This window comes from Pseudomonas sp. SWRI111 (genome assembly GCF_014268555.1).
GTDB classification, from domain to species: Bacteria; Pseudomonadota; Gammaproteobacteria; order Pseudomonadales; family Pseudomonadaceae; genus Aquipseudomonas; species Aquipseudomonas hamedanensis.
This window is the reverse complement of record NZ_JABWQQ010000009.1, coordinates 112,864-169,264: the sequence shown is the minus strand read 5'-3', so window position 1 is coordinate 169,264 and position 56,401 is coordinate 112,864. Positions and strand designations below refer to the sequence as shown.

56 protein-coding genes (2 of these 56 running past the window's edge) are annotated in these 56,401 nt (G+C 60.1%); 43 read left to right on the top strand and 13 right to left on the bottom strand.

Annotation, left to right across the window (positions count from 1 at the left end; genetic code table 11):
• The 18 genes from tmk to HU755_RS13210 all read left to right on the top strand — a co-directional run.
• A protein-coding gene (gene tmk, locus HU755_RS13295; RefSeq protein WP_186546973.1) for a dTMP kinase crosses the window boundary here: on the top strand, positions 1–43 show its end. 590 nt of this gene lie to the left of the window's left edge; 43 of the gene's 633 nt are visible here — the last part of the coding sequence; its start codon lies beyond the left edge, outside the window; it ends in the stop codon at positions 41–43.
• Positions 36–1,019 (top strand): DNA polymerase III subunit delta', encoded by a 984-nt coding sequence (locus HU755_RS13290; protein ID WP_186620741.1) that lies wholly within the window; start codon positions 36–38, stop codon positions 1,017–1,019. Before tmk ends, HU755_RS13290 begins: the two co-directional genes overlap by 8 nt.
• A gap of 42 nt (positions 1,020–1,061) precedes the next feature.
• Entirely contained in the window at positions 1,062–1,418 is a 357-nt protein-coding gene (locus HU755_RS13285; RefSeq protein WP_186546975.1) for a PilZ domain-containing protein, read from the top strand.
• 14 nt (positions 1,419–1,432) lie between these two features.
• The gene (locus HU755_RS13280; RefSeq protein ID WP_186633259.1) at positions 1,433–2,224 is read left to right on the top strand and encodes a TatD family hydrolase; all 792 of its coding nucleotides are present in this window, start codon (positions 1,433–1,435) and stop codon (positions 2,222–2,224) included.
• Between the two features lie 350 nt (positions 2,225–2,574).
• A complete protein-coding gene (locus HU755_RS13275; protein WP_090285183.1) occupies positions 2,575–3,213 on the top strand; it encodes a TetR/AcrR family transcriptional regulator in 639 nt (212 codons plus the stop codon).
• Between the two features lie 137 nt (positions 3,214–3,350).
• Positions 3,351–4,319: a GTP 3',8-cyclase MoaA gene (locus tag HU755_RS13270; RefSeq protein ID WP_186633256.1), complete on the top strand. Its 969-nt coding sequence runs from the start codon at positions 3,351–3,353 to the stop codon at positions 4,317–4,319.
• Positions 4,320–4,489: 170 nt separating this feature from the next.
• Positions 4,490–5,095, top strand: coding sequence for a DUF4823 domain-containing protein (locus tag HU755_RS13265; protein ID WP_186546978.1), 606 nt, complete (start codon positions 4,490–4,492; stop codon positions 5,093–5,095).
• A 15-nt stretch (positions 5,096–5,110) separates the two neighbouring features.
• A complete protein-coding gene (locus tag HU755_RS13260; RefSeq protein ID WP_186633253.1) occupies positions 5,111–5,671 on the top strand; it encodes a DUF1285 domain-containing protein in 561 nt (186 codons plus the stop codon).
• Positions 5,672–5,864: 193 nt separating this feature from the next.
• Positions 5,865–6,581, top strand: coding sequence for a FadR/GntR family transcriptional regulator (locus HU755_RS13255; RefSeq protein WP_186546980.1), 717 nt, complete (start codon positions 5,865–5,867; stop codon positions 6,579–6,581).
• Between the two features lie 146 nt (positions 6,582–6,727).
• Positions 6,728–7,603, top strand: coding sequence for an SMP-30/gluconolactonase/LRE family protein (locus HU755_RS13250; protein WP_186633250.1), 876 nt, complete (start codon positions 6,728–6,730; stop codon positions 7,601–7,603).
• 270 nt (positions 7,604–7,873) lie between these two features.
• Positions 7,874–8,692: an SDR family oxidoreductase gene (locus HU755_RS13245; protein ID WP_186633247.1), complete on the top strand. Its 819-nt coding sequence runs from the start codon at positions 7,874–7,876 to the stop codon at positions 8,690–8,692.
• A gap of 137 nt (positions 8,693–8,829) precedes the next feature.
• Positions 8,830–9,834 (top strand): substrate-binding domain-containing protein, encoded by a 1,005-nt coding sequence (locus HU755_RS13240; protein ID WP_186546983.1) that lies wholly within the window; start codon positions 8,830–8,832, stop codon positions 9,832–9,834.
• 53 nt (positions 9,835–9,887) lie between these two features.
• The gene (gene araG, locus HU755_RS13235) at positions 9,888–11,432 is read left to right on the top strand and encodes an L-arabinose ABC transporter ATP-binding protein AraG (protein ID WP_186633243.1); all 1,545 of its coding nucleotides are present in this window, start codon (positions 9,888–9,890) and stop codon (positions 11,430–11,432) included.
• A 12-nt stretch (positions 11,433–11,444) separates the two neighbouring features.
• A complete protein-coding gene (araH, locus tag HU755_RS13230) occupies positions 11,445–12,413 on the top strand; it encodes an L-arabinose ABC transporter permease AraH (protein WP_186546985.1) in 969 nt (322 codons plus the stop codon).
• Between the two features lie 187 nt (positions 12,414–12,600).
• The gene (locus HU755_RS13225; RefSeq protein ID WP_186633240.1) at positions 12,601–13,314 is read left to right on the top strand and encodes a GntR family transcriptional regulator; all 714 of its coding nucleotides are present in this window, start codon (positions 12,601–12,603) and stop codon (positions 13,312–13,314) included.
• On the top strand, positions 13,311–14,309 hold the full coding sequence (locus HU755_RS13220; protein ID WP_186633237.1) for an ADP-ribosylglycohydrolase family protein: 999 nt from the start codon (positions 13,311–13,313) through the stop codon (positions 14,307–14,309). Before HU755_RS13225 ends, HU755_RS13220 begins: the two co-directional genes overlap by 4 nt.
• 210 nt (positions 14,310–14,519) lie before the next feature.
• Positions 14,520–15,986, top strand: coding sequence for a cytosine permease (locus HU755_RS13215; RefSeq protein WP_186633234.1), 1,467 nt, complete (start codon positions 14,520–14,522; stop codon positions 15,984–15,986).
• Positions 15,979–16,908, top strand: a complete 930-nt coding sequence (locus tag HU755_RS13210; RefSeq protein WP_186633231.1) for a PfkB family carbohydrate kinase — start codon at positions 15,979–15,981, stop codon at positions 16,906–16,908. The genes HU755_RS13215 and HU755_RS13210 overlap by 8 nt, the downstream gene beginning before the upstream one ends.
• A gap of 106 nt (positions 16,909–17,014) precedes the next feature.
• Here the strand turns inward: HU755_RS13210 and HU755_RS13205 are convergent, their stop codons facing one another.
• The 5 genes from HU755_RS13205 to HU755_RS13185 all read right to left on the bottom strand — a co-directional run bounded on the left by HU755_RS13205 (position 17,015) and on the right by HU755_RS13185 (position 20,159).
• The gene (locus tag HU755_RS13205) at positions 17,015–17,395 is read right to left on the bottom strand and encodes a Rho termination factor N-terminal domain-containing protein (protein ID WP_186546990.1); all 381 of its coding nucleotides are present in this window, start codon (positions 17,393–17,395) and stop codon (positions 17,015–17,017) included.
• A gap of 81 nt (positions 17,396–17,476) precedes the next feature.
• Positions 17,477–17,731, bottom strand: a complete 255-nt coding sequence (locus tag HU755_RS13200; RefSeq protein ID WP_186546991.1) for a hypothetical protein — start codon at positions 17,729–17,731, stop codon at positions 17,477–17,479.
• 44 nt (positions 17,732–17,775) lie between these two features.
• Positions 17,776–18,117 (bottom strand): hypothetical protein, encoded by a 342-nt coding sequence (locus HU755_RS13195; RefSeq protein WP_186623887.1) that lies wholly within the window; start codon positions 18,115–18,117, stop codon positions 17,776–17,778.
• Positions 18,118–18,142: 25 nt separating this feature from the next.
• Positions 18,143–19,396: an MFS transporter gene (locus tag HU755_RS13190; protein WP_186633228.1), complete on the bottom strand. Its 1,254-nt coding sequence runs from the start codon at positions 19,394–19,396 to the stop codon at positions 18,143–18,145.
• 109 nt (positions 19,397–19,505) lie between these two features.
• The gene (locus HU755_RS13185) at positions 19,506–20,159 is read right to left on the bottom strand and encodes an HD domain-containing protein (RefSeq protein ID WP_186633225.1); all 654 of its coding nucleotides are present in this window, start codon (positions 20,157–20,159) and stop codon (positions 19,506–19,508) included.
• 137 nt (positions 20,160–20,296) lie between these two features.
• Between HU755_RS13185 and HU755_RS13180 the strand changes: the two genes are divergently transcribed.
• The 10 genes from HU755_RS13180 (at position 20,297) to HU755_RS13135 (ending at position 28,797) form a co-directional block, all read left to right on the top strand.
• On the top strand, positions 20,297–20,776 hold the full coding sequence (locus tag HU755_RS13180; RefSeq protein ID WP_186546994.1) for a GNAT family N-acetyltransferase: 480 nt from the start codon (positions 20,297–20,299) through the stop codon (positions 20,774–20,776).
• A gap of 158 nt (positions 20,777–20,934) precedes the next feature.
• On the top strand, positions 20,935–21,597 hold the full coding sequence (locus HU755_RS13175) for a hypothetical protein (protein ID WP_186633222.1): 663 nt from the start codon (positions 20,935–20,937) through the stop codon (positions 21,595–21,597).
• Complete coding sequence (locus HU755_RS13170) at positions 21,594–22,088, top strand: PAAR domain-containing protein (protein ID WP_186546996.1); 495 nt, start codon at positions 21,594–21,596, stop codon at positions 22,086–22,088. The genes HU755_RS13175 and HU755_RS13170 overlap by 4 nt, the downstream gene beginning before the upstream one ends.
• A gap of 6 nt (positions 22,089–22,094) precedes the next feature.
• Positions 22,095–22,829 carry an alpha/beta hydrolase gene (locus HU755_RS13165; RefSeq protein WP_186633219.1) on the top strand — a complete coding sequence of 245 codons (735 nt, stop codon included), beginning with the start codon at positions 22,095–22,097 and terminating at the stop codon, positions 22,827–22,829.
• A gap of 5 nt (positions 22,830–22,834) precedes the next feature.
• Positions 22,835–23,332: a hypothetical protein gene (locus HU755_RS13160; RefSeq protein ID WP_186633216.1), complete on the top strand. Its 498-nt coding sequence runs from the start codon at positions 22,835–22,837 to the stop codon at positions 23,330–23,332.
• Positions 23,333–23,628: 296 nt separating this feature from the next.
• The gene (locus HU755_RS13155; RefSeq protein ID WP_186633213.1) at positions 23,629–24,618 is read left to right on the top strand and encodes a 2-dehydro-3-deoxygalactonokinase; all 990 of its coding nucleotides are present in this window, start codon (positions 23,629–23,631) and stop codon (positions 24,616–24,618) included.
• A 19-nt stretch (positions 24,619–24,637) separates the two neighbouring features.
• On the top strand, positions 24,638–25,258 hold the full coding sequence (locus HU755_RS13150) for a 2-dehydro-3-deoxy-6-phosphogalactonate aldolase (protein ID WP_186633210.1): 621 nt from the start codon (positions 24,638–24,640) through the stop codon (positions 25,256–25,258).
• A gap of 46 nt (positions 25,259–25,304) precedes the next feature.
• Complete coding sequence (gene dgoD, locus HU755_RS13145) at positions 25,305–26,453, top strand: galactonate dehydratase (RefSeq protein ID WP_007908327.1); 1,149 nt, start codon at positions 25,305–25,307, stop codon at positions 26,451–26,453.
• Positions 26,454–26,622: 169 nt separating this feature from the next.
• Positions 26,623–27,933, top strand: coding sequence for an MFS transporter (locus HU755_RS13140; RefSeq protein ID WP_186547001.1), 1,311 nt, complete (start codon positions 26,623–26,625; stop codon positions 27,931–27,933).
• A gap of 60 nt (positions 27,934–27,993) precedes the next feature.
• Positions 27,994–28,797, top strand: a complete 804-nt coding sequence (locus HU755_RS13135) for an IclR family transcriptional regulator (RefSeq protein ID WP_186633208.1) — start codon at positions 27,994–27,996, stop codon at positions 28,795–28,797.
• Between the two features lie 11 nt (positions 28,798–28,808).
• Here the strand turns inward: HU755_RS13135 and HU755_RS13130 are convergent, their stop codons facing one another.
• Complete coding sequence (locus HU755_RS13130; RefSeq protein WP_186547003.1) at positions 28,809–29,861, bottom strand: NAD(P)-dependent alcohol dehydrogenase; 1,053 nt, start codon at positions 29,859–29,861, stop codon at positions 28,809–28,811.
• Between the two features lie 191 nt (positions 29,862–30,052).
• On the opposite strand from HU755_RS13130, the gene HU755_RS13125 reads away from it, so the two are divergent.
• Positions 30,053–30,943, top strand: coding sequence for an AraC family transcriptional regulator (locus HU755_RS13125; protein WP_186633205.1), 891 nt, complete (start codon positions 30,053–30,055; stop codon positions 30,941–30,943).
• A 182-nt stretch (positions 30,944–31,125) separates the two neighbouring features.
• Here the strand turns inward: HU755_RS13125 and HU755_RS13120 are convergent, their stop codons facing one another.
• A complete protein-coding gene (locus HU755_RS13120; protein WP_186633202.1) occupies positions 31,126–32,790 on the bottom strand; it encodes a 4Fe-4S dicluster domain-containing protein in 1,665 nt (554 codons plus the stop codon).
• Positions 32,791–33,340: 550 nt separating this feature from the next.
• On the opposite strand from HU755_RS13120, the gene HU755_RS13115 reads away from it, so the two are divergent.
• The 10 genes from HU755_RS13115 to HU755_RS13070 all read left to right on the top strand — a co-directional run bounded on the left by HU755_RS13115 (position 33,341) and on the right by HU755_RS13070 (position 42,770).
• Positions 33,341–34,090, top strand: a complete 750-nt coding sequence (locus HU755_RS13115) for an electron transfer flavoprotein subunit beta/FixA family protein (RefSeq protein ID WP_003226982.1) — start codon at positions 33,341–33,343, stop codon at positions 34,088–34,090.
• 1 nt (position 34,091) lies between these two features.
• Positions 34,092–35,021 carry an electron transfer flavoprotein subunit alpha/FixB family protein gene (locus HU755_RS13110; RefSeq protein ID WP_186633199.1) on the top strand — a complete coding sequence of 310 codons (930 nt, stop codon included), beginning with the start codon at positions 34,092–34,094 and terminating at the stop codon, positions 35,019–35,021.
• A gap of 80 nt (positions 35,022–35,101) precedes the next feature.
• Entirely contained in the window at positions 35,102–35,923 is an 822-nt protein-coding gene (locus HU755_RS13105) for an ABC transporter substrate-binding protein (RefSeq protein ID WP_186633196.1), read from the top strand.
• A gap of 9 nt (positions 35,924–35,932) precedes the next feature.
• The gene (locus HU755_RS13100) at positions 35,933–36,295 is read left to right on the top strand and encodes a DUF4398 domain-containing protein (RefSeq protein WP_186621645.1); all 363 of its coding nucleotides are present in this window, start codon (positions 35,933–35,935) and stop codon (positions 36,293–36,295) included.
• Positions 36,292–37,104 (top strand): OmpA family protein, encoded by an 813-nt coding sequence (locus HU755_RS13095; RefSeq protein ID WP_186547009.1) that lies wholly within the window; start codon positions 36,292–36,294, stop codon positions 37,102–37,104. The genes HU755_RS13100 and HU755_RS13095 overlap by 4 nt, the downstream gene beginning before the upstream one ends.
• Before the next feature lie 202 nt (positions 37,105–37,306).
• Positions 37,307–38,746, top strand: coding sequence for a PLP-dependent aminotransferase family protein (locus HU755_RS13090; RefSeq protein WP_024013893.1), 1,440 nt, complete (start codon positions 37,307–37,309; stop codon positions 38,744–38,746).
• A gap of 78 nt (positions 38,747–38,824) precedes the next feature.
• The gene (locus HU755_RS13085; protein WP_186633193.1) at positions 38,825–39,295 is read left to right on the top strand and encodes a translation initiation factor 2; all 471 of its coding nucleotides are present in this window, start codon (positions 38,825–38,827) and stop codon (positions 39,293–39,295) included.
• A gap of 166 nt (positions 39,296–39,461) precedes the next feature.
• Complete coding sequence (locus tag HU755_RS13080) at positions 39,462–39,716, top strand: YkgJ family cysteine cluster protein (protein ID WP_186547011.1); 255 nt, start codon at positions 39,462–39,464, stop codon at positions 39,714–39,716.
• Between the two features lie 41 nt (positions 39,717–39,757).
• On the top strand, positions 39,758–40,363 hold the full coding sequence (locus tag HU755_RS13075; protein ID WP_186633190.1) for an START domain-containing protein: 606 nt from the start codon (positions 39,758–39,760) through the stop codon (positions 40,361–40,363).
• 313 nt (positions 40,364–40,676) lie between these two features.
• Entirely contained in the window at positions 40,677–42,770 is a 2,094-nt protein-coding gene (locus tag HU755_RS13070; protein ID WP_186633187.1) for an LTA synthase family protein, read from the top strand.
• A 72-nt stretch (positions 42,771–42,842) separates the two neighbouring features.
• Here HU755_RS13070 and HU755_RS13065 read toward each other — a convergent pair whose 3' ends face one another.
• Positions 42,843–42,995: a DUF3309 family protein gene (locus HU755_RS13065; protein ID WP_003183939.1), complete on the bottom strand. Its 153-nt coding sequence runs from the start codon at positions 42,993–42,995 to the stop codon at positions 42,843–42,845.
• Positions 42,996–43,325: 330 nt separating this feature from the next.
• Here HU755_RS13065 and HU755_RS13060 point away from each other — a divergent pair, with 330 nt between their 5' ends.
• The 3 genes from HU755_RS13060 (at position 43,326) to csrA (ending at position 44,856) form a co-directional block, all read left to right on the top strand.
• Entirely contained in the window at positions 43,326–44,141 is an 816-nt protein-coding gene (locus HU755_RS13060) for an SDR family oxidoreductase (RefSeq protein ID WP_186621641.1), read from the top strand.
• 63 nt (positions 44,142–44,204) lie between these two features.
• On the top strand, positions 44,205–44,537 hold the full coding sequence (locus HU755_RS13055) for a YnfA family protein (protein WP_186621640.1): 333 nt from the start codon (positions 44,205–44,207) through the stop codon (positions 44,535–44,537).
• 133 nt (positions 44,538–44,670) lie between these two features.
• Positions 44,671–44,856 (top strand): carbon storage regulator CsrA, encoded by a 186-nt coding sequence (gene csrA, locus HU755_RS13050; protein WP_186547016.1) that lies wholly within the window; start codon positions 44,671–44,673, stop codon positions 44,854–44,856.
• A 5-nt stretch (positions 44,857–44,861) separates the two neighbouring features.
• On the opposite strand, the gene HU755_RS13045 is transcribed toward csrA, so the two are convergent.
• The 4 genes from HU755_RS13045 to HU755_RS13030 form a co-directional block, all read right to left on the bottom strand.
• Complete coding sequence (locus HU755_RS13045; protein WP_003199186.1) at positions 44,862–45,089, bottom strand: YheU family protein; 228 nt, start codon at positions 45,087–45,089, stop codon at positions 44,862–44,864.
• A gap of 160 nt (positions 45,090–45,249) precedes the next feature.
• A complete protein-coding gene (locus tag HU755_RS13040) occupies positions 45,250–46,440 on the bottom strand; it encodes an osmoprotectant NAGGN system M42 family peptidase (protein WP_186621653.1) in 1,191 nt (396 codons plus the stop codon).
• Positions 46,441–46,608: 168 nt separating this feature from the next.
• Positions 46,609–48,357, bottom strand: coding sequence for an N-acetylglutaminylglutamine synthetase (gene ngg, locus HU755_RS13035; RefSeq protein WP_186633184.1), 1,749 nt, complete (start codon positions 48,355–48,357; stop codon positions 46,609–46,611).
• A 3-nt stretch (positions 48,358–48,360) separates the two neighbouring features.
• The gene (locus tag HU755_RS13030) at positions 48,361–50,133 is read right to left on the bottom strand and encodes an N-acetylglutaminylglutamine amidotransferase (protein WP_186633181.1); all 1,773 of its coding nucleotides are present in this window, start codon (positions 50,131–50,133) and stop codon (positions 48,361–48,363) included.
• Positions 50,134–50,454: 321 nt separating this feature from the next.
• Here HU755_RS13030 and HU755_RS13025 point away from each other — a divergent pair, with 321 nt between their 5' ends.
• Positions 50,455–55,272, top strand: a complete 4,818-nt coding sequence (locus HU755_RS13025) for an NEL-type E3 ubiquitin ligase domain-containing protein (protein ID WP_186633178.1) — start codon at positions 50,455–50,457, stop codon at positions 55,270–55,272.
• A gap of 4 nt (positions 55,273–55,276) precedes the next feature.
• On the opposite strand, the gene mnmC is transcribed toward HU755_RS13025, so the two are convergent.
• On the bottom strand, positions 55,277–56,401 hold the 3' portion of the coding sequence (gene mnmC / locus HU755_RS13020; protein ID WP_186633175.1) for a bifunctional tRNA (5-methylaminomethyl-2-thiouridine)(34)-methyltransferase MnmD/FAD-dependent 5-carboxymethylaminomethyl-2-thiouridine(34) oxidoreductase MnmC. It continues 855 nt past the right edge of the window; 1,125 of the gene's 1,980 nt are visible here — the last part of the coding sequence; its start codon lies off the right edge, out of view; it ends in the stop codon at positions 55,277–55,279.

The following is a 56,401-nucleotide window of genomic DNA, read 5'->3' as shown; positions in this document are numbered from 1 at the left end:
GGATACCTTGCTGCCGAACTTGCTGGAGCTGGCCCGTGGCTGAGGCCTACCCATGGCAGGCCAGCCTCTGGCAGCAACTGGCCGGACGCAGTCAGCATGCCCACGCCTATTTGCTGCACGGTCCGGCCGGGATCGGCAAACGCGCGCTCGCCGAGCGATTGATGGCCAGCCTGCTGTGTCAGCGCCCGACGCCCGAGGCGTGCGGTGAGTGCAAATCCTGCCTGTTGCTCAGGGCCGGCAGTCACCCGGACAACTACATTCTCGAACCGGAAGAAGCCGACAAGGCGATCAAGGTTGATCAGGTTCGCGATCTGGTCAGTTTCGTGGTGCAGACCGCACAACTGGGCGGGCGCAAGGTGGTGCTGATCGAGCCGGTGGAGTCGATGAATATCAACGCCGCCAACGCTTTGCTCAAAAGTCTTGAAGAACCTTCCGGCGATACCGTTCTGCTACTGGTCAGCCATCAGACCAGTCGTCTGCTGCCGACCATCAAGAGCCGTTGCGTACAGCAGGCCTGCCCGCTACCGGGCGAAGCGATGAGCCTGCAATGGTTGGCTCAGGCGCTTCCTGATTGCTCCGAAGAAGAGCGCGTCGAGTTGCTGACGCTCGCGGCCGGCTCGCCCCTGATGGCGGTCACCCTCCAGTCTCAGGGCGTGCGTGAGCAGCGTGCGCAAGTGGTCGAAGGCGTCAAGAGGCTGCTCAAGCAGCAGCAATCGCCGACGCAACTGGCCGAAGAGTGGAAGAACATTCCGATGCTGCGCCTGTTCGATTGGTTCTGCGACTGGTCGAGCCTGATCCTGCGCTATCAGCTGACACAGGATGAAGCTGGCCTCGGCCTGAACGATATGCGCAAGGTCGTGCAATATCTGGCGCAGAAAAGTGCGCAGGGCAAAGTGCTCGATATTCAGGACTGGATTCTCGCCCAGCGCCAGAAAGTCCTGAGTAAGGCCAATCTCAATCCGGCGCTGCTGCTCGAAGCATTGTTGGTGCAATGGGCGGGATTGCCTGGTCAAAGATAGAAATGTGTACCTAGACTCTGAATGTCAGCAGTGGAGGTCAGCATGATTGAATCCGTCAGCCCAGGGCCGCGCAACGGCATCTTGTCCCTGACCATCAAGGACAAGGCCGTGCTTTACGCCGCTTATATGCCATTTATCAAGAATGGCGGCCTGTTCATCCCGACCAACAAAAGCTACAAGTTGGGCGACGAGGTGTTCATGCTGCTGCATCTGATGGATGAAGCGGAGAAAATTCCGGTCGCCGGAAAAGTCACCTGGATCACCCCCAAAGGTGCACAAGGCAATCGCGCGGCGGGTGTCGGCGTACAGTTCAACGATGGCGACAACACCGCGCGCAGTCGCATCGAAACCCATCTGGCCGGAGCGATGAAGTCCGACCGTCCCACTCATACGATGTAAGTTGCAGCCCTTTTATGCTCGTAGATTCCCATTGTCACCTTGATCGCCTCGACCTCACTGCCCATGACGGCTCGCTGGAAGCCGCACTGGATGCCGCCCGCGCGCGCGGGGTGGGGCACTTTCTGTGTATCGGTGTAAGCGCCGACAACGCCGCCGACGTCAAAACCCTTGCCGAGCGTTACGACGACGTCGATTGTTCCGTCGGCGTTCATCCGCTGGATGTGCAGCCCGGCGCGGCTCCGGCGCTGGACTGGCTGCTGCGCGAACTCGATCACCCGAAAGTGGTGGCGATCGGTGAAACCGGTCTGGACTATCACTACGAGCCGGAGGCTGCCGAGTTGCAACAGGCGTCGTTCCGCCTGCACCTGCAAGCGGCGCAACAGACCGGCAAACCGGTGATCATCCACACCCGCGGCGCCCGTGCCGACACCCTCGAACTGCTGCGCGAAGCGGCGCTGCCTCAAGCCGGCGTGTTGCATTGCTTCACCGAAGACTGGGACATGGCCAAGGCTGCGCTGGACATGGGCTATTACATTTCCTTGTCAGGCATTGTCACGTTCCGCAACGCCGACGCGCTGCGCGATGTGGCGAGCAAGGTCCCGGCCGATCGCCTGCTGGTTGAAACCGATTCGCCGTATCTGGCGCCGATTCCGTATCGCGGCAAGCCCAACCTGCCGCAGTACGTGCGCGAAGTGGCTGAGTTCCTGGCGATGCTGCGCGGTGAGAACTACGAGCGTTTTGCCGAGCAGACCACGGAAAACTTCAAGCGGCTGTTCCCGCTCGCCAGTGTTAAATCTGCCGCGTGACGGCTGGCTGAATCGCAGGCAAAAAAAACCCGGGTTCTGGGGGGTGAATCCGGGTTAAGACCATTAGGAGTAAAACAAAGGCACGCGGTCCGTTGGTACCTTTATCGGCGCGGCACTTGGGGGAGATGCCGCCCGACAGTTCAAGTATTGATCAGTCTGGCGTGCAGTCCAGTGAGCCGGTCGGGGTTTTTAAACAAATTTGGAATACGTTCGCTTCAGTTGAGTTCTCATTCCCTCCGAAACGTTCTCAAAATGAACAGCAAACACAGATATGGTCGGATGATCCGTGCATTTTTGCGCAAGTTAGGCATAATACGCGGCTTCGATTTTGACCCTTCAGACCTTTTCTTATGCACAAAGAACCTCGTAAGGTCCGTGAGTTTCGTCGCCGCGAGCAAGAAATTCTCGATACCGCGCTCAAGCTGTTCCTCGAACAAGGTGAAGACAGCGTCACCGTCGAGATGATTGCTGATGCCGTGGGTATCGGCAAAGGCACGATCTACAAACACTTCAAATCCAAGGCGGAGATCTATCTGCGCCTGATGCTCGACTACGAGCGCGATCTGAATGAGCTGCTGCATTCGGCCGACGTCGACAAGGACAAGGAGGCGCTGTCGCGCGCCTACTTCGAATTCCGCATGCGCGACCCGCAGCGCTACCGTCTGTTCGACCGACTCGAAGAGAAGGTGGTCAAGGGCAATCAGGTGCCGGAGATGGTCGAGGAGCTGCATAAGATCCGGGCCTCGAACTTCGAACGCCTGACCCTGCTGATCAAGGGGCGTATCAGCGAAGGCAAGCTGGAAGACGTGCCGCCGTATTTCCATTATTGCGCGGCCTGGGCTCTGGTGCACGGCGCAGTTGCGCTGTATCACTCGCCGTTCTGGAGCAATGTGCTGGAAGATCAGGAAGGTTTCTTCCAGTTCCTGATGGACATCGGCGTGCGCATGGGCAACAAGCGCAAGCGTGATCCGGAAACGCCGAGCAGTTGAGTCATTCAGATGCTTGATTGCGCCGTTATTTCGCTATTGGGCGCAATACCTCAGGAATATACTCAGGCATAGGGCTTGCTAAAACTTGATTTGTGAGTCAAGTTTTAGCGGCTCGAAATTCTATTGCCGGAGTGCTCATGATCGTTGACCGTCAAGGCAGGCGTTTTCGCAATTTGCGGATCAGCCTGACCTCTGCCTGCAATTACGCCTGCACCTACTGCGTGCCCAACGGCAAGCGGCTGGTCGCGGCGCAGGACGAATTGTCGGCCGACGCCATGGCGCGTGGCGTGGCGTACCTGATCGAAGCCGCCGGCATCGAACGCCTGCGCATCACCGGTGGCGAGCCACTGGTCAGCCCCAAGCTCGAATCCTTCATGAGCGCCATCGGCCAGATGGGCCTGGACGACATCAGCCTGACCACCAACGGTCAACTCCTCACGAAAAAGCTCCCGTTGCTGGTGGACGCCGGTCTGCGTCGGATCAACGTGTCCCTCGATACTCTCGATGCTGCGGCCTTCCGCAGCATCGCCCGTGGCGGCGACCTGGCGAGCGTGCTCGACGGCATGGAGCAGGCTGCGGCGGCAGGCATGAAAATCAAAGTCAACATGGTGCCGCTGCGTGGGCAGAACCTTGATCAGGTGCTGCCGTTGCTTGATTACTGCCTGGAGCGCGGGTTCGAATTGCGTTTCATCGAGCTGATGCGCATGGGCCACTTGGCCAAAGATGCCAACGCGTTCCTGCAACAGTTCGTCAGCCTGCAGCAATTGCTGACGCTGATCGGCGAGCGCTACGAGTATGCGCAAACCGACGCGCCAGTCGATGCCACGGCGGTGCGGTATGCGATTGCGGGACGCGGCAACTTCGGCGTGATCGCCAACGAAAGCGTGCCGTTCTGCAGAACCTGCTCGCGGTTGCGCCTGTCTTCCACCGGCTGGCTGCACGGTTGCCTGTCGTCGAGCAACCGCCACTATGTCGGGGACCTGCTCGACAAGCCGCGCCATGAGGCATTGCCGGCGTTGCAGCGTTTGCTGGTGAAAGCGTTGGGAGACAAACAGGAAGTGGCGTTTTCAGGTGGTGCGACGGTCATGAAAATCATTGGCGGCTGATTAACCGCTTTCGCGAGCAGGCTCGCTCCCACAGGGGAATGCAATCCAAAAAGTGGGAGCGAGCCTGCTCGCGAATGCGATCTATCATTCGGCAGAGAACAGAGCTGGCGCAAAAGCTGCATTCAATGGCCATTCGCCGGTTTTCCGTCACCGGCCTTTGGAGGAATACGATGCGTAGCCTGGTTTTGCTGCTGGCCGTTTTGGCGCTTGGCGGCTGTATGACTGTCAGCGATATGGCCGAAGGCACTCGCGACCAGATGAGCGATGCAGGGTTGCTGGACCACAGCGACAGCCGGCGCGTGAACAATTTCCGCATTCAGCCGGACTCGTTCATCTACATCGCCCAGGGTGCTTTTGCCCCGCCGGGTGGTTCTTATCCGCGACCGAACGTGGTCGCTGAAGAAGCCTTCAAGGGCTTTATCGAATACTTCCCGATGGTCCGCCGCGCCCGTGCGCCGGAAGGCCTCGACCAGGCCATGGGCGAAGCCCGCGATGCCGGCGCGCATTACCTGCTGTACACGCGTTTCGCCAGGGCTGACGACCGCATCGGCAACTCCGACGAGTGGCTGGATGAGGAGGCCGTGGATCGTCTCGGCATCGACGGCGGAGTGATTCAGATCATGTTGATCGAGACCAGTACCCAGTATTTGATTGATACTGCACGGATCAAGAGTCGTGGCGGTTTACTGACGTTCCACGATAACAAACCCGAGGACCTGATCGGCCCGCCGCTGACGCAATATGCGCGCAGCCTGCTGGGGATCGGCAACCAGTAAACACAGGAGTACGCCATGAGTGGCCCGCAAAAAGCCAATGACCTGTTGGGACAGATCCCGAAAACCAAAGGCTTGCCGCCGGTGCATTTGTGGAACCCGGATTTCTGTGGCGACATTGACATGCGCATTGCGCGCGACGGCATCTGGTATTACCTGGGCACGCCGATCGGACGCAAGCCGATGGTCAAGTTGTTCTCCACGATCATCCGTCGCGACGGTGATGATTACTTTCTGATCACGCCAGTCGAGAAAGTCGGGATCAAGGTCGATGACGCGCCCTTCGTGGCGATTGCCGTGGAGGTGGAGGGCGAGGGCGAGGCGCAGGTTCTGCGTTTTACCACCAACGTCGACGAAACCACCGAAGCGGGGCCTGAGCATCCGATCCGGGTCGAGATCGATCCGCAGACCCAGGAACCCGCGCCTTATGTGCATGTGCGCACCAACCTCGAAGCATTGATTCACCGTAATGTGTTTTACCAGTTGGTGGAACTGGCGGTGAGCCGCGAGATCGAGGGCCAGCGCTGGCTTGGGGTGTGGAGCGGCGGCGAGTTCTTTCGCATCGGTCTGGAACCCTGACATAAATTCCCTTGTAGGAGTGAGCCTGCTCGCGATAGCGGTATGACAGTCGACATTTGCTTTGACTGGTACACCGCTATCGCGAGCAGGCTCACTCCTACATTTGTTTTGTGTTTCAGCTGAAAATCCTGATTGACTCTTATTCATATGATGATTAGCGTAGGCACCCATCGCGATCTGCCTTGAGGTGTCCATGTCCAGCAGCTTTCATGCGTCGACGGTCGACTGGCTTGGCAGCTGGATTGCCGCCGGCCAGGTCAAACCGGGCCAGACCATCAAAGTCGAGGCAGACCTGGGCGAACAGCTGGGCGTCAGCCGCACGGTCATTCGCGAAGCGATCAAAACCCTCGTCGCCAAAGGCCTGCTCGAAGTCGGACCGAAAGTCGGCACGCGGGTGCTGCCGGTGCGGCGCTGGAACCTGTTTGATCCGCAAGTCGTCGGCTGGTTGTCGCGCAACGGCCTGCCGGAAAATTTCGTCGATGACCTGCTGGATTTACGCCGCACCATCGAACCGATGGCCGTGCGCTGGGCTTGCGAACGAGCCACACCGGAGCAGATCGAAGCGGTGCAATTGGCCTATAACGCCCTTGAACGTGCCGTCGACAGTGGCAGCGATTACAACCGCGCCGACCAGGTCTTTCACGAATGCATTCTGGCCGCCAGCCATAATCAATTCATCGAGCAAATGGTGCCGGCCCTGGGCGCGCTGCTGGCGGTGTCATTCGAAGTGTCCGCCGCCGACCCCGATGAACTGCGCCGCACCTTGCCGATCCACAAAGACATGGCCGACGCCATCGCTGCGCGGGATTCGACCCGTGGCGTGTGGGCGTGCATGACACTGATCGACAACGCCGATCTGGCGATCAAACGGTTTTACCCGAAAGTCATGGCCGACAAAAAAGCCAGCTGAAAAGCCAGCTGACACACACAGCCCTTGTAGGAGTGAGCCTGCTCGCGATGGCGGCGTGTCAGGCGACACCGTTGGTACTGAACCACCGCTTTCGCGAGCAGGCTCACTCCTACAATGAAAACAACAAGAAACATGAAGGATCAGACATGACCTGCACCGCCCTGACCCAACACCGCGCGCAACTCGGCGAAGGCCCGTTCTGGGATGCGCCGACCCAGGCGCTGTACTGGGTCGATATCGCCGGCAAACAAGCGCTGCGCCTGATCGGCCAGAACGTGCAAATCTGGCAGATGCCCGAGCACATCTCGGCATTCATCCCCTGCGCCAGCGGCGATGCACTGGTCACTCTGAGCAGCGGTGTCTATCGCCTCGACCTTGACTCTCCAGGCCTTGAACCACGCCTGAGCCTGTTCTGTGTCGCCGATCCGCAACCGGGCAACCGTCCCAATGAGGCCCGTTGCGATGCGTTGGGCCGACTGTGGCTGGGCACTATGCAAAACAACATCGGCGAGCAGGGCGAGGATCTGCCGATTGTGCGCCGTTCTGGTGGGCTGTTCCGCATCGATCCGGACCAGCGTGTGACGCCGCTGTTGCTCGGGCTGGGCATTCCCAATACGTTGCTCTGGAGCGATGACGGCACCACGCTGCTGTTTGGTGAAAGTCTCGACAGTACGCTCCACCGCTATTTCATTCACCCCGACGGTCATCTTGACGTCCCGCAGGTCTGGTACGGCCCGGACGCACAGGGCGGTCCCGACGGTTCGGCGGTGGACGCCGAAGGCTACGTATGGAATGCCCGCTGGGACGGCAGTTGCCTGTTGCGCCTGACGCCGGAGGGGCAGGTGGACCGTAAAATCGATCTGCCCGTCAGTCGCCCGACCAGTTGTGTATTCGGTGGCGAAGACCTGAAAACCCTGTACATCACCAGCGCCAAAAGTCCGCTCGACCACTCCCTGGATGGCGCCGTGCTGACGATGCGCGTCGATGTTGCAGGAAAACTCTGTACGCGTTTTGCCGGTTAGATCCCAAAATATGGGATGCAAAATTATATATTGAGATTATTTGCGGGTCGGGTTTATAGTCGGCTCCAGCAGTAACACGCACTCACACTTAAAAAGAACAAAACAGGTGAAGTGATGCAGCGAATCTTGATCGCACTCCCCAGCGGAGTCCGCGTCTCGCAACGGCTCAATGCCGTGAGCGACGCCTGTCTGTTTGATTCCCCATGCCGTCAAAACCGGACATCCATCGATGCCCGGTTTTTTTGCGCCTGCGCGCAGGAGGCCTGAGCCATGGCTGAAGCGCTGACATTGCCAGCCGTGCCACCACCGCCGAAAGGCGAACGCCTGCAAAACAAAGTGGTGTTGCTGACCGGCGCCGCGCAAGGCATCGGTGAGGCGATCGTCGCGGCGTTCGCTTCGCAGCAGGCAAAGCTGCTGATCAGCGATATTCAGGCTGACAAGGTGGAGCGGGTTGCCGCCCATTGGCGCGAGCAGGGCCATGACGTGCAGGCGCTCAAGGCTGACGTGTCGAGCCAGCAGGATCTGCACGCCCTGGCCAGACGCGCGGTGGAGTTGCATGGCCGCATCGACGTGCTGGTCAACTGCGCCGGGGTCAATGTCTTCCGCGATCCGCTGCAAATGACCGAAGAAGACTGGCGCCGTTGCTTCGCAATCGATCTGGATGGCGCCTGGTATGGCTGTAAAGCCGTGCTGCCACAGATGATCGAGCAGGGCGTCGGCAGCATCATCAATATCGCCTCGACCCATTCCAGCCACATCATTCCCGGCTGCTTTCCGTATCCGGTGGCCAAGCACGGTCTGCTCGGTCTGACCCGCGCCCTCGGCATCGAATACGCGCCGAAGGGTATTCGCGTCAATGCGATTGCGCCTGGCTACATCGAAACGCAATTGAACGTCGATTACTGGAACGGTTTCGCCGACCCGCAGGCCGAGCGTCAGCGTGCTTTCGACCTGCATCCGCCCAAGCGCATCGGTCAGCCGATTGAAGTGGCGATGACCGCGGTGTTCCTGGCCAGCGACGAAGCACCGTTTATCAACGCCTCGTGCATCACCATCGATGGTGGACGCTCGGTGATGTACCACGACTGAATGAAGCGGATTTCGAGCGCTGAACTACGCTTGAAATCCAATCATCATACGATATGACTATTTTCTAACAGCTTCACTGGAAACACAGTTCAACGCTTTTCAAACCTTGCTCAAAAAAAATAACAAGGAGTCATCTGATGAAACGTCGTTTCGGGATTCGTACCCTGTGCAGCACTGCCCTGGCGGTCACTGCGTTCAGCCTGAGCAGTGCGCTGCTCGCCGCCGATGCGGTGAAAATCGGTTTTCTGGTCAAGCAGGCCGAAGAACCGTGGTTCCAGACCGAGTGGGCTTTTGCCGAGAAAGCCGCCAAGGACAAGGGCTTTGAGCTGATCAAGATCGCCGTGCCGGATGGCGAGAAAACCCTCTCGGCGATCGACAGCCTGGCGGCCAACGGCGCCAAGGGCTTCGTGATCTGCCCGCCGGATGTGTCCCTCGGCCCGGCCATCATGGCCAAAGCCAAACTCAACGACCTGAAAGTGATTGCCGTGGACGACCGTTTCGTCGATGCCAACGGCAAGTTCATGGAAGACGTGCCGTACCTGGGCATGGCTGCATTCGAAGTCGGCCAGAAGCAGGGCGCTGCCATGGCCGCGGAAGCGAAGAAGCGTAACTGGGACTGGAAAGACACCTACGCGGTCGTCAACACCTACAACGAACTCGACACCGGCAAGAAACGCACTGACGGTTCGGTCGATGCCCTGAAGAAGGCCGGGATGCCTGCGGACCACATCCTCTTCGCCGCGCTGAAAACCCTCGACGTGCCGGGCAGCATGGACGCCACCAACTCGGCGCTGGTGAAGCTGCCGAGCGCGGCAAAAAACCTGATCATTGGCGGCATGAACGACAACACCGTGCTTGGCGGCGTGCGCGCCACCGAAGCCGCCGGTTTTGCCGCCGCCAATGTGATCGGCATCGGCATCAACGGTACCGACGCCATCGGCGAATTGAAAAAGCCCAACAGCGGCTTCTTCGGTTCGATGCTGCCAAGCCCGCACATCGAAGGCTACAAGACCGCCGAGATGATGTACGAGTGGGTCACCACCGGCAAAGAACCGCCGAAGTACACCGCCATGGATGACGTCACCCTGATCACCCGCGAGAACTTCAAGCAAGAGCTGGAAAAAATCGGCTTGTGGAACTGAGGCAGCGACGGCCCGGGCAGCCGGGCCGTTTTTCGGTGTGAAGAGGTGGCTTTATGCACGCGCAAGTACAGACACAACAACACAGCGCCAGTGGCAGCCTGCGTTTTAACGGGATCGGCAAAAGCTTTCCCGGCGTAAAAGCGCTCGACGGCATCAGCTTCGTCGCTCATCCCGGCCAGGTTCATGCCTTGATGGGCGAGAACGGCGCGGGCAAATCGACCCTGCTGAAGATTTTGGGTGGCGCCTATATTCCCAGCAGCGGCGAACTGCAGATCGGCGAGCAGACGATGGCGTTCAAGTCCACCGCCGACAGCATTGGCAGTGGCGTCGCGGTGATTCACCAAGAGCTGCATCTGGTTCCGGAAATGACCGTGGCCGAGAACCTGTTTCTGGGCCATCTGCCGGCCAGTTTCGGCCTGATCAATCGCGGCGTATTGCGTCAGCAAGCCTTGAGTTGCCTCAAAGGCCTGGCCGATGAAATCGACCCGCAGACCAAAGTCGGACGCTTGTCGCTCGGCCAGCGGCAGTTGGTGGAAATCGCCAAGGCGTTGTCCCGTGGCGCCCATGTCATCGCTTTCGACGAGCCGACCAGCAGCCTTTCGGCCCGCGAGATCGACCGCTTGATGGCGATCATCGGCCGCCTGCGCGACGAGGGCAAAGTCGTACTCTACGTTTCCCATCGCATGGAAGAAGTGTTCCGCATCTGCGACGCCGTGACCGTGTTCAAGGACGGCCGCTACGTGCGCACGTTCGACGACATGAGCCAGTTGACCCACGATCAGTTGGTGACGTGCATGGTCGGGCGCGACATTCAGGACATCTACGATTATCGCCATCGCCCACGCGGCGCCGTGGCGCTGAAAGTTGACGGGCTGCTCGGCCCGGGCCTGCGCGAGCCGATCAGTTTCGAGGCGCACAAGGGCGAAATCCTTGGCCTGTTCGGGCTGGTCGGGGCCGGGCGTACCGAGCTGTTTCGTTTGCTCAGCGGCCTGGAGCGCCACACTGCCGGACGCCTTGAACTGCGCGGCCACGAACTGACGTTGCGCTCACCGCGCGATGCGATTGCCGCGGGGATTCTGCTGTGCCCGGAGGACCGCAAGAAGGAAGGCATCATCCCGCTGGCCAGCGTTGCCGAGAACATCAACATCAGCGCCCGCGGTGCGCATTCCAGTTTGGGCTGTCTGATCCGTGGCTTGTGGGAAAAGGACAATGCCGACAAGCAGATCAAGGCGCTGAAAGTGAAAACCCCGCACGCCGGGCAGCAGATCAAATTCCTTTCCGGCGGCAACCAGCAGAAGGCCATTCTTGGCCGCTGGCTGTCGATGCCGATGAAGGTGCTGCTGCTCGACGAACCGACCCGTGGCATCGACATCGGCGCCAAGGCGGAGATCTACCAGATCATCCACAACCTCGCCGCCGACGGTATTTCGGTGATTGTGGTGTCCAGCGACCTGATGGAAGTGATGGGCATTTCCGACCGCATTCTGGTGCTGTGCGAAGGCGCCCTGCGCGGCGAAGTCAGCCGTGACCAGGCCAATGAATCCAACCTGCTGCAACTGGCTTTGCCGCGCCACCGCGCTGACGGCGTGGCGAACTGAGAGGTGACTATGATGACAACCCAAAACGAAACCCTGCCGACCGCGCGCAAACCCCTGGATCTACGCCGCTTCCTCGATGACTGGGTCATGCTGCTCGCGGCCGTCGGCATCTTTGTCGCCTGTACGCTGCTGATCGATAACTTCCTCTCGCCATTGAACATGCGCGGTCTGGGCCTGGCGATTTCCACCACCGGCATCGCCGCGTGCACCATGCTCTATTGCCTGGCGTCCGGGCACTTCGACCTGTCGGTCGGCTCGGTGATTGCCTGTGCCGGCGTGGTCGCGGCGGTGGTCATGCGCGACACCAACAGCGTGTTCCTCGGTGTCAGCGCAGCGCTGGTGATGGGCCTGATCGTCGGGCTGATCAACGGCATCGTGATCGCCAAGTTGCGAGTCAACGCGTTGATCACCACGTTGGCGACGATGCAGATTGTTCGTGGTCTGGCGTACATATTTGCCAACGGCAAAGCGGTGGGCGTGTCGCAGGAATCGTTCTTCGTGTTCGGTAACGGCCAGTTATTCGGTGTGCCGGTGCCGATCCTGATCACCATCGTCTGCTTCCTGTTCTTCGGCTGGCTGCTGAATTACACCACCTACGGGCGCAACACCATGGCCATTGGTGGCAACCAGGAAGCGGCGCTGCTGGCAGGCGTGAACGTTGACCGGACCAAGATCATCATCTTCGCCGTGCACGGCGTGATTGGTGCGCTGGCTGGCGTGATCCTGGCGTCGCGGATGACTTCCGGGCAGCCAATGATTGGCCAGGGTTTTGAGCTGACGGTGATATCTGCCTGCGTACTGGGCGGGGTGTCGCTGAGCGGCGGCATCGGCATGATCCGCCATGTGATTGCCGGGGTGTTGATTCTGGCGATCATCGAGAACGCGATGAACCTGAAGAACATCGATACGTTTTATCAGTATGTGATTCGGGGTTCGATCTTGCTTTTGGCCGTCGTCATTGACCGCTTGAAACAACGCTGACACAACCTAACTCCTGTAGGAGTGAGCCTGCTCGCGATAGCATCCTTTCAGCCACATTGATGCTGGATGTGCTGACGTAATCGCGAGCAGGCTCACTCCTACAGGGATCGCGCTACTCTCCTCCTTCTGTCACCTTCCCTCAAATATCCCTTGCCCGCCACCCGCCGTTTCGGTTATCAATTTGTACATGATTAGACAGGTACGATTTGACAAGAAAAAAAGGGTGGTCGACGAGCTCGTTCGACGCATCGAAAGCGGCCTGATGGAGGATGGCTTTCTGTTGCCCGGCGAACACCAGTTGGCTCAAGAATTCCAGGTCAGCCGTGGCACGCTGCGCGAAGCGCTGGCCGAACTGAAGCGGCGCAATTACATCGCCACGCAAAGCGGGGTTGGCTCGATCGTCACCTACGACGGTGTTGCCCTCGACCAGCGCAGCGGCTGGGCGCAGGCGCTGGCCGACAGCGGGGCGCTGATCAACACTGAAGTGTTGCGCCTCGAAGCCGTGACCCGTCCGGATCTGCTGGTGCGGTTCGGCACCGATCAATTCATTACCCTCGACCGTCGCCGGCGCGCCACCGACGGTACGCTGGTGTCTCTGGAACGTTCATTGATGCCGGCCAACGGCGGCCTGGAAAGCCTGCCGCGCGTCGGTCTGATCGACAATTCCCTGACCATCACCCTGGCCGCCTACGGCTACATCGGCGAGCGCGGCGATCAGTGGATCGGCGCCGAGCCGCTGAACGCCGAAGACGCCGAACTGCTTGGCCGTCCGGTCGGCACGGTGTTTCTCAAAGCCCTGCGCACCACGTACGACCGGCAGAACCGTTTCATGGAACAGGTCGAAAGCCTGCTCGACCCGGTGCATTTTCGTCTGCACCTGCAATTTGGAGAATCGCAATGACCACGCTCAACCGTGCGCTTGGCGCTTTTTATGGTCTGGCCCTGGGTGATGCGCTCGGCATGCCGACCCAATCGCTGGACCGCGAAACCATCAAAAGCCGTTTTGGCCAGATCACCGATCTGCAGGACGCCGGACCGCTGCAACCGATCGCCGCGAACATGCCCAAAGGCTCGATCACCGACGACACCGAACAGGCAATCCTGGTTGGCGAGTTGCTGGTCGAAGGCCAGGGCCGCATCGAGCCGGCCATCCTCGCCCAGCGCTTGATCGAATGGGAAGCCGAGATGCAGGCCAAAGGCTCGCAGGATTTGCTCGGCCCCTCGACCAAACGTGCCATTGAAATGATCCTCGCCGGCCATTCGCCCGAAGAAGCCGGGCGCTATGGCACCACCAACGGCGCGGCGATGCGGATTACCCCGGTCGGCATTGCGGCGAATGTCGCTGATACCGGGAATTTTATCGCGGCCGTGGTGCAAGCCTGTCAGGTGACTCACAACACCACACTGGGGATTTCCAGTGCGGCGGCGGTGGCGGCGGTGGTGTCCGCTGGTATCAATGGCGTCGATCTGGGCGAGGCGTTGAACCTCGGTCAGCACATTGCCCAGCAAGCCGAAGCCCACGGACACTGGGTGGCGGGTGGGCGCATCGCCTCCCGGATCAGTTGGGCGCGCAGCATCAGCGTCGACAGCGATAAGGCATTGCTTGCCGACCTGCTCTACGACGTGATTGGCACGTCGGTGGCGTCGCAGGAGTCGGTGGTGGTTTCATTCGCGCTGGCCCAACAAGTGGCCATTGGTGAGATGAGCGCATTCGAAGCGCTGTGCATGGCCGCCAGTCTGGGGGGCGACACGGATACCATCGCGGCGATTCTCGGGGCGATGCTCGGCGCCTGTCTGGGGCTTGAGTGTTGGCCTGTGCCGATGATTGAAACGGTGAAAGCGGTTAATCATCTTGAGCTTGAGCCGTTGGTGCAGGGGCTGCTGGCCTTGCGTTGATAGGGCTGCCGCCTTCGCGAGCAAGCTCGCTCCCACATTGGATTTGTGGCGTTCACATACCCTGTGGGAGCGAGCTTGCTCGCGAAGGCCGCACCGCATAGTCGAATACTTAACCCGCAATGGATCGCACAGACAGGCCTCGGAAGGCCAATGGTCATGTCGTTTTGCATCATTGCCACAACCACAAAAAAGGCAAACAGGAGCACGTTCATGAGTTCAACCACCACCGGGCAAAGCGTCGGGCAGCTGGAAACCCGCGGCATCGAGCCCGTGCCGGAAGCCGAGTGCAACGGCCATCCGCTGCAGCTGTTCTGGGTCTGGTTCGCCGCCAATATTTCCATTCTCGGCCTGCCGTTGGGTGCGACGCTGGTGGCGTTTCGCGGTCTGGCGATCTGGCAGGCGATCATCGTCGCCATTCTCGGCGCGGCCGGTTCGTTTGCCGTGGTCGGGATCATCTCCATCGCCGGCCGTCGTGGCCGCGCACCAAGCCTGACGCTGTCCCGCGCGATCTTCGGGGTACGCGGCAACATCGGCCCGACACTGGTCTCGCTGATGTCGCGGCTGGGCTGGGAAACCGTCAACACCACCACGGCGGCGTTTGTGCTGCTGTCGCTGTGTTCGATGCTGTTCGGCTCGCCGGTGGAAGCCAAAAGCGCGCCGTTGCTGACACTGCTCTTCATCGCGATTTTCGTGCTGCTGACGTTAGCGGTGTCCGGCCTTGGCCACGCGACCTTGCTGGTAATCCAGAAATGGGCGACCTACGTGTTCGGCGCGCTGAACATTCTGGTCGGCGGTTTTCTCTGCGCAACCATCGACTGGAGCGCAGTGTTCAATGCCACGCCGGCGCCGCTGAGCGCGATGATCATCGGCATCGGCACCATGGCCGCCGGCACCGGGATCGGCTGGGCCAATGCCGGCGCGGACATGTCGCGCTATCAGCACCGCAGCGTCAAAGCCGTGCGGCTGGTGGCGTCGGCAGCGTTCGGCGCAGGCATTCCGCTGGTGCTGCTGATTACCCTCGGCGGCTTGCTCTCGGTGGGCAACAGCGACCTGGCGTCAGCGACTGACCCGATCGTGGCCATACGCGACATGTTGCCGACGTGGATGGCCGTGCCGTACTTGATCACCGCGTTCGGCGGTCTGCTGCTGTCGAACAACCTGTCGGTGTACTCGGCCGGTCTGACTACGCTGACCCTTGGCCTCAAGGTCAAGCGCGTCTACGCAGTGGTGGTCGACATCGTCGCGATCTTCGCCGGTTCGATCTACTTCATGCTGATCGCTGACAGCTTTTACGGCCCGTTCATCACCTTCATTTCCCTGTTGGCCGTGCCGATTACCGCATGGGTCGGGATCTTCGTGGTCGATCTGATTCACCGTCATTACTACAGTCCGCAAGACCTGCTCGACGTCAGTCCTCGCAGCGCCTACTGGTACAGCGGTGGCATCGAGTGGCGTGCATTCGGCGCCTGGGCCATTGCCATCGTGCTGGGGTTCAGCTTCACCACCATCGGCACCACCGCCGAGAACGTCTGGTTCAAGGGCTTTCTGTCCGACTCGTGGCTGGGCCATAACGGCCTCGGCTGGATCGTGACGTTCGTTGTGGCCGGTGGCATTTACTTCCTCCTCGGCGGGGCGAAGGATCGCCGCGCCGCGCCAACCGAGAATGCCCATGCCTAAGCTGTTGCACACCGGCCAGGTCATCATCGACCTGGTCATGGCCGTGGAAAAACTGCCGCAGATCGGCGGTGATGTACTGGCGCAGTCGGCCGGATTCGAAGCGGGTGGCGGGTTCAATGTGATGGCGGCGGCGGCGCGCAATGGCTTGCCGGTGGTTTATCTGGGTCGCCACGGCAGCGGGCGTTTCGGCGACCTGGCGCGCCAGGCGATGAACGCCGAAGGCATTCGCATCGGCATCCGTAAACCGGCGCTGCGCGATACCGGCCTGTGTGTGGCGCTGACCGATGCGTCGGCCGAGCGCAGTTTCATTTCGTACATCGGCGCAGAAGGCGAGGTGACCGAGGAGGATCTGAACAGCGTCGCTGCCGAGGCCGGCGACTACGTTTATCTCAGCGGTTACAGCTTGCTCCACGCCGGCAAGGCCCAGGCGTTGCTCGACTGGACGCAGGCATTGCCGGCAACGGTTCACGTGGTATTCGATCCCGGGCCGTTGGTGGAATCGCCGGATTCGCCGCTGATGCAGGCGCTGCTGCCGCGCATCGATGTGTGGACCAGCAACAGCGTCGAGGCGCTGCGTTTTACCGGTGCCGAGGACATCGCTGTTGCGCTGGATCGTCTCGCCGGGCATCTGCCGGCCAACGTGCTGATGGTGGTGCGCGACGGGCCGCAAGGCTGCTGGATTCATCAGGCCGGCGAGCGTCGCCACGTACCTGGTTTTGCCGTGCACGCAGTGGACAGTAACGGGGCTGGCGATGCTCATGCCGGGGTGTTTATAGCGGGATTGGCGCGAGGGCTGGATGCACCGGAAGCGGCGCGGCGGGCGAATGCCGCGGCGGCGCTGGCCGTGACGCGCTGGGGGCCGGCGACTGCGCCGGGGGCGGCTGAGGTGGATGCGTTTATCCGCGAGTCCTGCGGTGGCTGATCATTAGCTATCGCGAGCAGGCTCACTCCTACAGGGGGAACGCTTTCCAACTGTAGGAGTGAGCCTGCTCGCGATAGGGCCATTAAATACACTGAAGTACCCGGACCTAGCCAGCCTTGCGCAACGCCTCAATCAACTCCTGCTTACGCATCGAAGACCGCCCCGGAATGTTCTTCGCCCGGGCTTCCTTCATTAAACTGTCAACGGTCTGCGCGTCCTTCGAAGTCTCGCTGTTGCGCGAGTGCCCCTTGCGACTGGCCACCGCGCGCCGCGATGACTCCTTGCGATCTTCAGACTTGGCGCTGGCTGGTTTCTTGCGTCCCGAGCCGCCGGATTTCTCGCCGCCGCCCGATTGCTTGTTGACGGTCGCCCAGGCCCGCGCTTCGGCCTCATCTGTGGACACGCCTTTTTTCTCGTAGCTGTCTTCGATGTGCTCGGCCTTGCGCTTTTGCTCGGCGGTGTATTTGTCTTTGCTGCCACGAGGCATGGGATTTCTCCTTGCATCGGTAGGTGAAGTTCACTGCCGGCGCTGGCGCAACGCGCGCAAGCACCGACAGGGTCACATGGCTCAGCTGTCGAGTTTGCGCGCCGCTTCAACCCCGGCGGCGCTGAGCTTGATCGGCAGGTTCAACGACTGTTCACCGGCCTCGCCGCAGGTCACATGGCCGTGGTGAATCAGCCCGCGCTCCTGTAGCGCCGCGAGGGTATCGGCGACGACTTTCTCGCCGCGATAATTGTCCAGGACTTCTTTGCCCAAGCCATCGGGATGCGCATGCAGCAGGCGGGTGAGGACTTCTTTTTCCAAGTCTTTGTCGACGTTCATGGTTACCTCTTCAGGGGAGTGAACAGGACGCTCGCGTCGGCGAACTATTGACCGGCACCTTCGGAACCCGAGCCACCGGTGGTGGTTTTCGAGCCGGTGCCCGGCCCGGCGTTATCGGGCGCAGCCGGCGCGTCAGGCGTGTTCATGCCGCCCTGGCGTCCAGGGTCGCTGCCTTGGGTGCGCGGGTCAGTGCCCGTTGCCGGCGGCTGATTGATCAGCGGCACGCCAGAGCCATCGGTGTTTATGCCGGGGGCGCTGTTGATGGCCGGGGCTCGCGGTGGCGTCGGATCGGTAGGGCCAGTGCCCGCTGCCGTGGACGAGGCGGCGAACACCGCGGGGCAGAGCAGGGCGCTGAAGACGAAAGCAGTCAACCTTGACGGGATCATAGGGCTTCTCCAGTAATTGGAATCCTTACCCTTTTTTGGTCAGCCCTGATGGCGGATTGGTGCCTGAGGATCGACGAACGGTCTGGCTCAGCGTTGCGGCCTTGACCTCAAACCGCCGCCATGAGAGACGGCCCAGCGTGATCAGCCAGTTTGCCGACGCCACCGCCAATAGCGCGAGCAGCAATGTCGTCACGCCGTGTTCGACAATGATTTGGCCGGCGAGAAAGGGGAAGCCGAACACGCCGACGAAGTAGCAAAGGCTGAACAGCAGCAACGCCTGCGAGGTCGTGCCGGCCGGTGCCTCGTTGGCGGCCAGTGCATTGATCACTGAATACGTCAGGCCGTAACCGACGCCAAGCATCACCGCTGCCAGCAGGTAACTCAATGCGCTGTGCACACCGAACGCAAACAAAACAATCGAACCGAGCATCAGCCCCGATAACAGGCACGACGCGCGCAGCGGATCACGTTTGACCACAAACCCTGCGATCAACATCCGACTGCCGATCGCCGCAGTCATGAAGCCGAAAAAGAACAGCGAATAATCCAGCGAACGGTCGGCGGCATAGCTTGTCTGGAAACTGGACAGACCGCCGAACACGCAACCGCCCAGACCGACCATGACGATGGGGAACAGTGCGCGCGAGCCGAGGACTTGTGTGGTCGCTCGCCAAGTGATTTTCGCTGCCGAAGGGGCTTGTGTGCTGTTCAGTCTGGCACCGAGTCGCCAGAACAACAGGACACCGATAAGGCTCGCCAGCGCGGCCAGGTAAAACGCCGAAGTCACCGGCCAGTTCAGAGCACCGGCAGCGCGTCCGAGCAAGGGGCCGCTGCCGATCCCCGTCATCATGCTGCCGGACAGCAAGGCGAAATATTTTGCCCGTTGCGTCGGTGTCACCAGACTGGCGACGATGATCGGTCCCAAGGTGTAGAACACCCCCCAACCCAGTCCCAGTAGAAGGCCAAAAAACAGCAGCAGATGACCGAAGCCCGGCGTCATCGCAAAGCCCAGACTCGCCGCTACCAGCAACAGCCCCAAGAGGGCGATCGAACGCGCCGCCCCTAACAGATCCGACAAATGTCCGGACCCCAGCACCGCGATAAAGGTGCTAAGCATCGCCGCCGAAATGACACGGCCTGCGTCGTGTTCATTGCCGCCACGCGCACCGATCAACAGCGACAGCAAAAACGTCGAGCCATACGACAATGACAACAGATAACTGGCGAGGCAGAACATGCCGAACAATTTGCCCGACACTTGAGGTGTTGAATGCGGCATGACGCGCTTTCCTTGAGCGGCGAGTTAACGTCATCTGTTTAACACGTCGGGCGTGCGCGTCAGGTGCGAGGTTGATAAAGTCAGGATCGCCGTTTGCCGGAGTAAAGGTTCAGACGATGCCGATCTCTTCCTTCAATTGCTCCATGAAACCCTTCAGGCGTTGATGGCGAATCTGTGCCAGACGCTGGCCGGCCGCGGTCTGGAAACCGTCGGCGAGGTGCAGCAGTTTGGTCTGGAAATGATCGAGGCAAAAACGCGTGTCGTCGTAATCACGTTCACGCGCTAGCGGATCCTGCGGGTCATACAGCGCCGCGCCCATGCGCCCGGCAACGTAGAAGGTACGCGCAACGCCAAGCATGCCCAGCGAATCGAGACGGTCGGCGTCCTGGACGATTTTTGCCTCAAGCGTCAACGGGGTGATGTTGGCGGAGAAACTGTGGGCTTCGATGGCGTGGGCGACGCTGGCGATTTTCTCGCGGGGCCAGTTCATTTCCTTCAGCACGGATGAAGCTTTGTCCGCTGCCAGACGTGAAGCCTGCGAGCGTAGCGGGGAATTTTTCTCGACCGATACGCAATCATGGAGGAGCACGGCTGCCAGCAAAACTTCGAGATCGCCGCCTTCTGTTTCATGCAGGGTGCGGGCGTTGTGCCAGACCCGTTGCAGGTGGGCGAGGTCGTGGGCGCCGTCGTCCGAGGGTTCCAGAGCGTGTGGCAGCAACTGCGTCGAAAGTGCCTCCAACGGCACAAAACATTTAACGGTCATAAGCATCCTTTCAAATTGTGCAATATCTACTGTGGGAGCGGCGTTCATGAAATCGGGCAGGTTAGTATGTCTTGCCATGTGACGTGCGCCGCTGCGCGCCTTAGTATGGCGCTTTAATTTCCCCACAAGGCCCGTCCATGACGATCGAAATCCGCCCGGCGACCCCCAGCGATGCACCGCAGATCCTCGCCTTCATCACCGAACTGGCCGATTTTGAAAAGGCTCGCCACGAAGTCATCGCCAGCGTCGCCGACATCGAGCGCAGCCTGTTCGGCGAAGGTGCTACCGCCCATGGTCTGATCTGTCTTCGCGACGGCTTGCCGATCGGTTTCGCGGTGTTCTTCTTCAGTTATTCGACCTGGCTGGGCAGCAACTGCCTGTACCTCGAAGACCTTTACATTACTCCTGAGCAACGCGGCGGCGGCGCCGGCAAAACCTTGCTGCGCCACTTGGCAAAAATCGCCTGCGACAACGACTGCGGCCGCTTCGAATGGAGCGTGCTGGAGTGGAACACCCCAGCGATCGAATTCTACAAATCCCTCGGAGCGCAACCGCAGGAAGAATGGGTGAGGTATCGCATGGATGGCAAGGTGTTGAGGGAGTTTGCCGAGGGTTGAACAAATGATGGCAATCCAATGCTGATTCGGTTGTCGCCACCGCTCTAGTCCGGCATCCTGTGCGCCATTTTTGCGCGCTCACGGACGACACCTGCAATGCCTCTGGCAAAATTTCTCCGCGCCTGCGGAGCGCTCGCTGCGTCAATGAGTGACCAGCAATGAGCGGTCTACAGGCCTCAATGCGCCTGTATGGCCTGGTGAAAAATACCGGGTCTACTGACGACCCAAAACGACAGGCTGTCGAAATTCTCTGCATGGCCCAGCGCACTGGCGGCATGGCTATCCGGGCTTTCGTGTCGCGGCTTGATGCCGAGTTGATGACGCGCAGTGCCGGACTTGGCGATTACCGCGTGGTAGCGCTGAGAACCTTCGATCCAACGGCGATTATCGACGCCCATCAAGGCTGGCTGATGCTGCACATCTGTTGCGGCTTCGTCGCTCTCGCCGGCCATTCTCTGTTGAAGAACGGTGCGTTGATCCCGATGGGCTGGCACGTCTATTCCGAAATTGGCCGGTGGACGTCCGGGCATCATCTGGACCTCGGCGTGCAAATGGGCGACTTGCTGCAATCGACTTATGAGCGCAATCACCTGCGTAACTACAACGCCTGGCTCAACGAACTGGATGATGCAACGCCTGCCGATTTGAAGTGGCAAGCCGACGAAGCCTGGCGTGCCGTGCAAACCGCAACATCACCTGAAAGCCGTGAGCATTGTCACGCTCTGTTCGACCCGGTCGACAATCGCTGGCGCTTTGCCGCGACCGACATCGACATCTATCAGCCATCCCCGGCACCCCTTAAGCAAGGAGCTTTGAATTGAGTGGTAAACCCGCAGCACGCGTCACCGACCCGACCGCTTGCCCACTGCCAGGACACGGCACCAACCCGATCGTCTCCGGCTCGCCGGACGTGTTTTTCGATGGCCTCGCTGCTGCACGCATGACCGATAAATCAGCGTGTGGCAGCCCGATTACCGGAGCGGTCTCCGGCACCGTCTTCATTAACGGCCTCAACGCCGCGATGCTCGACAGTACTGGCGGGCATGGCAACGTCGTGATCGGTGGCTCGGGCACGGTGATCATCGGCCAGAGCGGCGGAGGGGCAGCGTTTAGTGGGCTGTTGCCGATGCCGGTGCATTTCACTGACAGGTTGCAAGTGACGAATGAAGCGACCGGAGAGCCAGTGCCTTATCACGCCTACACCATTGAACGGGGTGACGGAAGCGAGGAACACGGTGTTACCGATGCGAACGGATTCACGCATATGGTCAGCTCGCACGTGGCGGAAACCATCAAATTATTCGTGGAGTGATTGGTCATGTCCGAAGTCAGCGCACCTACTGAAACACCTCATGCGAAGAGGGAAGTAAAGGCACACACACTTACTTGCAAGACCGATCAGACCAATAAGCAGGTTGCTATATCTCTGCGGAACTTTGTTGTGTTTTTTATTGGTGGTGCTGGAGATCAGGAAAGTTATTATTTCAGCGGTCCAAATAATAACGTCGACGCCGTGCGGGAAATTTTCATTAGAGATGCCAAAGCGTTGAATTTTCCTGTGGGAAAATTCGAGTCGTGGCCTCTCGGTTATAATGATTTCATTACTGATAAAGACCTGTCTGAAAAGGTACTGGCGAAGATCCCGGACTGCTCAACCGCTGTGTATATTGTGGGTCATAGTCTGGGAGGTTGGAATGGCGCTCACCTTTCAGCCACTCTCACGGAGAAAGGCTATACAGTCAGAATGTTATTGACCATCGATCCGGTTGGCGAAGGTGTAATGGTGTGGGGCATTTCCAATATCTACAGGTTGCCACCCAAGCCCAAGGCTCAGTACTGGGTCAATATTCGCGCCGCACCGAAGATAACAAACGTATCAGATACAGTTGCAAGTTTTGGTGAGCAATGGAAAATCTCTACCGGGCCGAATGTAATGGGGCGGGTAAACGTGAATCATGCGGATGCCAATATTATGTATTTGCGACCGTTGGATAACGGGAAAACTGCTCGTCAGATTTTCAATGAGTCGGTTTTGAGCTTTTTCAAGGAGTGAGCATCGTGTCCCGATTTTTTTTGATGCTTTTATTGCTCATATGCTCTGCATGTTCGATGAATCATGGCAAGCCGGCTGCGAAATTGTCTTATTCCGGAGTTGAAGAGTTGGAAGATACCGGAATCTATCAGGTTCGCTTTCGCGCCGATGTGGAGATTCTCGAGTTGTTCAAATCACATATCAGCCAAGGGTTGGTATGCGCTGTGGATGATGATCTGGACTTTTCTGTCGCGCACCAGATAAAACGCTCCGGTTTTGGCCTTGTTGAGCGCGATGAGAGGGGGAAGGCAAACGAGTACAAGGCCGACGTCATTTTCAGAGAGTCGACCGGGAAAAAGGGCGCGGAGATCTTTCCTGAGGGGGCAGTACTCAGTCGTTGGTTTATGAAAAGACCTTTTATTTCCTGCGTATTCCGCGTTCATACGACTCCTTACAAAACGTATTTTTCCGAAATCATGCGTGTGCCATCCGCTGATCTGGCGCGAGCAATCAACAGGGAATAACCCTTCGTTCAAGTGGGCTTCTTGTCTGGCGACAGGAAGCCTGATGTCGATCACTCTTCTGCCGCCTGCCAATTGCCGCTGAGCGATTCATCCAGCGTTGTCGTACGGAAATCCTGAAGACCCCGGCTTTTTCTTTGTCGAATTCAGCGGATCAGGATTTTTATGCCCGTAGACAAGAAAAGCTTGCTACTCGCCTATATCCCATTATGTGGGATTGATATTTATATATTGAGATTTTCCTTCCCTCGGGTTTATAGTCCATCGCACTCACTGCCAAAAACAAAACAGGTGAAGCGATGCAGGCGCAATTGATCGCGCTCGATTGGGGGACGACCTCATTACGTGCTTACAAACTCGCGGCGGACGGTGTGGTGCTGGAGCAGCGTGCGCTGTCGTCCGGGATCATGCAGTTGCCCAAGACCCCAAGAATCATTCGCGGGCGCGAATGCGCCGACGGCTTTGAACTGGCCTTCGACGAGGCCTGCGGTGACTGGCTCGACGCGCAGCCGAATCTGCCGGTGATCGCTTGCGGCATGGTCGGCAGTGCGCAGGGCTGGCGCGAAGCGGCCTACTGCGAGACGCCGGCCGACGTCGCCCATCTCGGAAACTCCCTACAAACCGTTGTCAGTCTTCGCGGTACGTCCGTGCACATCGTGCCGGGTGTGATTCAGCGTTCGCGTCTGCCGAACGTGATGCGCGGCGAAGAGACCCAAGTGCTTGGGGTCCTGCAAAGCCTGCCGGCCGAGTCTGGTAACGACTTGCTGATCGGCCTGCCGGGCAGCCACTCGAAGTGGGTGGAAGTGGTCGATGGGCGTATCACCCATTTCGACACCTTCATGACCGGCGAAGTCTTCGCCGTCCTCAGCGAGCACAGCATTCTCGGGCGTACCCAGCAGCCGAGCGCGACCTTCGATGCGCAGGCGTTTGACCGCGGCGTGCAGATTGCCCTGTCGACAGATGCTGAGCTGGGCGTGTTGTCGACCTTGTTCAGCGCCCGCACCCTCGGCCTGACCGGTGAACTGAGCCCGACCGCTCAGCCGGACTATCTGTCCGGCCTGATGATCGGCCATGAGCTGGCCGCGCTCGCCAACGTCCAACGGCGTCGGCGCAACAACCCGAATCTTCCTGCGATCGTGCTCATTGGCAATGCGCAATTGTGTATCCGCTACCGCCGTGCCCTCGACGCCTGCGGTTTCGCCACGGTGACCCTGGCCGAGCAAGCCACCGAGCGTGGTTTGTGGCAACTGGCGCTGGCCGCCGGGCTGATCGAATCCTCATCCCGTTAACCCTGATTGGAGGCCTGACATGCTCAAGCAAGCATTGGCGCAAAACGGTCTGATCGCGATCCTGCGTGGCCTGCAACCGCAGGAAGCTGCCGCGGTCGGAGAAGTCCTGTATGCAGCCGGATTTCGCGTCATCGAAGTACCGCTCAATTCCCCATCGCCGTACGAAAGTATCCGCATCCTGCGCCAGACGTTGCCCGCCGATTGCCTGATCGGTGCCGGAACCGTTCTTTCACCCGAGCAGGTCGCACAAGTAAAAGAGGCCGGCGGCCAGGTAATCGTCATGCCGCACAGCGATGCCAAGGTGTTGCGCGCGGCGAAAGCGGCGGGGCTCTACCTGTCGCCGGGTGTGGCCACGCCGACTGAAGCGTTCGCGGCGCTGGCGGAGGGCGCGGACATTCTCAAGCTGTTCCCGGCCGAGCAGATGGGCCCGGCGGTCGTCAAAGCCTGGCTCGCGGTGTTGCCCGCGGGCACGGTACTGGCACCGGTCGGTGGCATCACGCCGGACAACATGCAGGTGTTTATCGATGCCGGGGTAAAAGGTTTCGGCCTCGGTTCCGGCCTGTTCAAGCCAGGCATGACGCCCGAGCAGGTTGCGGTCAACGCCAAGGCCTACGTGGCCGCGTGGAAAGCGCTTCGCTAAGACTTTTTGGCGCCGCGTGCGCTGCATCAATAAGAGAGACAAAAAGATGAAAATCACCAAACTCACGACCTTCATCGTTCCACCGCGCTGGTGCTTCCTCAAGGTCGAAACCGACGAAGGTGTGACCGGTTGGGGCGAGCCCGTGGTGGAAGGGCGGGCGCACACGGTGGCCGCTGCCGTGGAAGAATTGTCCGACTACCTGATCGGCAAAGACCCACGCAATATCGAAGACATCTGGACCGTGCTCTATCGCGGCGGCTTCTACCGCGGCGGCGCGATTCACATGAGCGCACTGGCCGGTATCGATCAGGCGTTGTGGGACATCAAGGGCAAGGCCCTCGGGGTTTCGGTCAGTGACCTGCTCGGTGGTCAGGTGCGCGACAAGATTCGTGTCTATTCGTGGATCGGCGGCGACCGTCCGGCTGACACCGCGCGTGCGGCGAAAGAGGCTGTGAGCCGGGGTTTCACCGCAGTGAAAATGAACGGCACCGAAGAACTGCAGTTCCTCGACACCTTTGAGAAAGTCGACCTCGCCTTGGCCAACGTCGCCGCCGTGCGTGATGCCGTCGGGCCGAACGTCGGCATCGGCGTCGATTTCCATGGTCGTGTGCACAAGCCGATGGCCAAGGTGCTGATGAAGGAACTCGACCCTTACAAACTGATGTTTATCGAAGAGCCGGTGCTCAGCGAAAACTACGAAGCGTTGAAAGAACTCGCCCCCCTGACCAGTACGCCGATAGCCCTTGGCGAGCGGCTGTTCTCGCGCTGGGACTTTAAACGGGTGTTGAGTGAAGGCTACGTCGACATCATCCAGCCGGACGCCTCCCACGCCGGCGGCATCACCGAGACCCGCAAGATCGCCAACATGGCCGAAGCCTACGACGTAGCGCTGGCGCTGCATTGCCCGCTGGGGCCGATTGCGCTGGCGGCCTGTTTGCAATTGGACGCGGCTTGTTACAACGCGTTTATCCAGGAGCAGAGCCTGGGCATCCATTACAACGAGAGCAACGATTTGCTCGACTACGTGAAGGACCCGCGCGTGTTCGATTACGACAAGGGCTTCGTGAAGATTCCGAACGGCCCGGGGCTGGGCATCGAGATCAACGAGGAATATGTGATCGAGCGCGCGGCCGTCGGCCACCGCTGGCGCAACCCGATCTGGCGCCACGCCGATGGCAGCTTTGCCGAGTGGTGAGTCTTTGAATCATCGCTAGCCCCTGTGGGAGGGGGCTTGCTCCCGAATGCGGTGTGCCATTCAGCGTATTCTTCGGCAGGTACACCGCATTCGCGAGCAAGCCCGCTCCCACAGGATTCGGTTCAAGTCTTAAGACTGTCCTCAACAAACATAAAAAGAGGCATCTCTCATGCAAACGCACACCCTCACCGGGCAGGCGTCTTTAGTCACGCCTAGCCGCAAGCGTTTTTTCATCATGGTGTTGCTGTTTATCACCGTGGTCATCAACTACCTGGACCGCAGCAACCTGTCGATTGCCGCGCCGGCGCTGACCAGTGAGCTGGGCATCGATCCGGTTCACGTCGGTCTGATCTTCTCCGCTTTCGGCTGGACCTACGCCGCCATGCAGATTCCCGGCGGCTGGCTGGTCGACCGCGTGCCGCCGCGGATCCTCTATAGCGTGGCGCTGCTGCTGTGGTCAGTGGCCACGGTGATGCTCGGTTTCGTCAGCAGTTTCATCGCGCTGTTCGTGCTGCGCATGGCCGTCGGAGCGCTGGAAGCGCCGGCGTATCCGATCAACAGCCGCGTGGTGACGACCTGGTTCCCCGAGCGTGAACGCGCCACGGCAATTGGTTTCTACACGTCCGGGCAGTTCGTCGGTCTGGCCTTCCTGACACCGGTACTGGCCTGGCTGCAACACACATTCGGCTGGCACATGGTTTTCGTTGTGACTGGCGCGGTCGGCATTCTCTGGGCGGTGATCTGGTACGCGGTGTATCGCGAGCCGCGCGATTTCAAGGGCGCCAACGAAGCAGAAATCGATCTGATCCGCGAGGGTGGCGGGCTGGTCGATATCCAGGCCGAGACGGCCAGGGTCAAAGCCAAATTCAGCTGGACCGATCTCGGCGTCGTTCTCAGCAAGCGCAAGTTGTGGGGCATCTACCTCGGCCAGTTCTGCCTGAATTCGACGCTGTGGTTTTTCCTCACGTGGTTTCCGACCTACCTGGTGAAATACCGCGGCATGGACTTCATCAAGTCCGGCCTGCTGGCGTCGCTGCCGTTTCTCGCCGCGTTCGTGGGTGTGCTGTGTTCGGGATTCTTTTCCGACTTCCTGATCCGCCGTGGCTACAGCGTGGGCTTCGCACGTAAATTGCCGATCATTGGTGGCCTGCTGATTTCGACCTCGATCATCGGCGCCAACTTCGTTGAGTCGACGCCGCTGGTGATTGCCTTTCTTGCGCTGGCATTTTTCGGTAACGGTCTGGCGTCGATCACGTGGTCGCTGGTCTCGACACTGGCCCCGGCCCGTCTGCTTGGCCTGACCGGTGGCGTGTTCAACTTCATCGGCAACTTGTCGGCGATTGCCACGCCGATCGTCATCGGCTTCCTTGCCAGCGGTGATTCGTTCGCTCCGGCCATCACCTACATCGCTGTGCTCGCGCTGGTCGGCGCTTTGTCCTACGTGCTGCTGGTGGGTAAGGTCGAGCGTATCGAGTTGTAGTGCTCAGCATCGGGCGACCATAATGCCGCCCGTTCCCTCGCTCAACGGTAAAGGCTGGATATGCAGGAAGACGCTCCGGAAAAAACCAGGGAGGCCGCGCCCACCGGCACCCAGACACTGCTGCGTGGCCTCGGTGTGGTGCAGGCCGTCGCCAGCGGCGCCCGTGATCTCAAGGAAATTGCCCGGCTGATCGGTACCACGCGCAGCACCACCCATCGCCTGGCCAGTTGCCTGGTCGACGAACGCTACCTGCGTGTGGTGCCGCAGATCGGTTATCTGCTCGGGCCGAAGCTGATCGAGCTGGGCTTTCAGGCACGCGAAGAGTTACCGTTGGTGACTTTGGCCGGACCGTACCTGAACGAGTTGTCGGCGCTGACCGGCGACACCGTGCATCTGGGCATCCGCGAAGGCGACGAAGTGCTGTATCTGTTGAAGAATCCTGGACGCAATGGTCCGGAGATGCGTTCACGGGTCGGCCATCGCATGCCGCTGGTGCGCACCGGGATCGGCAAGGCGTTGATGCTTGATGACTCGCCGCAGGATTGGCAACGCCTGTACGACATCAGCCTGCCGGCGGGTGGGAAAAGTCAGTTCTGGCCGCAGCATCCCCAGCAGTCGTGGGAGCAGCTCGAGCAGCGTATGACCGAATACGTGGCGGGCGGCTACGCGTTCGATCTGGAAGACAACGAACCGTCGATCCGCTGCGTGGCGGCGCCGATTCGCGATGCGAGCAAGGGTATTGTCGCGGCGATCAGTATCGCCAGCACCGTGCCGTACATGCCGCTGGAAAAGATGGCCGAGTTGATTCCCCTGCTTAAAGGGGTCACAACCCGGCTGTCGGCGGAGCTGGGCTTGAAGGTATAAGCCTTGAAGGTTTAAGCCTTCAGCGTCGCCATGTCGATGACGAAGCGGTATTTCACGTCACCGGCAATCATCCGCGCGTAGGCTTCGTTGATCTGGCGGATGTCGAGCATTTCGATGTCGCAGGTGATGTTGTGCTCGGCGCAGAAATCCAGCACTTCCTGGGTTTCGGCGACACCGCCGATCAGGGAACCGGCCAGCACACGACGGCTCATCACCAGTTTGCCGGCGTGGACCGGTGGGTTAACTGGCTCGATCAGACCGACCAGAATGTGCACGCCGTCAAACCGCAGGGTGTCGAGGTACGGATTGAGATCGTGCTGCACCGGAATGGTGTCGAGCAGGAAATCGAAATACCCGGCGGCGGCTTTCATCTGCTCGGCGTCGGTGGAGACGATTACATGATCGGCGCCCTGACGACGGCCTTCCTCGGCTTTGCTCGCCGAACGGGTGAACAGGGTCACTTCCGCGCCCATGGCTTTGGCAAACTTGATGCCCATGTGGCCCAGACCACCCATGCCAAGAATCCCGACCTTGTCGCCGGCTTTGACACCGTAGTGCTTGAGCGGCGAGTAGGTGGTGATGCCGGCGCAGAGAATTGGCGCGGCGCTGGCCAGTGCCAGTTTTTCCGGAATGCGCACCACAAAGTGTTCGCTGACGACGATGCTGTCCGAATAACCGCCCATGGTGTTGCTGCCGTCCACCCGGTCTGGCGTGGCGTAGGTCATGGTCGGGCCTTCGAGGCAATATTGCTCCAGATTCGACTGGCAGGCTTCGCAGGTGCGGCAAGAGTCGACCATGCAGCCGACACCGACCAGATCGCCTACTTTATGCCGGGTGACATTCGCACCGACAGCGGTGACTTTTCCGACGATCTCGTGGCCGGGCATCAGCGGATAAACGGCGATTCCCCATTCATTGCGCGCCTGATGGATGTCGGAATGGCAGACGCCGCAGTAGAGAATTTCGATCGCCACGTCATCGGCCCGTGGGCTGCGGCGTTCGAATTTCATCGGGGCGAGGGGCGTGGTGGCCGATTGGGCGGCATAGCCGATGGCGGTGTACATGAGTGACCTCGCAAAAGCAGTGACAAGTGAGGCGGTGCATTCTGGGCGCCGACTGAGCGTGCGGCCATGGCGATTCCTCCGGGTCTCATGCCTAATTCTCCGGCATGCAGGTTTTGACGGTCGCAGGGGGCAATGGATCTGCGATGATGTTTTCATCCCTTTTTTCCCTGATTTTTGCGAAGACTTTTTCGATGCAGTTAACTCGTCATCTTGATGCCAACGCCCGGCTGGTTTCGCTGATCGAACCGCTGGCGCTGCGTGATGGTTACAGCCAGACCGGCTTGCCCGGCGTGCAAGTGCTGCGCGCCAGTTGCGACGTCGCCCGTGGCCCGCACATTTATGAGCCAAGCCTGATGATCATCGCCCAGGGCAGCAAACTGGCGTTCCTCGGCCCGCGCACCATGGAATATGGCGCCGGGCATTACCTGATTCAGGCACTGCCGGTGCCCTTCGAGTGCGAAACCTTTGCCTTGCCCGACGCACCCTTGCTCGGTGTCTCAGTCGCAATTGATCGGGTGCAGCTCGGTGAGTTGGTGTTGGCGATGGGCCTGGCGCCGGGGCGGCATATCCCGGCGCAGACGCCGGAATCGATGACCTCGGTGGTGCTCGACGATGACATGCGTGGCTGTGTCGAGCGGCTGCTCAGTTGCCTGCACGATCCGCTGGAATGTCAGATTCTCGGTCCGGCGCGGGTGCGCGAGTTGTTGTTCGTCGCGCTACGCGGGCCGCAGGCGGATGTCTTGCGCGCGCTGGTGGAACAGCAGGGGCAGTTCGCGCGGGTGGCGGCTTCGATCAGCCATCTGCACGCGCATTACACCGAGCCGTTGAACGTCGAGACCCTGGCCAGTTGCGCGAACATGAGCGTGTCGACGTTTCATGAGCATTTCAAACGCAGCACGTTATTGTCGCCGGTGCAGTATCTGAAGCGGCTGAGGTTGCTCAAGGCGCAGACCTTGCTGGTGGCCGAGGGCCTGGGCGTGGCTCAGGTGGCGCATCGGGTGGGGTATCAGAGCACGTCGCAATTCAGCCGCGAGTACAAGCGTTACTTTGAACGCAGCCCGGGGGATGAGCGCGCCGCCTGAGTCGACGAAGATCCCCTGTAGGAGTGAGCCTGCTCGCGATAGCGGTATGTCTGTGCCAATGATGCTGGCTGACACACCGTTATCGCGAGCAGGCTCACTCCTACAATTGTTTGTGGTGAAACATAAAACGGGGGCAACAAAAAGGCCCCCATGTCGGGAGCCTCTTCGTTCAGCGCATCGACTTACATGTTCGGGTAAGTCGGACCACCAGCACCTTCCGGCGCCACCCAGGTGATGTTCTGCGCAGGGTCCTTGATGTCACAGGTCTTGCAGTGCACGCAGTTCTGGGCGTTGATCTGGAAGCGCTTTTCGCCGTCTTCCTTGGTGATCACTTCGTACACACCGGCCGGGCAGTAGCGCTGCGCTGGTTCGTCGTACAGCGGCAGGTTTTTGCTGATCGGAATGCTCGGATCGGTCAGCTTCAGGTGGCAGGGCTGCTCTTCTTCGTGGTTGGTGCCGGAGATGAACACCGAACTCAGTTTGTCGAAGCTCAGCTTGCCGTCGGGTTTCGGGTAATCGATCTTCTTGCAGTCAGCCGCCAGCTTGAGGCAGGCGTAGTCCGGCTTGGTGTCGCGCAGGGTGAACGGCAGTTTGCCGCCGAAGATGTTCTGGTCGAGCCAGTTGAAACCACCGCCGATGATCGCGCCGTATTTGTGAATCGCCGCGCCGAAGTTGCGGCTGGCAAACAGTTCTTCATGCAACCAGCTGTTCTTGAATGCGTCGACGTAAGTGGTCAATTCGACTGTGCAGTCTTGCTCGGCGAACAGCGCATCAGCGACCGACTCAGCGGCGAGCATGCCGGACTTCATTGCGGTGTGGCTGCCTTTGATCTTGGCGAAGTTCAGCGTGCCGAGGTCGCAACCGATCAGCGCGCCGCCCTTGAAGATCATTTTCGGCAGCGAATTCAGGCCGCCCTTGGCAATGGCGCGGGCACCGTAGCTGATGCGCTTGCCGCCTTCCAGATACTGCGCGAGCACCGGGTGATGCTTGAGGCGCTGGAATTCGTCGAACGGCGACAGGTAGGTGTTGCTGTAGGACAGGTCAACGATCAGGCCGACAACCACCTGGTTGTTTTCCAGGTGGTAGAGGAACGAGCCGCCGGTGTTCTCGGTGCCCATGATGTCCAGCGGCCAGCCGGCGGTGTGCACCACCAGGCCTGGCTGGTGTTTCGCCGGGTCGATCTCCCAGATTTCCTTCAGGCCGATACCGTAGTGCTGAACGTCGGCATCGCTGTCGAGGTTGTAGCGCTTGATCAGTTGCTTGCCGATGTGGCCACGGCAGCCTTCAGCGAACAGTGTGTACTTGCCGCGCAGTTCCATGCCCGGGGTGTACAGGCCTTCTTTCGGGTTGCCTTCGCGGTCGACGCCCAGATCACCGGTGATGATCCCGCGCACTACGCCGTTTTCGTCGATCAGCGCTTCCTGGGCGGCGAAGCCGGGATAGATTTCCACGCCGAGGTTTTCGGCCTGCTGGGCCAGCCAGCGGCACAGGTTGCCCAGGGAAATGATGTAGTTGCCTTCGTTGTGCATGGTCTTGGGCACAAAGAAGTCTGGAATTTTCTGTGCGCTTTCGGCGTTTTTCAGCACGAAAATGTCATCGCGAGCGACCGGCGTGTTCAGCGGCGCGCCAAGTTCTTTCCAGTCCGGGAACAATTCGTTCAGAGCGCGCGGTTCAAACACCGCACCGGAGAGGATGTGTGCGCCGACTTCGGAGCCTTTTTCGACCACGCAGACGCTGATTTCCTTACCGGCATCAGCGGCCTTCTGCTTCAAGCGGCAGGCGGCGGACAGACCAGCGGGGCCGGCACCGACGATGACGACGTCGAATTCCATGTATTCGCGTTCCACAGGCTATCTCCTACTCAAGGCTCAACAGTTTTTTTCTAATTTGGAGGTTTGATGTCGCATCCGTATTGCCTTTACGTTAACGTCAAAGGGAATATTGGCGAATCCACCTTTCTCTCTAGGCGGCGCATTATATCTACACCACTCTCAGCGTCCAATACAAACGTTTGTTTGAATCGGCTCCAGCCCAGAGAAATCAAAGAAGCGCGGCTTATGAATGGTCATTTTGCTGTATTGACCGGAATAGGTGTTCCGGTCAAGATACGGGCGGTTTTGCGCTAGTCGTAAGCAGACTGGCGGTTTCAAGAGCACCTCTAAAGACAGGGCGCAGGCAGCGTCAGGTGATGCGCAGCGCAGCTTGGGCGCGCAGTTTACACCGCGTGAAGATCGATGACTGCTCAGTCACCCCTGACGAACGGTTATCAGCCTTTGTAACGTGCAATCACCCGGCAGACCCGTCGGCGTTTTTAGAGGTGCCCTTTTAGCCTGATGAGCATCAACCGCCAGGTTCGCCTAGGCGACTTTCTTTTCACCGGAGAGTAACGAGGAATCCATGAAGGTTCTTGTAGCTGTCAAACGCGTTGTGGATTACAACGTCAAGGTTCGCGTCAAGGCGGACAATTCCGGCGTAGACCTCGCCAACGTCAAGATGTCGATGAACCCGTTCTGCGAAATCGCAGTGGAAGAAGCCGTACGCCTGAAAGAAAAAGGTGTTGCGACTGAAATCGTCGTCGTCTCCATCGGCCCGTCCACCGCTCAGGAACAGCTGCGCACTGCACTGGCTCTGGGCGCCGACCGCGCCATCCTCGTCGAATCCGCTGAAGACCTGACCTCGCTCGCCGTGGCCAAGCTGCTCAAGGCTGTGGTCGACAAGGAACAGCCTCAACTGGTGATCCTCGGCAAACAGGCCATCGACAGCGACAACAACCAGACCGGCCAGATGCTTGCTGCACTGAGCGGCTACGGTCAGGGCACGTTCGCCTCGAAAGTCGAAGTCTCCGGCGACAGCGTTGCCGTGACCCGCGAAATCGACGGCGGCGCGCAGACCGTTTCGCTGAAACTGCCGGCCATCGTCACCACCGACCTGCGTTTGAACGAGCCGCGCTACGCGTCCCTGCCAAACATCATGAAAGCCAAGAAGAAGCCTCTCGAAGTGCTGACTCCGGACGCTTTGGGCGTTTCCACCGCCTCTACCAACAAGACCCTGAAAGTCGAAGCGCCGGCTGCACGCAGCGCAGGCATCAAGGTCAAGTCGGTGGCTGAACTGGTCGAGAAACTGAAAAACGAAGCGAAGGTAATCTGACATGACTATCTTGGTAATCGCTGAACACGACAACAAAGTGCTGGCCCCGGCCACACTGAACACCGTGGCTGCCGCGGCCAAAATCGGCGGCGACATCCACGTTCTGGTAGCCGGTCAGGGCGCAGGCCCAGTGGCTGAAGCCGCGGCGAAAATCGCTGGCGTGAGCAAAGTCCTCAACGCTGACAACGCCGCTTACGCTCATCAGCTGCCGGAAAACGTAGCGCCGCTGGTTGCAGAGCTGGGCGCTGGCTACAGCCACATCCTGGCCGCCGCCACCTCCAATGGTAAAAACATCCTGCCGCGCGTTGCTGCTGCGCTGGACGTCGATCAGATCTCCGAGATCATCTCGGTAGAAAGCGCTGACACCTTCAAGCGTCCGATATACGCCGGTAACGCCATCGCTACCGTGCAATCGACCGCTGCGATCAAAGTCATCACCGTGCGTGCCACCGGTTTCGACCCGGTTGCCGCTGAAGGTGGTTCGGCGGCCGTTGAAGCCGTGGGTGCTGCGCACGACGCCGGTACTTCGAGCTTCGTCAGCGAAGAGCTGGCCAAGTCCGACCGTCCGGAACTGACCGCTGCCAAGATCGTCGTTTCCGGCGGCCGCGGCATGCAGAACGGCGACAACTTCAAACACCTGTACGCGCTGGCCGACAAGCTCGGCGCTGCTGTGGGCGCCTCGCGCGCTGCGGTCGACGCAGGTTTTGTACCGAACGACATGCAGGTCGGTCAGACCGGCAAGATCGTTGCGCCTCAGCTGTACATCGCCGTCGGTATCTCCGGCGCGATCCAGCACCTGGCCGGCATGAAAGACTCCAAAGTGATCGTGGCGATCAACAAGGACGAAGAAGCGCCGATCTTCCAGGTGGCCGATTACGGCCTGGTGGCGGATCTGTTCGAAGCAATCCCTGAGCTGGAGAAGCTGGTCTAATCCGGCGGCTTCACTTATAAAGAGCCCGGCCTGATGGTCGGGCTTTTTTTTGTTTCGGATTTGACTGGGAGCGTTTCGCCATGGATCTGCGTCGCAGGTTGTTATTGGGATTGATCCTGTTACCGGGCGTGGCCGTGGCCGCCGGCAAGTGCGAGCGCCTCGTCGTCACCGGCAGCCCGGACGCGCCGCCGTACCTGTGGCAGGATCCGCAGAATCCGAAGCAGTTGATCGGTGCCAGCGCCGATCTGTTGCAGCACGTCGCCAAGGACCTCGGGATCAAGGTTGAATTGCTCTACGTCGGCAAACGCGCGCAAGCCCTCGATGAAGTGCGCAGCGGGCGCATGGACCTGCTGGCCGACGCGCCGCTGGTCGTCAACGAGCTGGAAAACCTCGACTACATCCATCCGCCGTTGCTGGAAAATGACTACCTGGTGTGGACGCGCAAAGGCTCGACGTTGCTGTACGGCGAAGCCATCGACTTGCGCGGGCACACCGGCGGTGTGTCGGAAAAGTCTCGAATGACCCAGGCATTCAGCACTTTCGCCGAGCAGAATCTGACCCTTACCCGGACAGCCAACCTCACCCAGGCCTTTCAGAAATTGCTGCTGGGCGAAGTTGAATATGTACTCGCCGGACGTTACTCAGGCATGGCCGCCGCGCAGGCACTGGGCATGACCGATGACCTGCTGGCCTTCGAACAACCGATCGATCGACCGGGCCTGTTCCTCGCGGTTTCCCATAACTCGGCCTGCAACGATCCGTGGTTGCGCGGACAGCTGGCAAAAAAGATGACAGAATTGCCCGCGTCCGGACTGACGGAAGCCGCGCTGCAACGCAACATCGAGCGCTGGAAGGCGCAGCAGCAACAGCCGCCGCAACCTGTCAGTGCCCCAAAACAGTAGGGATTCTTAGTGAGTATTCGACCTCTTTTCGCGGCGGTGGCCGTGCTGGCCCTGGCCGGCTGCGCAACCGATCCGGCACCTAACGAACAAATGCGTTTGACCGAACAGGCCATCGCCCAGGCCAAAGCTGTCGGTGCAACGGCCGACGAAGTCCCGCAAATGCAGCTGGCCGAAACCAAGTACAACCGAGCCAAAGGCAACATGGCAGACGAGTCCTATCGCAATGCGCGCATGCGCGCCGAACAGGCCGAACTCGATGCCCGTCTGGCCGAAGCCAAGGTGCTGACGCAAAAAAGCGAAGAACAACTGAACGTGCTCAATACCCGCATCGTCCGCCTGCGCAAGCAACTGCAACTGGGGGAGGCCCAATGAGCCTCAAATCCAGTGTATTCGGCGCCTTGCTCCTCGCCGGTTGCGCGAGCCTCTACGGCTGCGCCGGCCAGCACAGCGAAGCGGCCCTGCAACAGGCCGGTGCCGACTTCCAGAAAGTCAAAGAAGACTCCAACGTGCTGCGCATCGCGCCGAAAGACGTGATCCGCGCCGGAGAATCGCTGGCGCGTGCCGATCGCTTGTCGACCTATTGGGGCAGTGGTTCGGACGTGGTGCATTACGCCTACCTGAGCCAGCGCTACAGCGAAATCGCCCGTGAGCACACCAATCAGGTGCTCAACGAAGAGCGTGCAGCCAAGCTCGAACTGGAACGCCAGCGCCTGCAACTGGCCCTGCGCGAGTCGAAACTGCTGAGCGTGCAACAGCAGGGCAAGTGGCTCGAAGAACAGATCGTTGCGCTCGCTACCACGCAAACCGATCGTGGTCTGGTAATGACCCTGGGCGATGTGTTGTTCGACACCGGCCAGGCCGAGCTGAAAAACTCCGCCAACCGCGTGGTGCTGAAGATCGTGCAGTTCTTGCAGCTGAATCCGAAACGCGTGGTGCGCATCGAGGGCTACACCGACAGCACGGGCGGCAAGCAGGAAAACCTCAAGCTGTCCCGCGACCGCGCACAATCGGTGGCCGATGTGCTGATCGATTTGGGTATCGACGAAAAACGCATCCAGGTCGAAGGTTACGGCGACGAATATCCCGTGGATGCCAACGCGTCCGAACGCGGACGGGCGCAGAATCGGCGCGTGGAGATTGTTTTCTCCGACGAGAAAGGCCAGCTCGGCGCCGCCCGCTGAGGGCGGCGTCATTGGGAAGCCCGGCCTGTGATGCAGAGCCGGGCTTTTTTTCGTCTGTCGACTGGCGCGCAAAACAGTACAGACAGGGGCTGACACCGCACTGTATGGTCGACTAAAGTGGCAACTGTCCCAGTACACTTCCCAACTGTTCCGGTATTGTTTCACACAAGAATAAAATGCCCGTGAAATCGAGTGCTGCGTCATGACCAATCTCTTGCTTTACCAGCGTATTGCTCAGCAACTGGCCGAAGACATCCGCCGCGGTGTCTATCAACCGGGAGAGCGCGTGCCTTCGGTGCGCAAGATGAGTTCGCAGCTCAATGTCAGTCATGCGACGGTGTTGCAGGCGTATGCCAACCTTGAAGATCAGGGGCTGATCCGCGCCCGTCCACAGTCCGGTTACTACGTCCACCAGACGCCCGCACTGACGGCGCCGACCCCGGACATCGCCCGGGTCGAACGGCCAGGACTGGTTACCCGCAGCAGCATCATTCAGCAGGTCCTGGTCGAGTCTCGCCGCGAGGGCGTGTTCCCGTTGGGCGCTGCGGTGCCCAGCGTCGATTATTTGCCGGTCCGCGCGCTGCATCAGCAACTGGCCAAGGTCACGCGTTTTCATAGTCCGCGGGCGTTCAGCTATATGTTCAGCCCGGGATTCGAGCCGCTGCGGCGGCAAGTCGCGATTCGCATGCGTGACGCCGGTGTAGTGGTCGACCCCTCGGAAGTGGTGATCACCCACGGCTGCGTCGATGCCCTGCAAATGTCACTGCGCGTACTGACCCGGCCGGGCGATCTGATCGCGGCTGAATCACCGACCTACTACGGGCTGCTGCAACTGGCTGATCTGCTGGGCCTGAAAGTCATCGAGATTCCCAGCGATCCGGCCACCGGCATGAGCCTTGAAGCGTTGCAACTGGCCGCCAACCAATGGTCGATCAAGGCGCTGGTGCTGACCACACGGCTGAGCAATCCGCTGGGCGGCACCATGCCCGAAGAGCGGCAGAAACAACTGCTGCGCCTGGCCTCGGATTTCGATATCCAGATTGTCGAAGACGACATCTACGGTGAATTGATGTTCGAGCAGGGCCGAACCAAGGCCCTCAAGGCCTACGACCGGCTTGACCGAGTGATTTACTGTTCGAGCTTCTCCAAGACGTTGTCGCCCGGCGTGCGCATCGGCTGGATGATCGCTGGCAAGTATCAGCAGGAAATCCAGCGCTTGCAGACTTTCAGTACCCATTCGGCCTGCAGCGTGACGCAGATGGCCATCGCCGCCTACCTTGAGAACGGCGGCTATGACCGGCATTTACGGTACATCCGTCAGGAATACCGAAAAAATCTCAGCGCTTTCCAGCTGGCGGTGCAGCAACACTTCCCCGAAGGCACGCAAATGTCCCGGCCCACGGGCGGTTTCATCCTGTGGGTGAGCTTGCCGGGGCGGGTCAACACGCAGGAATTGCATGTCCGCGCGTTGCAGCAGGGCATCAGCATCGCACCGGGGCTGATCTTCAGTAATACCGAGCAGTTCAACCACTGCATCCGCCTGAACTGCGGGATTCCCTGGAATCGCGAAGCGGAGAGGGCGTTGATGACACTCGGGTTGCTGGCGACCCAACTGTGTCAGGAAACGGCTGGCGGATTCTGAACGAGCGGCAGGTCAGGCTTGTCTTGTCGCGCACAACAGGCGAGCATGTGGCCCTCTGCCGTTAGTCTTGTTGGGTCCATGAAAGCGATTGTTCCTGCCGCGTGGGTATTGCTGGGTTTATTGGTGATGGGTCAGGCACCCAGTGTTATGGCGGCTGCTCCCCAGGAAAAACCGGCAGCGACCCATACGACCAACAAGGCCGTCAAGACCGCGGCACCGGTGAAGAAAGCCCAGTCCAAAAAAGCCACCCCGGCAAAGAAGCGACGCCCGGTAGCTTCCAAGTCGAAATCTGCCAGCGAAGTGGCGAAAACCAAATTGCCGCCGGCAAAACTCGATCTCAGCCTGCCCAAAGACATGGTTGAAGAATTGAAGCCCAAGGGCGCAGTGGAATTGCCCAAGCGCGAGGCAATCCTGCCGCAGATGTTTGGCGAAAAAGACAGCGGCTTCCAGCTCAACGGCCGTTTGCTCAGCAACGAAATGCAATTGCAACTGCGTGAAGAACGCCGCGAAGTCGAAGGCGCTGCCCTGGATTTCGAATTCAAACAGTGACTAACAGCCACCTCTGACCCGCAGAACAGACGCTTTGCCTGTGACTGCGCAGTCACTTTCAGTTATCGCGCAAAACCGGCTCAGGCAATTTGAAACAGCCGTTTTAGCGGTTACTCTGTGCCCCGTCTCCTTTAACACATCGTCCCGTCGCGAGGATTGGTTCGTCATGAAATGCCGTGAAGGCTGTGGCGCTTGCTGCATTGCCCCCTCCATCAGTTCGCCGATCCCCGGCATGCCCGATGGCAAACCTGCCGGTGAACGTTGCGTGCAACTCTCGGTCGATAACCTGTGCAATATTTTCGGTCGCCCGGAGCGTCCGCCGGTCTGTTCCGGGTTCGCTGCGGATGTTGAAGTCTGTGGCGCCAGCTCGGAAGAGGCGATCAGGTTGATCGGCTGGTGGGAGCGAATGACCGCGGCGTGATGTGTCAAACGAACGGAACTTCAACAATAAGGAATAAGACTATGGGTTCGCTGCATCGTATCGCCGTGTTGTGTGGATTGACCGCTGTGCTCGCCACCTCGATTGCTCAGGCTGAGGACTGGAAAGTCGCCAAGAACGAACAGGGCATCAAGGTTTCCCTGAGCGAAGTGCCAGGTTCGGACTACAAGGCCTATCAGGGCGTTGCGCTGATGAAGACCACCGTCGCCAAACTGCGCGCCTTGCAGGAAGATGTCTCCGGTGCATGCGCCTGGATCCACGAGTGCAAGTCCCAGAAGCTGCTCAAGCATGAAGGCGATCAGAGCTGGACCTATTCTCAGTTCAATACGCCATGGCCGGTGACCCCGCGTGACTCGGTGCTGAAGATCACCACCTTTGAAGGCGCTGACGGCAGCCTGACCCGCAACCTTGAAGGCGTGCCGACCTATCTGCCGGAAGAGAAAGGCTTTGTACGTGTCACCGAAGTCAAAGGCTTCTGGAAATTCGTACCCAAGGGCGATCAGGTCGAAGTGACCTATCAGGTGCACACCAATCCTGGCGGCAGTGTGCCGGCGATGGTGGCTAACAAGTTCGTTGTCGACGCGCCGTTCAACACGCTCAAAGCGCTGAAAGAACGCGCCGAGAAATAATTGCCGCACCGACTGCAAAACGCCCCGACCGGTTCGGGGCGTTTTGTTTGGTCTTTATATTGTGTTTCCGGATATGCGTTGCACGAAATTTTCACAAAGTGTCCAAGACAATTCGCCCGCACTTTTGCACGTTGTCTCGCCTGTGCTGCTTTAAATGAAAGTGTCAGCGGGCAGGGCAGTAATCAATGGCAATGGTGTGGATGATCGTGCAACATTTGCGCACTGCGCACGCCCCGGGGTCTGGAATGACCAATAGAGGGCATGGCGCCGCTGTATTTTTGCAACTTCAACTTCCAATGGGTCCTAAAACGACATGGCAAACCCGGACGCCCTGAATCAGCAGCGATCTTCTGCTCGCCTGCTGCAACCGACCGTCAAATCGCATCTGGCCTACACGCTGCTTTGTGCGCTGGTCATGATGGTGATGTTTTCCGTGCTGCGCCTCGCGCTGCTGGTCTACAACCGCGAGATGATCCTCGATACTCCGGCTTCGACGTTCCTCGAAGCCTTCGCCAATGGCCTGCGTTTTGACCTGCGCCTGGTGGTCTACCTGTGCATTCCGCTGGTGCTGTCGCTGTTCAGCGCCCGCGCCATGGCGGCACGCGGCTTCTTCCGTCTGTGGCTGACGGTCGCTTCGAGCATCGCGCTGTTCCTCGGCCTGATGGAGATGGACTTCTACCGCGAGTTCCACCAGCGCCTCAACGGCCTGGTGTTCCAGTACGTGAAAGAAGACCCGAAAACCGTGATGAGCATGCTCTGGTACGGTTTCCCGGTGGTGCGCTATCTGCTGGCGTGGGTCGTCGGCACGGTCATTCTGACCCTGGCGTTCAAGGGCGCCGACCGCGCCACACGTCCGCGCGGGCCATTCAGCGGCGGCAGCGTCAGCAGCCGTCAGGTGGCGCCGTGGTACACCCGTCTGGCGGTGTTCGTGGTTTGCCTGCTGATCTGCGTGGTTGCCGCGCGTGGCACCCTGCGTCAGGGCCCGCCCATGCGTTGGGGCGACGTCTACACCACCGATTCGAACTTCGCCAACCAGCTCGGCCTCAACGGCACGCTGTCACTGATCGCCGCCGCCAAATCGCGCATGGGCGAAGACCGTGACAACATCTGGAAAGCCACGCTGCCGCAAGAACAGGCGCAGCAAGTGGTGCGCGACATGCTGGTGATGGCCGACGAGAAACTGGTCGATGCCGACATCGCCGCGGTGCGCCGTGACTACACGCCACCGGCCGACAAGACCCTGCCGATCAAGAACGTCGTCGTGATCCTGATGGAAAGCATGGCCGGTCACTCGGTGGGTGCGCTGGGTGCGCCGGGCAATATCACTCCGTATCTGGACAAGCTGTCGAAAGGGGGTCTGCTGTTCGACCGTTTCTTCTCCAACGGCACCCACACCCACCAAGGCATGTTCGCGACCATGGCCTGCTTCCCCAATCTGCCAGGTTTCGAATACCTGATGCAGACGCCGGAAGGCAGCCACAAGCTGTCGGGCCTGCCGCAGTTGCTCAGCGCCCGTGACTACGACGACGTCTATGTCTACAACGGCGACTTCGCCTGGGACAACCAGTCGGGTTTCTTCAGCAACCAGGGCATGACCAACTTCGTTGGCCGTAACGACTTCGTCAACCCGGTGTTCTCCGATCCGACCTGGGGCGTGTCCGACCAGGACATGTTCGATCGTGGCCTGCAGGAGCTCAAGGCGCGGGAAAACGGCAAGCCGTTCTATGCGCTGTTGCAGACGCTGTCCAACCACACGCCATACGCCTTGCCGACGCCATTGCCGGTCGAGCGCGTCACTGACCGTGGCAGCCTCAACGAACACCTGACTGCCATGCGCTACTCCGACTGGGCGCTGGGGCAGTTCTTCGAGAAGGCGCGCAAAGAGAAGTACTTCAACGAAACCCTGTTCGTCATCGTCGGCGACCACGGCTTCGGCAACGAGCGCCAGATCACCGAGATGGACCTGGGCCGCTTCAACGTACCGATGCTGATGATTGCGCCGGGTATCCAGGAAAAATTCGGCACCCGTGACCACACCGTAGGCACGCAGATCGATATCGTGCCGACCATCATGGGTCGTCTCGGTGGCGAAGTGCGTCACCAGTGCTGGGGCCGCGATCTGCTCAACCTGCCGCAAGGCGATACCGGTTTCGGCGTGATCAAACCGTCGGGCAGCGAGCAGACCACCGCCATCGTCACGGCCGATCAGATTCTTGTGCTGCCGCGTGACAAGGACATGGGGCCGAAGATCTGGCAATACCAGCTCGGTGCCAATCCGCACGCCGAAGTAGTGCCCAATGCACCGCGTACCGCTGAACTCAAACTCAAGCTGGAGTCGTTCCTGCAAACGGCGACCAAGAGTCTGATGGATAACACCGCCGGTGTGATCCACGGCAAACCGGACTGATGACGCGGTAAAGTCCATGCAATAAAAAAGAGGCCCTTGAAAAAGGGCCTCTTTTTTTAACGCTTCAAATCGTCATATCTTGCCGAGTAACAACAGCACCAGCAGCACGACCAACACCACGCCGATAATGCCCGACGGGCCATAACCCCAACTTCTGGAGTGCGGGAAGACCGGCAGACCACCGATCAGCAACAGGATCAGGATGATGATTAGAATTGTGCCCATGGGTGATTTCCTTGTTCAGAGTCTGGAAGAGTCTTGATGCTCAGTGGGCAGCTGGAGAGCAACTAAATTCCAGCCGGCTTACATGTTCCGACGTGTGCCAATGAAAAAAAATTCAATGTTTTTTTAATCTATTTGGATTGCTCGGTTATTTCGTTTTAAGCGAAAAGATCGCAGCCTCGTTGCACGCGACAGCGCCTACAGGGATTCATCGAAAATTAGCGCAGGCGCTGATCTTTTGATCCTGCATTCAGCAACTTGATGGAGCGTGGGCGCGCACGGTTCCTTCGCTACACTCCGCGCATCTTCCCCAGAACAACAAGGCTGTCTGTTATGCAAAATCGCATGATGATCACTGGCGCAGGCTCAGGCCTGGGTCGCGAAATCGCACTGCGCTGGGCGCGCGAAGGCTGGCACCTGGCCTTGTCCGACGTCAGCGAACCCGGCCTGCAGGAAACCCTGAAAATGGTCCGCGAGGCGGGGGGCGACGGTTTTATCCAGCGCTGCGACGTGCGCGATTACAGCCAGCTCACCGCGTTCGCCCAAGCCTGCGAAGAGAAGCTTGGCGGCATCGACATCATCGTTAATAACGCCGGTGTGGCCTCGGGTGGTTTCTTCAGTGAACTGTCGCTGGAAGACTGGGACTGGCAGATCGCGATCAATCTGATGGGGGTAGTCAAAGGCTGCAAAGCGTTCTTGCCGTTGCTGGAGCAAAGCAAGGGCAAGATCATCAACATCGCGTCCATGGCCGCCTTGATGCAAGGCCCGGCCATGAGTAACTACAACGTGGCCAAGGCCGGCGTGGTGGCGTTGTCGGAAAGTCTGTTGATTGAACTGGCACAGCAGGAAGTGGCCGTGCACGTGGTCTGCCCATCGTTCTTCCAGACCAACTTGCTTGATTCTTTCCGCGGACCGACTCCGGCCATGAAAGCGCAGGTCGGTAAACTGCTGGAAAGTTCGCCAATCAGCGCCGCGGACATTGCCGACTACATTTATCAGCAAGTTGCCGCTGGCGAATTCATGATTCTGCCCCACGAACAAGGGCGCATGGCCTGGGCCATCAAACAGAAAAACCCGCAACTGCTCTACAACGAAATGACCACCATGGCCGATAAAATGCGCGCCAAGGCCAAACAAAACAACGCTTGATCTTGTTCCCCGCACGCCGCGTCGTTAGGGTGACCGCCATGGTCACCCTGTCGAGACGCATCAATGCTCAATTACCTGTGGTTCTTCCTTGCGGCGTTGTTTGAAATCGCCGGTTGTTTCGCTTTTTATTTGTGGTTGCGTCAGGGCAAAAGCGCCTTGTGGGTGATTCCCGCAGTGCTCAGTCTGACTGTGTTTGCCCTGTTACTCACCCGCGTCGAAGCCGCTTACGCCGGTCGTGCCTATGCCGCTTATGGCGGGATTTATATTGTCGCCTCGATCGGCTGGCTGGCGGTGGTGGAGCGCGTGCGTCCTTTGGGATCGGACTGGATCGGTATGGCGCTGTGCGTCATCGGCGCCAGTGTGATTCTGTTCGGGCCGCGATTTTCCGCCGCTTGAGGTGTTTGTGGGAAGCGTCTGAAGGCTTGGTTCTGTCTGGTGTGTAGGGCAAAACTGATTTGTCGGCTACGGATTGTGCAGCGCCGCCAAGCCGCGCATCTTCAGGGTTTGTTAATCCTGAAGGACGAATCCCATGCTTGTACTCAGCCGTGTTGTCGGTGAGCTGATTTCAATCGGAGACGACATTACCTTGCGCGTGCTGTCGGTGAACGGTGGCAGTGTGCGCTTTGGTGTCGAGGCACCGCAGGAGGTCAATGTGCACCGTGCGGAAGTTTACCAGCGCATCCAGCGCAAACGCGCCGTCGAAAAGGCCCGCTGAGGGCCTCAGTCGAAAAGATGTTTGGGCACGTCGTGCTTGAGCATCAGTTGACACTGCTCGCTTTCCGGGTCGAAGACGATCAGCGCCTGGCCTTTGGTCAACGCCTGCCGCACGCGCAATACGCGGGTTTCCAACGGCGTGTCGTCGCCATTGTCGGTGCCGTCGCGGGTGACGAAATCCTCGATCAGGCGGGTGAGGGTGTCGACTTCAAGTTGGTCGTGGGGAATGAGCATGGGCACCTCGGCTGGATCAATGGCGCGATGCTACGGCGATTGGGTTTTGTCTGCCAGTTTTGTATGGGCTGTGCCGACCCGTTCGCGAGCAGGCTCGCTCCCGCAGGAGACCGTATGTCCATGTGGGAGCGAGCCTGCTCGCGAAGGCGTCAACAAGGATTCAACTGTCGGAACGCTGCCCCACCAGACTGTCCACCGACGGCACCCGGGTGTCGCTCTCCATCTGCGTTTCATGCTCGATCTGGTGGCTGAAGCGGTCGAGCGACGCATTGGCTGGCGCCGCATCGCTGGCAAACACCGGCGGGCTGAGAATGTAGGCCCCGAGCAAACGGCTCAGCGCCGCCAGACTGTCGATGTGCGTGCGTTCATAGCCGTGGGTCGCATCGCAGCCGAAGGCGAGCAGGGCGGTGCGGATGTCGTGGCCGGCTGTTACCGCCGAGTGCGCGTCACTGAAGTAGTAGCGGAACAGATCCCGGCGCACCGGCAGTTCATGCTCACCGGCCAGGCGCAGCAGATGCCGTGACAAGTGATAGTCGTAAGGCCCGCCGGAGTCCTGCATCGCCACACTGACGGCATGTTCGCTGGAGTGCTGGCCCGGCGCGACCGGCGCAATGTCGATGCCGACGAATTCGCTCACGTCCCACGGCAGGGCCGCCGCCGCGCCACTGCCGGTTTCCTCGGTGATGGTGAACAGCGGATGGCAGTCGATCATCAGTTCCTGCCCGCTGTCGACGATGGCTTTGAGTGCGGCGAGCAGCGCCGCGACCCCCGCCTTGTCATCCAGGTGGCGCGCGCTGATGTGGCCGCTTTCGGTGAATTCCGGCAGCGGGTCGAAGGCGACGACGTCACCGATGCTGATGCCCAGGGACTCGCAGTCGGCCTTGGTTGCGCAATAGGCGTCCAGGCGCAGTTCGACGTGATCCCAACTGATCGGCATTTCATCGACCTGGGTATTGAAGGCGTGTCCGGAGGCCAGCAAGGGCAGGACACTGCCGCGAATCACGCCGTTGTCGGTGAACAGGCTGACGCGACTGCCCTCGGCAAAACGGCTCGACCAGCAGCCGACCGGGGCGAGGGTCAGGCGGCCATTGTCCTTAACCGCGCGCACGGCAGCGCCGATGGTGTCCAGGTGGGCCGAAACGGCGCGGTCAGGGCTGCTTTTTTTGCCCTTGAGCGTGGCGCGAATGGTCCCGCGGCGGGTCATTTCAAAGGGAATGCCAAGCTCCTCCAGCCGTTCGGCGACATAGCGCACGATGGTGTCGGTGAACCCTGTAGGGCTGGGAATGGCGAGCATTTCCAGGAGGACTTTCTGCAGGTAATTCAGATCCGGTTCGGGGATGTGTGAGGTCATGGTCATGGAAACTCCTGATGGGTTGAGCACACCGATGGTTTCGATGAGGGAGAAAATTTGTGGCGCCTGATGGGGCCCTTTCGCGAGCAAGCTCGCTCCCACATTTGGAAGGCATTCCCTTGTGGGAGCGAGCCTGCTCGCGAAGGCGTCAGCCCGAACAATGAAGATTCAAGAGATCGCCGGCTGACTGTGCGGAAACAGCAGATCGACAAACCGCTCCGCCGTCGGCTGCGGTTCATGGTTGGCCAGGCCGGCGCGTTCGTTGGCTTCGATAAATACGTAGTCGGGCTGATCCGCCGCCGGCACCATCAGGTCGAGACCGACCATCGGGATATCCAGCGCCCGCGCTGCGCGCACTGCGGCATCGACCAGCGTGGGATGCAGAATCGCCGTGACATCCTCCAGCGTGCCACCGGTGTGCAGATTGGCCGTACGCCGCACGAACAAATGCTCGCCCGCCGGCAGAACGCTGTCGTAGCCATAGCCGGCCGCCTGTAGCGTGCGCTCGGTTTCCTGATCCATCGGGATTCTGCTCTCGCCACCCGTGGCGGCCTGACGGCGCCGGCTCTGCGCCTCGATCAGCGCGCGAATCGAATGCTGGCCGTCGCCGACCACTTGCGCAGGCTTGCGAATCGCCGCCGCAACGACCTCAAAGCCAATCACCAGAATGCGCAGGTCGAGCCCCTCGTGAAAGCTCTCCAACAGCACGCGAGCGTCAAATTGCCTGGCGATTTCGATGGCTTGCTGCACCTCTTCAATGCTGCGCAAATCCACCGCCACGCCCTGACCCTGTTCACCGTCAAGGGGTTTGACCACCACCCGCTGATGCTCATCGAGAAACGCCAGGTTGTCGTCGGCATTGCCTGCCAGCTGCTGCGCGGGCAAGTTCAATCCGGCGGCTTTGAGTACTTTATGGGTCAGGCTTTTGTCCTGGCACAGGGTCATGCTGATGGCGCTGGTCAGGTCGCTCAACGATTCGCGGCAACGCACCCGGCGCCCGCCGTGGCTGAGGGTGAACAGCCCGGCGTCGGCGTCATCGACCTGCACATCGATGCCGCGCCGATGGGCTTCTTCGACAATGATCCGCGCATACGGGTTGAAGTTGGCTTCCGGCCCCGGGCCGAGAAACAGCGATTGGTTGATGCCATTCTTGCGCTTGATCGCGAAGGTCGGCAGGTTGCGGAAACCCAATTTGGCATAGAGGTTTTTCGCCAGGCGATTGTCGTGCAGCACCGACAAATCCAGATAGGCCAGGCCGCGACTCATGAAGTGCTCGACCAGATGCCGTACCAACACTTCCCCCACTCCGGGACGCGTGCAATGCGGATCGACCGCCAGGCACCACAGGCTGCTGCCGTGTTCCGGGTCGTTGAACGCATTTTGGTGGTTGAGGCCCATGACGCTGCCAATCACTGCGCCGCTGTCTTCATCCTCGGCCAGCCAGTACACCGGGCCGCCCTGATGATGCGGGGTGAGTAACTCGGGATCGATCGGCAGCATGCCGCGCGCCTGATACAAACGATTGATGCCTTGCCAGTCCGCCTCGCTCTGCGCGCGGCGAATGCGGAAACCGCGAAACACCCGGGTCGCCTGGCGGTAATCGCTGAACCACAGACGCAAGGTGTCGGAGGGATCGAGAAACAATTGCGTCGGTTCCAGGCCCAGAATCTGTTGCGGCGCGGCGACGTACAGCGCGATGTCGCGCTCGCCCGGTTGCTCGTTGAGCAACTCCTGCGCCAGCGAGGCCGGATCGGGAAACGTGTGGCCGATCAGCAGCCGGCCCCAGCCGCAATGCACGGCAATCGGCGCGGTGGCCGGTTCGCTGCCGTCTTCGGCCAGGCGCGCCTGCAAACGTTCATACGAGGGCGACTGACCACGTAGCAGGCGTTGGTTGATGGACGTGGGGTGGGGTTTCATCGATCAGATTCCTTGTTCACTGAGCCACAGGTTCAGGGCCGCCAGTTGCCACAGTTTCGAACCGCGCAACGGGGTCAACTGGCCTTGCGGATCAGTCAAAAGCTTGTCGAGCATGGTCGGGTTGAACAGGCCGCGATCCTGGCTGGGATCAAGCAACAGGTCGCGTACCCAATTGAGCGTGTCGCCCTGCAAGTGCTTGAGACCGGGTACCGGGAAGTAGCCTTTCTTGCGGTCGATCACCTCACTTGGAATCACTCGACGCGCCGCTTCTTTGAGCACTTGCTTGCCGCCATCGGGCAGCTTGAATTTGCCCGGAACGCGGGCCGACAGTTCGACCAGTCGATAATCGAGAAACGGCGTACGCGCTTCCAGGCCCCAGGCCATGGTCATGTTGTCGACGCGTTTGACCGGGTCATCGACCAGCATCACCGTGCTGTCGAGACGCAAGGCTTTGTCCACCGCGGCATCGGCGCCAGGCTGGGCAAAGTGCTCTTTGACGAAGTCGCCGGCCGCATCGTGGTCGACCAGCCATTTCGGCTGCACGGTCGCCGCGTAGTCGTCGTAGCTGCGATCGAAGAACGCATCGCGATAGGCGGCGTAAGGATTCGCCGCGCCGTCGACTTGCGGGTACCAGTGGTAACCGGCGAACAACTCATCCGCGCCTTGGCCGCTCTGTACCACTTTGCAGTGCTTGGCCACTTCCCGGGACAACAGATAGAAAGCGATGCAGTCGTGGCTGACCATCGGCTCGCTCATCGCGCGGAACGCGGCGGGCAGTTGCTCGATGATTTCTTTCTCATCGATTCGCAACTGATGGTGGCGGGTGCCGTAGTGCCTGGCGATCAGGTCCGAATACTGGAACTCATCACCGCGTTCGCCGCCGGCATCCTGGAAGCCGATGGAGAAGGTCGACAGGTTCTCAACGCCGACTTCGCGCAGCAGACCGACGAGCATGCTCGAATCGACACCGCCGGACAGCAGCACGCCGACGTCGACCGCTGCACGCTGCCGAATCGCCACCGCTTCGCGGGTGCTGTCGAGCACACGATCGACCCAGTCTTCGAGGTTGAGGTTTTTCTCGTCCTCGCGCGGGCCGTAGGGCAGGGTCCACCAGGTTTTCTGTTCGGTGCGGCCATCGGCCTCGACGCGCATCCAGGTGGCTGGCGGCAGTTTTTCGATACCCGCCAGCAGGGTGCGCGGTGCCGGTACCACCGCGTGGAAATTCAGGTAATGGTTGAGCGCTACCGGATCGAGGATCGGGTTGATGTCGCCGCCCTTGAGCAGTGCCGGCAATGCCGAGGCAAACCGCAGGCGTTGCCCGGTCCGCGACAGGTACAACGGCTTGACGCCGAGACGGTCCCGGGCCATGAACAGACGCTGGTTGTCACGCTCCCAAATGGCAAAGGCAAACATACCGTTGAGCTTGGGCAGCAGCGCTTCGCCCCAGGCGTGATAACCCTTGAGCAACACTTCGGTGTCACCGCCGGAATAGAAGGCGTAACCCAGCGCTTCGAGTTCAGCGCGCAGTTCGGGGAAGTTGTAGATCGCCCCGTTGAAGGCCAGTGACAGGCCCAACTGACTGTCGATCATCGGCTGCGCCGAGCCGTCCGACAGGTCCATGATTTTCAGGCGTCGATGGCCCAGGGCAATCGGCCCTTGGGCATGAAAGCCCCACGCGTCAGGGCCGCGAGGCGCCAGGTGATGGGTGATTCGCTCGATGGCTGCAAGGTCTGCAGGTTGTTGATCAAAACGTAACTCGCCAGCTAATCCACACATAAAGTCCTTACCGGTTTTTCCGTTGGGGAGGGGTCAAGCCGTACCGCGCAAAAAGAGCGGGTACTCAGAAACTGACCCGCCTCGGTATGTGGAGTTTTAGATCGATAAGTTATAAGCAGGCCTGGCAGGCGTACGCCCGGCCGTCACGAGGGCGACACCGTTTGGCTCAGAGATTTGTCGCCGGGTGGTGGTAGCGGGGTATTTTATTGATGACAAATGCTGTTGGTTTGCAGCCGGGCAGACCCGGTTTTTTGAATTATTAATGGGGCAGTAATCTCGCTAAGGTCAAGGTCCGAAACCCGCAATAAAGGACTATTGCCGATGCCTGCCACGGAGAAGAAACAGGACCTGCCTCAAGGGTCGATACTCAACACCCTACTGGACGCCACGGGCGACCTCGATACCGCCGAGGCCCTGCAAAAGTGCCTGCCGGCGTCTTTGCTCAAAGCCTCCACCGCGACGCTGGCCGATATCGATCAGACCGCGCGGGATTTGCACGACATTCAGCTCAAGGTCGACAAGGATCTGGCCGGGCTCAAACCGTTACACAGCTTTTGCATCAACGCACTGAACGAAGCGTTGCAGCGCAAATGGCCGGCGAAGTACGACGTCGAGCAGGATTTGCTGAGCATGCCGGGCGATCCGTGCGGCTGTCCGCCGTCGTCTGTCAAGGATGGTATCGAAACCATCAACCACTCCACACAATCCCTGTTGCAGGGGGCAATGCAGAATTTCAGCGAAGACGAGGAGGGCGCTGATGCGTTTCCCGATGGCAGTGTGGTGCGCGTCAAAGCTGCGCCTGGCGGAGTGAAAGACTTGACCCCCGCGGCGTTCGCCGCGTTCTGCCGCGAGCTGGATCTTGGCAAACAATACCAGGAGCATTTTCAGCAGGTCTTTGGCCTTCGGGACGAAGATGGCAAGGTCGTGGCAACCAGCTCGATGACCCGCGATATCGCCAGCATGAAGAAGCTGTCGTTGCAATTCGATACCCATCTGGCTTCGCTCAAGGGCCACATCACGCCAGCCGGCTTGCGCATGCTGCAGGACTTGATCAAGGCCGAAGGCGTGGTATCGGCGAAGAGCCTGCGCTACGGCGGGCGCACGATGATCATGCAAGGCCTTGAGGTCATGGACGCTTGCGTGTGGGGCGTCGTGGTGTTTTCCGCGCGGTCGGTGGAGCAATACCCGGATGAATGGTGCCTGGTGTATATGGCCGGCGAACCCGACCGGCCGCTTTACGAATACTCCAGTTTCAGCGCCTTCAAGCGATACCTGACTCAGCAGTTGCAGCTCAAGCCGTTTCAGGAGTATTTCGCGCAAAGTCTGGACGAAGATGCCAAGGCGGATTTTTTCAAAAGCTTTACCGACACCCAGGAGCTGGGCACCGTCCGGCAGCTGTCGATCACCACACCACTGTTTGAATTCATGGTGCAGAGCCATGTCGGCAAGTTGCAGCTCGACGCCCGCAAACTGGCAGTGCCGACCGCTGATATCGATGAAGATGTTCGGCAAAAGCGCTTGCTCGATTTCCTCCAGATGGGCGTAACCGTGGCATCGGTGGCGGGCTTGTTTGTGCCGGTGCTTGGGCAACTGATGATGGGCGTTGCGGTCGGGCAGTTGCTCGGCGAGGTGTACGAAGGCGTCGAAGACTGGCGTCGCGGCGATCATCAGCAAGCCCTGTCTCACCTGCTCAGCGTGGCCGAGAACATCGCGCTGATGGCTGCGTTTGCTGGCGGGCAAAAAGCGCTGGGGGCATTGGGCAGAAAGCTCGTGCGTTCACACCCGGAATTTTTCGGCCAGTTCACCGCCATCCTCAACCGGGCCGGCAAGCCGCGCCTGTGGAAACCTGATCTGAGCGTCTATGAACATAGCCTTCCGGCAGGGCTGACCGTGGCGGATGGCTCCACGGAGTTTTACCGGATCGGTGACAAGACCCTTGGCCGTGTCGATCAGCGCTTCTTTGCCGGCAGCCATGACTCCGAGACGAACGTCTGGCGCCTTGAGCACGCCAGCCGTGCGCAGGCGTATTCCCCTGAACTGACGCGGCACGTCGAAGGCGGCTGGCGGCTTCCCGATGAAAGGACTGAAGAATGGGCCGGCAGCGCCTACCCGCTCAAGCGCATCGATCCGCACTTGAGTGAATTCGTCGACACCGACCTGGACATGATGCGCCGGCTCAGCGACACCTCGTACGAAACCTTGCACCGCGTCTTCAGCGACAACCTGAGCCTGCCGGTGCGATTGCGCGATACCGTGGAACGCGTGCGCATCGGCCGCCAGTCAAGTGAGTTGGCGCGCGAGCTGCAGAGCGGCGAGATCCATTCGGGGCAGTCCGTCGAGGAACAGTTGCACGCCTTGCCGAAACTGCCGGGCTGGCCAACTGACCGCTACATTGAAGTGATGCGTGCCGAAGGTTCAGTCAAAGCGGCCTATCCGCCGACCAGGGTGGCCGACGATCAACTTTGCGTCGAAATCGACGAAGACCAGTTGGCCCAGGGGCAGTTGCTGCAAACGGTCATCGACGGTCTGTACCCGCACGAAGTCGACACTTTGCTCGGCAGCAAGGTTGCGCAAGGCGCTCAAGAGTCAGCGCTGGCGAAAAAACTCGGTACGGCGCTGGAGGAGGACCATCGCGCGGTGTTCGAGCACATGTACCGGCGTTATGACCAGAGTGAAGCAGCGGATGTGCTGACACTGCGCGCGGTCTATGCCGGCCTCCCGCAGCGCGTTGCGCAAACGCTGATCGACCGCGCGCCCAGTGTTGAGCGGTTGTCCCTGCGCTCGGCCGATCGCGTACCGCTGCGCCTGGGACAGCAGGCCAGCGAGCAGCTCGCCAGGGTACGGCTCGATCGTGCGCTGACGGGATTGCACTGGCCGTGGATCGCCACGGCCGATACCGACAAACTGGCGATTCAATTGCTGCCACGCTTGCGTGGCTGGGAGGCCGGGCTGCGTCTGGTGGTGCGGGACAAAACGCTCAGCGGACCGGTGCTGGAAGCCATCGGCGCCGAAACAGCGACCGCCGCCGACACCTGTTCGCTAGTGAAGTCCGGCGCAGGCTACGAAGCATTCGGCGGCGACGGCAAATCGCTGGGCAAAGTGGCAGCGGGCCCCGACGCGCTCTATACGGCGGTCCTCAAGGCATTGCCGGCGCGCCAGCGAATCGCCGCCGGATTTGCCGACCCGTCACCCGCCGAGGCTGCACGGTTGCGCAGCCAGTTGCTCGATGTCGCGCTGGCCGAGCGCGAGGCCAGCGCGCAGACATTGGTCAGCGGCAAGTTTACCGAGCGGCTCGTCGAACCCGCGTGCATCCAGGGCGATCAGCCACCTGCGATCAATCATCCCCGAACCTTGTTGCGCAAAGTGCGCAAGTTGTATCCGCGGCTGAGTGAAATCGAGGCCGGACAATTGCTCGATGAGCTGGGTGATGATCCGCTGAGCCGCGCGACCCGTGTCCGCGCCTTGCGTCAGGATTTGCTCAAACTGCGTGATGCGTTGTTTGCGTGGAGTGAAGACGAGACCGCCATGCGCGCACTGGGGGGCGACTGGGGCGAGGTGCGACACGGCCGCAAGACGGTTGCCGAGATGATCGAGGAGGCTTTTCGACGGATTTCTGTGGCTGAAAACGATCAGGGTGAATCTGTCTGTGCGCTCAACCTCGACAAGATGCGCGTCGGCAAACTGCCAACCTTGCCGCCGGGGGTGAGCTTCGATCACATCGAGCGATTGTCGCTGCGGGAAATGGAGCAGGGCGATGACGTGGTGTACTTCCTCAAAGCGTTCAAGCAGCTCGAGTCACTGGAACTGGACCACAACAAAATCACGCGCCTGCCGGAAGTCCTGTCGCATATGCCCAGGCTCGGTCGCTTGAGTCTGGCGAACAATCAGCTGCGGTTGACCGAGCAGACGCTGGTAAAACTCAACGGGTTGCGCACCCTGCATCACCTGAACATCAACGCTAATCCACTGGGGGCCACGCCGGATATCGGCAGCATGGTCAAGCTGCGGCAATTGCTGCTGCGCGAGACCGGCCTTACGGAGCTGCCCAAGGGCCTTGAGCTGCCCGCGCATCTTGACTGGATCAACCTGAGCGATAACCAGATCAAGGAATTGCCGCTCTGGCTGTTCCGCACCTCGAGACGCTTCAGTCAGTCCGTTGATCTGAGCCGCAATCCATTGTCCAGAACCAGCGCGACGCACCTTGAGACGTATCGCAAGAATTACGGCGTCGGCATGGGGTATCTGGCGGACGACATTGCCCGACTTGACGAGCAAAAGGCTCGCTCACTCTGGTTTACCGAGACCGCAGGCGAGGTCGGCGCGACACGTGAGCGGATCTGGACGGCATTCAAAGAGGAACCGCGAGCCGAAGCGTTGTTCCATTTGCTGGCGGTACTGGGCGATACCGCCGGTGGCACCAAGGGCAGCGCTGATCTGCAACGCCGTGTCTGGACGGTACTTGAGGCTGCGGAAACTGACGCTGGGTTGTGCGACCAACTGCTGGACATAGCGGCCAACCGGATGATCTGTACCGACAGCGCGGCGGTCAATTTCAGCCACCTTGAAGTTGCGGTGGAGGTCAATCGATTGACCAACGCAGCCTCCGGTGAGATCACAGCCAAACCGCTGTTGAAGCTGCTCCGCGGTCTGTTCAGACTGGACCAACTCAACGCAATTGCCGAGGAGCATGCCGCCAAAGTCAAAGCCGATGCACTGGAGGTGAATCTGGCTTTTCGCATCGGCCTGGCCGAAACGCTGGACCTGCCCGGTCAGCCGCGGCACATGCTCTTCAGTGAACAGGCGAAGGTGACTGCTGCCGATCTGGAGGCAGCGAAGAACCGCGTCAGTGCCGCTGAACTTTCCCCTGAACTGTTGAAGTTCATGCTGCGCCAGCCGTTCTGGAGCGATTACCTCAAACGCACATTTCCCCGTCAGTTCTCGCCTATCGATGAAAAGTTCGCGGCGAAACTCGAGCGGGAGTTTGAAGGGGCGAGCAAATTGTCATCGGCCGACTACCTGAGTAAGGTGGACGCCATCAAGCTCGATCGCGAACAGGCTGAAGAGGCGGTGCTCCAGCGCCTGACCGACGACGCCGTTCGTCTGGCCGATCTGGGCATCTGCATGATGCCCGAGGCCTGAGCGGTTATTGGCCGCGAATCAGCCGGCGCAGGGCGAAGCGGTTGGGGTGACAGGCTTCGGCCACTGGGCGTGGCAGGGGCAGCGGTTCATTGTCCAGCCACGCCGCGAGCAGTTCGCCGGACAGCGGCGCGGTAATCAAACCGCGCGAGCCGTGGCCGCTGTTGACGTACAGACCATCGAGCCATGGGCAAGGCGTGTCCGGCACTTGTCGGGCATCCTTGCTCAGCGCCGCGTAGGCATGGTTGAACGCTTCGAGGTCAGCGAGCGGGCCGACGATGGGCAGATAATCCGGGCTGGTGCAGCGGAACGCCGCACGTCCCTGCAGGCTGTCGAGCGGCAACTCGGCGATGCTCAGGCGGGCGACCAGATCGTTGGAAATCTCTTCGAGCATCGCCAGATTGCCCTGGTGCTCGGCGAGGGTCGGCGTCAGGTCGTCGCTGTGGAAAGCGAAACTGGCGCCGAGAGTGTGTTCGCCCAATCGGGCCGGGGCGACGTAGCCTTCGGCACAGACCACCGTGGTCAGCGCCTGACTCTGCGCGGTCTGCGTGAGCCGGGTGATTTGTCCGCGAATGCGCTTGAGGGGCAGCTCGGCAGTTTGCTCGAAGCGCTTGATCTCTGCCGCCCCGGCCAGCACCACGACGGGCGCGCTGGCGAGCAGGTGCTCGCCGTCGAACGCTTGCCACTGATCATTGACCTTGCGCAGTTGCAGCACGTCGCGATGGGGGAGCAGCTCAATATTCGGCTGCGTCGCTTGCGCCTGACACAACGCCGGCGGATGCACCCAGCCCCCTTCGGGGTAATACAGACCCCCGCAGTTCAGGCCCACCCCCGCGACAGCCTGCGCTTGTGGCGGGTCGAGCCAGTGCAGCAGGTCCTCGGGGAAGGCGGCTGCCAACTGCGCGTGACGCTCGGCTTCCTTGGCATTGAACGCCAGTTGCAGCACACCGCAGTCGTCCCAGTCGGTGCCGCGTTGCAGCGATTCGAGCAGCCGGCGGGTGTAACCGAAACCGCTGAGGATCAGTTGCGAGAGCGCCGTGCCGTGGGCGGACAGTTTCAGATACAGCACGCCCTGCGGATTGCCCGACGCTTCTTGCGCCACCGCGTTGTGCCGCTCGAGCAGCGTCACCTG

Excerpts from the sequence above, each read along its gene's own strand:
- HU755_RS13285 (WP_186546975.1), top strand. The coding sequence starts at position 1,062 with ATGATTGAATCCGTCAGCCCAGGGCCGCGCAACGGCATCTTGTCCCTG.
- HU755_RS13280 (WP_186633259.1), top strand. The coding sequence starts at position 1,433 with ATGCTCGTAGATTCCCATTGTCACCTTGATCGCCTCGACCTCACTGCC.
- HU755_RS13275 (WP_090285183.1), top strand. The coding sequence starts at position 2,575 with ATGCACAAAGAACCTCGTAAGGTCCGTGAGTTTCGTCGCCGCGAGCAA.
- HU755_RS13270 (WP_186633256.1), top strand. The coding sequence starts at position 3,351 with ATGATCGTTGACCGTCAAGGCAGGCGTTTTCGCAATTTGCGGATCAGC.
- HU755_RS13265 (WP_186546978.1), top strand. The coding sequence starts at position 4,490 with ATGCGTAGCCTGGTTTTGCTGCTGGCCGTTTTGGCGCTTGGCGGCTGT.
- HU755_RS13260 (WP_186633253.1), top strand. The coding sequence starts at position 5,111 with ATGAGTGGCCCGCAAAAAGCCAATGACCTGTTGGGACAGATCCCGAAA.
- HU755_RS13255 (WP_186546980.1), top strand. The coding sequence starts at position 5,865 with ATGTCCAGCAGCTTTCATGCGTCGACGGTCGACTGGCTTGGCAGCTGG.
- HU755_RS13250 (WP_186633250.1), top strand. The coding sequence starts at position 6,728 with ATGACCTGCACCGCCCTGACCCAACACCGCGCGCAACTCGGCGAAGGC.
- HU755_RS13245 (WP_186633247.1), top strand. The coding sequence starts at position 7,874 with ATGGCTGAAGCGCTGACATTGCCAGCCGTGCCACCACCGCCGAAAGGC.
- HU755_RS13240 (WP_186546983.1), top strand. The coding sequence starts at position 8,830 with ATGAAACGTCGTTTCGGGATTCGTACCCTGTGCAGCACTGCCCTGGCG.
- araG (WP_186633243.1), top strand. The coding sequence starts at position 9,888 with ATGCACGCGCAAGTACAGACACAACAACACAGCGCCAGTGGCAGCCTG.
- araH (WP_186546985.1), top strand. The coding sequence starts at position 11,445 with ATGACAACCCAAAACGAAACCCTGCCGACCGCGCGCAAACCCCTGGAT.
- HU755_RS13225 (WP_186633240.1), top strand. The coding sequence starts at position 12,601 with ATGATTAGACAGGTACGATTTGACAAGAAAAAAAGGGTGGTCGACGAG.
- HU755_RS13220 (WP_186633237.1), top strand. The coding sequence starts at position 13,311 with ATGACCACGCTCAACCGTGCGCTTGGCGCTTTTTATGGTCTGGCCCTG.
- HU755_RS13215 (WP_186633234.1), top strand. The coding sequence starts at position 14,520 with ATGAGTTCAACCACCACCGGGCAAAGCGTCGGGCAGCTGGAAACCCGC.
- HU755_RS13210 (WP_186633231.1), top strand. The coding sequence starts at position 15,979 with ATGCCTAAGCTGTTGCACACCGGCCAGGTCATCATCGACCTGGTCATG.
- HU755_RS13205 (WP_186546990.1), bottom strand. The coding sequence starts at position 17,395 with ATGCCTCGTGGCAGCAAAGACAAATACACCGCCGAGCAAAAGCGCAAG.
- HU755_RS13200 (WP_186546991.1), bottom strand. The coding sequence starts at position 17,731 with ATGAACGTCGACAAAGACTTGGAAAAAGAAGTCCTCACCCGCCTGCTG.
- HU755_RS13195 (WP_186623887.1), bottom strand. The coding sequence starts at position 18,117 with ATGATCCCGTCAAGGTTGACTGCTTTCGTCTTCAGCGCCCTGCTCTGC.
- HU755_RS13190 (WP_186633228.1), bottom strand. The coding sequence starts at position 19,396 with ATGCCGCATTCAACACCTCAAGTGTCGGGCAAATTGTTCGGCATGTTC.
- HU755_RS13185 (WP_186633225.1), bottom strand. The coding sequence starts at position 20,159 with ATGACCGTTAAATGTTTTGTGCCGTTGGAGGCACTTTCGACGCAGTTG.
- HU755_RS13180 (WP_186546994.1), top strand. The coding sequence starts at position 20,297 with ATGACGATCGAAATCCGCCCGGCGACCCCCAGCGATGCACCGCAGATC.
- HU755_RS13175 (WP_186633222.1), top strand. The coding sequence starts at position 20,935 with ATGAGCGGTCTACAGGCCTCAATGCGCCTGTATGGCCTGGTGAAAAAT.
- HU755_RS13165 (WP_186633219.1), top strand. The coding sequence starts at position 22,095 with ATGTCCGAAGTCAGCGCACCTACTGAAACACCTCATGCGAAGAGGGAA.
- HU755_RS13155 (WP_186633213.1), top strand. The coding sequence starts at position 23,629 with ATGCAGGCGCAATTGATCGCGCTCGATTGGGGGACGACCTCATTACGT.
- HU755_RS13150 (WP_186633210.1), top strand. The coding sequence starts at position 24,638 with ATGCTCAAGCAAGCATTGGCGCAAAACGGTCTGATCGCGATCCTGCGT.
- dgoD (WP_007908327.1), top strand. The coding sequence starts at position 25,305 with ATGAAAATCACCAAACTCACGACCTTCATCGTTCCACCGCGCTGGTGC.
- HU755_RS13140 (WP_186547001.1), top strand. The coding sequence starts at position 26,623 with ATGCAAACGCACACCCTCACCGGGCAGGCGTCTTTAGTCACGCCTAGC.
- HU755_RS13135 (WP_186633208.1), top strand. The coding sequence starts at position 27,994 with ATGCAGGAAGACGCTCCGGAAAAAACCAGGGAGGCCGCGCCCACCGGC.
- HU755_RS13130 (WP_186547003.1), bottom strand. The coding sequence starts at position 29,861 with ATGTACACCGCCATCGGCTATGCCGCCCAATCGGCCACCACGCCCCTC.
- HU755_RS13125 (WP_186633205.1), top strand. The coding sequence starts at position 30,053 with ATGCAGTTAACTCGTCATCTTGATGCCAACGCCCGGCTGGTTTCGCTG.
- HU755_RS13115 (WP_003226982.1), top strand. The coding sequence starts at position 33,341 with ATGAAGGTTCTTGTAGCTGTCAAACGCGTTGTGGATTACAACGTCAAG.
- HU755_RS13110 (WP_186633199.1), top strand. The coding sequence starts at position 34,092 with ATGACTATCTTGGTAATCGCTGAACACGACAACAAAGTGCTGGCCCCG.
- HU755_RS13105 (WP_186633196.1), top strand. The coding sequence starts at position 35,102 with ATGGATCTGCGTCGCAGGTTGTTATTGGGATTGATCCTGTTACCGGGC.
- HU755_RS13095 (WP_186547009.1), top strand. The coding sequence starts at position 36,292 with ATGAGCCTCAAATCCAGTGTATTCGGCGCCTTGCTCCTCGCCGGTTGC.
- HU755_RS13090 (WP_024013893.1), top strand. The coding sequence starts at position 37,307 with ATGACCAATCTCTTGCTTTACCAGCGTATTGCTCAGCAACTGGCCGAA.
- HU755_RS13085 (WP_186633193.1), top strand. The coding sequence starts at position 38,825 with ATGAAAGCGATTGTTCCTGCCGCGTGGGTATTGCTGGGTTTATTGGTG.
- HU755_RS13080 (WP_186547011.1), top strand. The coding sequence starts at position 39,462 with ATGAAATGCCGTGAAGGCTGTGGCGCTTGCTGCATTGCCCCCTCCATC.
- HU755_RS13075 (WP_186633190.1), top strand. The coding sequence starts at position 39,758 with ATGGGTTCGCTGCATCGTATCGCCGTGTTGTGTGGATTGACCGCTGTG.
- HU755_RS13070 (WP_186633187.1), top strand. The coding sequence starts at position 40,677 with ATGGCAAACCCGGACGCCCTGAATCAGCAGCGATCTTCTGCTCGCCTG.
- HU755_RS13065 (WP_003183939.1), bottom strand. The coding sequence starts at position 42,995 with ATGGGCACAATTCTAATCATCATCCTGATCCTGTTGCTGATCGGTGGT.
- HU755_RS13060 (WP_186621641.1), top strand. The coding sequence starts at position 43,326 with ATGCAAAATCGCATGATGATCACTGGCGCAGGCTCAGGCCTGGGTCGC.
- HU755_RS13055 (WP_186621640.1), top strand. The coding sequence starts at position 44,205 with ATGCTCAATTACCTGTGGTTCTTCCTTGCGGCGTTGTTTGAAATCGCC.
- csrA (WP_186547016.1), top strand. The coding sequence starts at position 44,671 with ATGCTTGTACTCAGCCGTGTTGTCGGTGAGCTGATTTCAATCGGAGAC.
- HU755_RS13045 (WP_003199186.1), bottom strand. The coding sequence starts at position 45,089 with ATGCTCATTCCCCACGACCAACTTGAAGTCGACACCCTCACCCGCCTG.
- HU755_RS13040 (WP_186621653.1), bottom strand. The coding sequence starts at position 46,440 with ATGACCTCACACATCCCCGAACCGGATCTGAATTACCTGCAGAAAGTC.
- ngg (WP_186633184.1), bottom strand. The coding sequence starts at position 48,357 with ATGAAACCCCACCCCACGTCCATCAACCAACGCCTGCTACGTGGTCAG.
- HU755_RS13030 (WP_186633181.1), bottom strand. The coding sequence starts at position 50,133 with ATGTGTGGATTAGCTGGCGAGTTACGTTTTGATCAACAACCTGCAGAC.
- HU755_RS13025 (WP_186633178.1), top strand. The coding sequence starts at position 50,455 with ATGCCTGCCACGGAGAAGAAACAGGACCTGCCTCAAGGGTCGATACTC.